Genomic DNA, 56496 nt, shown 5'->3' with positions numbered 1-56496 from the left:
CAAAATAGGCGCCGCCGGCCAGCGCACCGGCAAGCAGAAGCGCCGTATCGACCGTGGACAGCTCACACTTCCAGACGCGGCGGCCGGTCTCCATGTCGAGGAAATGGTAATAAAAGCCCTTGTGGCCCGTTGCGTCGGCTTCGGGCCCTTGCGGCGCGTTCCAGAAGAAGCGAAGCGTGGCGAGCGTCCGTTCAGCGGCGGCGGCGCGCGTCATGAAACCGCGCTCGACACCGACGGGATAGGCCGACAGGGCGAGCCCGACGGCGGCGATGCTGGCCGGTGACCCCGGCGTGTTGCGGTCGGCGATCAGGCCATTCGCCGGGTTGGCCTCTTTGAGAAAATAGTCGAAGGACAGGCGCTGGATGTCCGAGAGAAGCTCGTCGTTCTGCGGGTGGTCGCTCGATGCATCCATGGCAGTCGATATAGAGGGGTTCGCTGCGCTTCCCACCTTTTTGGTCATCTTATCGCCTATGCGCCAGCCGCGAAACGCGTGCCCTCCCGTGCGAGCGGGTTCGTTCTGCGATCCCTTTCCGGACGTCGATGGACACAGATAGATGACCGAGCATTCGTCAAAATCATGATCGAACTGGCGTCGGACGGCCGAACTGCGTTTGATATTCCTTTGGGCTGATACCCGTGCGTTTGCGGAAGTGATGTCGCAGCGTATCCGCTGAACTCATGCCCACGGCCGCGGCGATCTCTTCGATGCTGTGGTGGCGACCAATCAGGAGCTGCTTCGCCTCCTCAAGGCGCTCGGATACCAGCCATTCGCCTGGAGGCGATCCCGTCGCTTGGGTGAAGCGTCGTATAAAGGTCCGCAAGCTCATGTGGCATTCCGATGCCATTCGCTCCAGCGTCCAAGCGCCGCCGAGTTCAGCCCTCATCTTGTCCAGCAGTGGCGCAACTTCTGACCCACGCCGTGTCGGAACAGGTCGTTCAAGGAATTGGGCCTGCCCACCGGTACGGTGCGCCGGCATTACAAGCCTTCGAGCCACGGAGTTCGCCGCATCAGCTCCAAAGTCCTGGCGAACGATCTCGATCAGAAGGTCAATGCCGGCGGCACTCCCGGCGGACGTAAACACGCGGCCATGCGAGCGGTAGAGCGAGGCATGGTCCACGACCAACTTTGGATACTGGCTGCGCAGTGCATCAGCGTAGCGCCAGTGCGTGGTCGCCGTTCCGCCATCGAGAAGGCCCGTAGCGGCCAGCACGAATGCACCCGAGCAGATCGACGCCAATCTTGCCCCTCTGTCATGGGCATGACGCAACCGCTGGACGAGAGTTTGAGGTACAGGTTCGTCGACCTCTTTCCATCCTGGAACGACGATAATATCGCCCTCATCGATTAATCCGATGCCATGATCCGGCATCAGCAACAAGCCACCATTCGCACGAAGGGGGCCTTCCTCGATGGCGCAGCTTGCGAACCGGTACCAGCTTTCACCCATTTCAGGTCGCGCCAAACCGAAGACTTCGGCGACTATGCCGAACTCAAAGGTGCAAAGACCATCGTAGAGAAGCGCGACAACGAGGGGGCCGTTCGTGTTTGGCATGATATACCCGTAGTATGTCATTCACGCCAATTGCAAGGTGATATCCTAGTCAGCCACATGGAGAGCGAACAAGAACAAAAAGGAGATCACCTTGTCCTCCGCCGTCACAACCGTTCCCGCTGCTCCGAGCGAAATCGCACGCGAACACTTCTCAGCCGAATTTACCTTCGAAACGGACTGTTGGGATGTTCATCATGCGCTGTCGCGCGAACCCGATTTCGTCCTCCTCGATGTCCGCAGCCCTTCGATGTTCGCCCAAGGTCATGTCCCCGGGGCCATCAACTTGCCCCATGGCAAGATTGTCCGCTCAAAGCTCGAGTGCTGGTCCGACCAAACCGTATTCGTCACCTACTGCGCCGGCCCTCACTGCAACGGTGCCGCCCGTGGGGCGCTTCGCCTTGCGGAGCTCGGTCGCCCGGTGAAGATCATGGCTGGCGGCGTTACGGGTTGGCTCGATGAAGGCTTCGAGTTGGCGAAAGGTTCAGACACGTGATCATTGCGATCCGAGTTGCATCGCCAGGCGATGCCGCTCAGCTTCATGAACTGATTGTGGAGCATGCAACGTTCGAACGGAGCGCCGCATCTTGCACTGTCCGAACTGGAGAACCTTCTTCGAGACCCAGCCCAGCCGGTCAAACTCCCCGTTGCCGAGCGCGATAAACAATTATTGGGCTATTCCGCCATTAGCCATCGATCAAAGGGCTCTAACTTCGGCGAGCCGCTTGATTGCGTAATCGTTTTCCAACAAACAGCGGCTTCCCAAGCGGCTGACGCCTGAGCGGCAATGTCATGAGCGGCTTCTTCGAGACCAGCCGCATTGTTAGGGTCGCCATGAACAACACATGTCCTGTGCCCGACGAGCCGCGACCACGCTGCCCTACATCGGGCAACGCCGTCGGGCGGCATCGCGGCAAGGTCGATCCTGGTTCCGGTCTCGGCTTGCAGGAGGTCGATTGACGAACGCCAGCCTGGTCGTACGCGGAGTTCGTGAGAAAGCTTAACGTCAGCGACATCGAAAATGCGATCACCGAGCGAAAGGTGCAAATGTCGCTCCGCTGACGCTTCAAAGCCAAGCCCGCGCACCGTCACCCATAAGAGCTTTAGCTATCGCATTGGCGGCATCGTCGCTGCGCCTTCGGAACGTCGAATAGGCCCACCCGGGGCGCTCGCACTCGATCTCGGCGCGGGTTTTCCCTTGTCTCATTTGCAAATGAGCGAAACCAAGCTGTCGCGCGCTCGCTTGTGGAGTGCGCCTTTCGGCCGCCATGCAAGGAAATCATCAACACTTATCCAATCAACCGGGTTTGTGTCGGCGCCTGGCGGACTGAATTGGACATACAGATGCAGTTCGTCAGGCACAAAGACGACTTTCCATGACCCCTTGATGTCATTGGCAAGGTTGTAGGCGAGGACGGTCAGGGCGGGGCACTCCTTTCGCGGTGGAGCGTGCCTATCTCACGGGAAAATTCCATCACCAGAAGTTAGTATTGACGCTCGCGCTTTCTCAGAAATCCAACGTCCGCGTGATGCCGAAAGGTGCAGCTAACTTTTGTGTATCTCGATTGGGAACACGGGACCGCCGCGAAAGTTCGGTGCACGCAGCGAATCCTCCCCTCCAGGTATTGCTGCAGATCGGTATCCCGATCGGCCCGCGCTCCCCGCAAGGGCGCGGGCCTCGGCCTGTGGTGCTCATGCCATCTACTTCGATCCGCAAGATGGAATATGATCTGGATAGAAGGACCCTCTCGGTGTGGTTTGTCGCCAGCGGTAAACGGTACGAGTTTGAGGGGGTACCGCCGGAAACCTTTGCCGCGTTCCGGGCCGCGTTCGCCAAGGGCCGCTATTTCAACGACCACATCCGCAACAATTTCCGCTACCGTCTGGTTGCGAGCGATAGCGACCCGGGATGACCTGACCTGCCGGCGGCTCAATCGTCCTGTCGCTCCAACCGGCGGTTGGTGGACGCGTTGCCGCTGTGGCGCTTAGGGTTGGTTACGGTCCGCGCTCACTTGGCAAGCCCACCCCCCGCATCCCCCCGCCTGGTGCAAAGCGTTTGATCGGTCCCGCCGTTCTGGCAGTGCGGCGGGACTTTTTTGCGCTCCAGGTGGAGCATCGGCGCGCGGGGAAGGCGCGGTGCACGCAGCACCCTTTTCTCATCCAACGTACGTCGGTGGCGCGCTGAAGGGTCTCAAACGTCGGTCTGCCGCCGGAGCTCAACTAGCTGGACTATTGCTCGACCGGAAGCGGCTGGTGCTGCGGCTCAGCGTGGTGGAAGACCTGTCCAAGATCGCGCGCGTCGAACGTTTGGCCGCAGACTGGGCAGTAGACCAAGTGCTTCGACTCGTCCTCTACCGGCCCGTCATGCGGCCTGCCCTCATAGCCTGTCGCGATGTTGTCGGTTCTAATCCGGGCAACGACAAGTGCCTTTCGTCGTTTTGGCGGCCGATACCTCTCCACCAACCGGACCTTGCCACGGTCGACCGTGACCAGCGGCCCGAGGTCGATCGTCACAGTGTCCTCGTCGATGCGCGTGACCTCGCCTTTTAGCTCGATTTGCTGGCCTCGGTTCACCTTAGTGTGGTCGATGATGGAATGCGGGAAGTCGTAACCTGGGATCGAGACGCTTACGCGGTCCTCTGTTGTCCGCCTTCGAACCGTGGCAGTAATCGCCACCTGGTCACCAATGCCTATTCCCCGAGCCATGCCATGGATTCTGGTGCGGGCAGCGTCTTCTTCAAGAGGCTTCTAATATACGCGCCATCCTAACGCTGACCTACGACCAGAGTTACAAAAGTTGAACTTCATCGGGGAATACTCCTTCTGTCTACCTGTTGGATTGCCAGGCGCGTCCCGCGCATTCAGACAGGCGAAAGAAGATGAAACGCATCCTTTTGGCTTCGGCCGTGCTGGCGGTGTCGGCCGGGCTTTCCTTTGCCCAGACGACGAGCGGAACTTCGAGCGGAACCTCGACGAGCGGAACCTCGACCACGACAACCATGCCCAGCACGACGGATCAGGGCACCGGCACGACGGGCAGCGGGACCAACATGTCCGGCGATCAGGGCACCGACACGACCACCACCAGCGGCACCACAAATCCGAACTCGGCCAGGGACTGCGCGCCCGGCCAGCAGACTGGCAGCGCTCAGCAGGCGGCGCCAGGTCAGCAGGACACGACAGCCAACACCGCCGCGCCAGGCCAGGTGAAAAAGACCGACGAAGGTTGCTGATTGGCACATCGGCACAGGTTGGAATCACCAGCGTTTGGCTGGCCAGTCTCCCCCGACCACCGCCTGAACTCAACTCGGCTGGCGAGCAAGTTGCCGCCAGCCGAGCATCAGTCCAGGAACATTTGCGCTTGCTTGTGCTTTCAGTGGGGCACGCCTGGCTACTGTTTGCTTTCGGTCAGATAGATATCCGTCTGCTCGCGCATCTTGCCTGAAGGGAGCTGCGGCCGCGCTCAGAGGAGAGGCTAACAGGTGATTTCGATCGACGCGCTGTATTGCCGATAGTGCTAGAGCGATTCGAACCCTACATCGGACAACGTCTTCGGGGTTGATCGTTGCGGCCGGCTTTGCAGTGGTTCCGGAGGAACGGAGCTTCCGCCGCGTTGCCCGGCGGGCTCGACCCACTACTGACTTCTGCGAGCCAAAGCCGGCGATCTCAACTCGTAGAAGTGAGCGGACCGTCTCGCCAGCTCGCAAAATTCCGTTGGTGTCAGACCTGTAAAACGGCGGAACTCATGAACGGCCTGCGATTGATCAAAGTAGGCCTCATCGACAAGCTGCGTAAATTTCTCGTTCGGATCTTGCAATATCGCTTTGATAGTTCGTCTCAACCGCGCAAGTTGGCGAAAGCGGACCGGCGAATTTGCCGTTGCTCTCCTGAAACGGTTCTCAAGCTGTCTCTCGCTCAGTCCCACAAGATCGCAGATTTTGGAGATCGATGATGTTCCCGTCTCGAGAAGTCGGAAGGCGGCATCGAGGGTGCGCCGCTCTGCTCGGGGATTGAGACGTTGCTGTAGAAAATGGTTCAGCAGGTGGACCCGCGTGCTGTCAAGCGCCGTGGTTACGATTTGCTCCGTCAGACGCGTTGCCTCTTGTCCCCAGATCACCTCGAGTGGAACAATTCTGTCTGCAAGTTCGGAAACAGGTACTCCCAGCAGATGTTCTGCCATGCCCGCCCGAATACGGACAGCAAGAAAGCGAAATCCCGGCACGGCCTTTGGGTGAATGGGCTGGCTACGGCAGCACAAAACATGGGCCCGCGGCGGCTGTTTCCCGTTAAGCAGAAAGCCTCGTGCAACGTGAAAGAATATCTCAGCTCCGCCTGGGCTTGGCCAGAACGGCATAAATTCGATGTTTTCGCCAGGATTGGTCTCACGTGACCAGTAGCGATCAACCACGTGACCTATCGATTCGATCGGTCGATAGGATATACTCAGCATCCAAGCCTCTCAAAATCCATGACTTATCTGTTACGCTACTTCTGCAGTCGCCCATCGCATACATAGATTATCTTGGCTCAGTGTACAGGCGCACGATGCTGGTTATGTTGTCATCGCCCATGCCGCGATCAATCCCATGCTGGAAGACCTCGCGGGCCGCAATAGTCAGAGGCATATGCTGTGAGCAGTCCGCGCCCGCCATAGCGATTGCATATGCAAGGTCTTTGTCCATGAGTTCTACTGGAAACAAGGGTGCGAACGTGCCCGCGCGCATGGAGGCTGCCATCGTTTTCGCCGCTGGGCTGCTGGCGGGCGTCGTGCCAATAATCTCGACGGCTCGATCGACATCGGCGCCCAGCCGCTGCAGCAGGCCAATGAGTTCGGCCATTGCGCCAACCTGGATAGCGAGAAGAGAGTTGACGGAGAGCTTCACCATGGCGCCTGCCCCGACCGGCCCAGCGTGATGTACTGCTGTCCCCATGGCTTTGAGCAGCGGTTCTGTTCGCGCAAGGACGTCCTTCTCGCCGCCGACGATATAGATCAGCTGGGCCGCCTCCGCTTGTGGGCGCCCGCCTGCCACCGGTGCCTCAAGGAAGGCGACGCCCCGAGCCGATGCGGCTTTGGCGAGCTCGCCGATCCAAACCGGCGTCAGTGTCGAGCTCTCGATCGCCACCGCGCCCGCCTTGAGCCCAGCAAGTGCCCCCGTGTCCTCGTCGAGCCATATTTTCCGTGATGCAATGCCGTCTCGAACCATGGCGATCACGAAATCTGCTTCTGCCGCGGCCTCTCGCGGCGTGCCGGCGAGACGTGCTCCTGTGGAAATGAGCGAATGCGCCGCCTCCTTTGACCGGTTCCACACCGTCAAGCGGTGCCCTGCCTTGAGCAGATTGGCTGCCATGCGCGACCCCATCGCTCCAAGTCCTAGAACTGCCACTTCAGCCATCGGAAATCCTTTCCGTCCGTCGTAGGTTGTATGAAGAGCCAATCCAGTTGTGTGGTCGACAGCTAAATGGCGAACACGCTTAGATCGCGTGGCTGTCGGCTGGCACAGCTATGTATTCGGCAAAAACCACGAACGCGGCTGCCGCAGGCGGCTCTCTAAGTAGATCATTGAACACGGATAGCGCATTGCGCACATGGGGAGAGGCCATATGAGACTCCCAAGCCGCATGATCGCGGTATTGTTCCACGACATAAAAATGCGTGGTGTCGGACGTGCTCTGAGCGGCGTGATACGACACCGCGCCCGACTCAGCGGATGTCTGCCGCGTGAGATCGATGAGGATGTCACGGACTTGATCGACGGTCTCGGCCCGAGCGAGAAGATTCGCGATGAACATCATTAGCAGACCCTTGTTGATGCTGGAATGCTAGCTCGGCGAAGCTGCGTCGCATTGTAGAAATGCGAAATGGCAGCGAAATCACGCGTGGCTCCGGACGCGTCCGCAACATTGTAGATCCACCGGCCTGCTGCGGCTCGGGATCAGCACCGACGCTGCACGTGCCAAACAACAGGAGGAAGGCCGGAAGCTGAGCCAGACTCTCTTTAACGGGTTCGCCGTTGACGGGATCCTGTAGAATTCGCGGCTGACCGGAGCGGAATGCGTGGCGGTCTACGACCGCGCCGTTGACGGCAGGCTCAGGGCCCGACGGGCCACGGCGCTCACGCGGAACTCGTGCCGGCGCTAAGGCAGCTGAACGTCCGGGTTATCCGTGGCGACATTGCGTAAGGGGCCGTCGGGCTATCTCTAGGTTGCCCCCTGCCCGACGCTAGGTCCCACCCATCGCACAGTACCGATGGTCATGTAGACCGCGGCCCCACGACTTGCCCCAGTTACTTGAAGGTAGTCCGCGAGTTGGCTGGGTGCTGCCACGGCTTGGATGGAAGAGGTCGGAGCCCGCAACGGGGAAGGTTCGTTACCTACAGCAGGGCAGCGGATACGGGCCTCTTCAATCAGGGCTGGAAGGACAGTGCCGATGCGATCTTTCCATACCGACGGCACTGTTCCCAAGGGACCGATCGCCTTAGTCGAGGTGCAAGGTTACGTAACGTACACCGGAGGGGAGAACCAATGGGTTACCACGACACCTCCTACTCAGGGGAGAGATACACGTTGGCCTCCTTAGCGGCAGCCTCAAAGGCCTTTCGTATTATGTGGGGGTCAATCGAATCGCTCTCCAAGGCTGACAGGCAGAGGGTCACCGCCTTATGCCAGCGAGGCCCTCGCCGGGTCCACATTTTGAGCTGCTCAAGGGCTTCCTTCGCATTGTTGCAGCCATGCCTGACACCGGTTTCAGTCTTCACGAACACCGGAGGGACGAACCAGATGGGCGCCATGATACCTCCTACTCAGGGGAGAGATACACGTTGGCCTCCTTGGCAGCCGCCTCAAAGGCTTCACGGACCTCATGGGGGACATCCTGCCCTCGAACGCGTCGACGCAGGATTGGACCGCCTTCGTCCACCTCGGGCCCTTTGTGTCCCATGCCAGGAGTTCCTCGGCGGCTCCCTCGACGTGGCTGACCCCATTGCGAATGCCCGGACGTTTCGTCTTCACGTAGACCGGTGGAGAGAACCAGAGAGGACCCATAAGGGGGAACTTAGAGCGGCAAGAGCCCGCCGACCAACCCCGCTTTAGCCGCAGCTAAGGGAACGATGTAGGCCCACGCGGGTTTAGAGGTGGCAGCGGGATTCTTCGTGGATGTGCAGCCGCTGTGGGGGGGTCCGTCGCCTCTCCCTCACCGGCGGCGGACTCCTTTCGCGAAGGCGGTGTTGGTAATAGACACCTAGAAGCTTATACCGCATCCAATTTAGCTAGTTCTCATTGGGGGAGTAATGTCCCCTCCTCTTTTGCAGCAGCCAGGAATGCCTTGCGGGCCTCCTCAGGTTCCATCTCGTCGAAAATCACGGCCATGCAAACGCGCACCGCGAGGTCCCAGCAAGGGCCACGCTTGGTCCACTTCATCAGCTCCTCGCCGGCAGTCTCGGCGTTGTTGACGTTGTGGATGATCCCGGGACGCTCGGACTTGACCGGGACCGGAGGGTTGAACCAGTGGAGAGCCATGCGGTCACTCTTTGTCGGCCCGATCAAGTTCCTCCAGCAAATACTTTTGCTCAGCCCAGTTCCCGTTCTACAGGCAGAGTGAGCAGGTTGCGAAGGTAATTGCGGATTACTCCTCTAGCTATTGAAAATGGCGCAGGACGGCGCGCTTTCGTTGCGATGTGCCACAGTGACTGAAGTTGGCTGACAGCTACTCGCGACAGTCGAAAGCCACGCAGAGGCATGGCAGTTGCTGCCTCGACGATCGCCTCGGTTAGTTCTTCGTCGGAGGCCACCAAGCAAGGCGCAGCCTCCCGAGCTTCGCGTAGTGCAGCTTTGATCGAGACCGTGTCGCCACGGTCCGCCCTGTTGAGGAGGCGGTTATTCGCGAAGATCGAACCCGACGAACAGGCCAAAGGCTGGGGCAACATTGACAATAAGCTCCACCAGCTCGCAGTCAGTTTCCGCCAGATATGGCCCGTTTCGGCGCACCGCTGCAATAGTCTCTTTGACGGAGATGATTTGGCCGCGACGGGCTTGTAGGATCAGCTCGTGAACAAGGTGTTTGGCAGTCACTTTGTCGGGTCGGCAGTTCGTCCAAACGTTCATACAAGGCCTCCCACCTCAGCGAGAACCCAAGGGAACATTCATGATCCTCTGTCGAGAAAAATCAAGAAGAATGTTTGATAACTTCTGAGTGGGAATCAGGGGGACAAGCCACGAAGCGAGCCTCTATACTCTTTGACCTGACGCTCAGCCAGCCGGCTAGGGACCTTCTTCCGTCGGGCCCTGTTTGGCCCGATCAATAGCCGCAAGTAATGACTGTAGGGTTGGCGGCAGTTCTGGTTCGACCTCCAGATTTAAGAATGTTTGTACGTGATGACGATAGCCTTCGGAACGGATCAGTTTCCGAAACGCTTCGGAGACAGACTGATGGTCTGCTTTGTTGCTCGTTGTCATGTTCGGGAAGTCCGTCCCAATGAGCCGCAACTCGCCCGCAACGAATGGGTTCCATCAGGAGATCGGAATATTTGGCTGAATTTTCTGAGCGGGAGATCGGATAACTGGCTCGCGCGAAGACCCCCCGTGCCCCCTTCGTTTGCCGCAGCATTAATCCTCGCTCTTTGAACTGAAGATTCATGTCGATCTGGCGTCGGTGTTGCACATCGTGAATCTTGGAATGCTTCTGTCCAATGTTTGCTCACAGCGGGTTGACACTACGGCGATACAACGGCCGCGCTTGTCCGCGTACGGAAGATGCAAGCGCAGTTTGAACAGCCCAAGGGCGCGGCGCTGTCCAGCCAGATAAAGGGCGGACGAACGGATAAGCGGGAGTCCGACGGCTAGGGCACGAGTCCAGCCTAGTGCGTCGCTGGCGTCTTCGGACTACTGGTGAAGCAAGTCCGATGTGGGCCTATCGCGACCCCGCTTCACCTGCCGTCCAGCCGTTCGCGCATTCGCGATCGTCGCTCTCGGCAACAGGCGGCGCGCCCGGCCAGGACGTGTCGCATGTGCGCGCTGTCGAAGGAGGCGCCCAGCAACATTTCGCGTGAAGGCAACGCGGGCATCCGATCGATCGTAACCTTTCTCTGCAATGAGCGCCTTGTTGCCGGCGATGGGCCTTCGGCTCTTACGCATTATGGAAATCACATGGTGGTCCCGGCACCCGATGCCGGCAACAGGTCTGCTTCGGAGCGTCGTGACAGAACTGGGCGACATGGTTGCGGTGGAGTAGGCGCCGTCGCCCTGGATGAACAACAACCTGTCGCATGCGGTGCATGCGTTGTCGAAGCTTTCGGTCGGTCACGGCCGCGGCCGCATCGACAACGACCGCAACGGCATCAAGTCGTTGCTGAAAGCCCGCAAGGTATCTGTCAAGACATAGCGTGCCGGCGAAGGTCCGCCCTCGCGACAGGGATTCGTTCTAGGCCGATCGGTCGGCAACGCGACCGGCCAGATGAGCGAGAGCTTACCCTCGGGTGTTGGTCTCGACCCGGCTCGCACAGGCTGTGAAGGGACATCTCCAAACACTCATCGACGGTCGTCGATCACTGCCGACTACGAGTCGAGGTCGTATGGCTCGTGGCCTAGCTCGTTGTGATGAAGCGCCGCTGCCATACACCTGATGTCGAACGCCTGGCCGCACGCCGGGCAGAGGACGAAATACTCCTCCTCCCGAAGTGGCGATGCATCGTGGTCTTGGGGGATGACGATGTCATTGTTTTCATCGGGCATTGGGTCCTCCGGCAACGCCGCCCGCCATGCTGGAACGCCTGCCGGCAGGATTTGTTTCAAAGTTACTGCGCTTAACAAGGAGGCCCGGAACGGGTGAAGCACATCGGTAAGCGCAAGGCGACGACAATCAGCGGCCCCGCTAACAATCGTGGTTGCGCCTTTGGGCATCGTGGTTCAGACCGCTGGCGGATTAGAACTCTGTCGGCTTTGCGATCGGCTCATCGCTGCCGAAAATCAGTGACCTATATAAGGGGCATGTCCACGCGCCGAAAAACCAATGCAACAGCGAAGCTGTTTGGAGGATGGCCTTTAACCCCGGCTGCAACGCTTGGATCGTCCGTCAGAGCGACGGGTATTTTTCTCGAAATACGCGCCCGCCTTCCAACGGAGTTCAGGAAACTGCTCCATATCGAGTCCCGCGTGCTTACCCTGCGCCTGTCTGAGGGCGCCGAGAATGATGTGCAGGTGGTATTCGGGATCGTATCCAAAGCACTGCAGAATATCGAAGACCTGCCCGTAATCCCCCGTGAAATCGAGGACATTCTGACGATCTCGACGGCCGAACGGCACCGCTGGCTGAAAGATGGTCGCTTGCAGAGCGCCGGGACGAAAACGGTGAAACTTCGCGGGCGGGCAAGGAAAATCACCTTTCACGTGTTCGACCCGCAGCACGTGGAGGATGTGCTTGACCGCGACCTGGTTACGGTCTGGCGCGAACAGGACGCAGTGACAGCTGCAGAGAATAGGCGGCGAGCCGCGGGGAGGGCCGCTATGAAACGCGCTCAAAGAAGCGGTCGCGGAACTGCAGCTTCAGCTGGTTATGGGCCCGATGAGAACTCGCACTCCAGTTTGCGCGGCTGGGAAGATTTTGAGAATGACGGACTCCTGCGCTGATAGGCCGGGCGCACAAGCAGGTTAGGACGTTTGCCTGCGCCGTGCGAGATGCGCAAGGAGGGCCGTCAAACGCATCGCGTTCAGGACCCGCTTCGCAGGGACACCGCCCTTGCGCGCCATCTCGACACCCCAATGCATGTGGTCGAGCTCGCGGATCGAATGAGCGTCCGGATTGATGCTGAAGATGCAGCCCTGATCGAGTGCCTTTTGATGCCAGCGCCAGTCGAGGTCGAGTCGCCACGGATGTGCGTTGATTTCGACAGCGACGCCGTGTTTCGCACACGCTTTAAGGACTTTGTCGACGTCGAGATCATAACCGGGCCGGCGCAACAGCTGGCGACCGGTCATGTGCCCGATGATTGTCGTCCGAGGATTTCCGATCGCCTCAATGATACGCTCCGTCTGTTCCTTCTTGGGCAACTTGAAGCGGCTGTGCACGCTCGCGACGACGAAATCGAACGTCTCCAAGATATCATTCGGGTAATCGAGCGAGCCATCCGCCAGGATGTCCGCCTCGATGCCCTTCAGTATGCGAAATTTTCCATTGTATGCCTTGTTCAGCCGGTCAGCTTCGCGGTGCTGTTCAGCAATCTCCTGCAACGAAAGGCCGCCTGCGTAGTGAGCGGACTGCGAATGATCGGCGACACCATAGTAGTCGAAACCGCGCTTGCGCGTGGCTTCAGCCATTGCCTCAAGCGTTTCGGTGCCATCGGATGCGGTCGTGTGAGAATGCAGGATGCCATGCAGATCTTCATCCCGAATGAGGGCGGGTAGCTTCTGCTTTGCCGCTCGCTCAATCTCGTCGCTGCTTTCGCGCAATTCAGGCTCGATAAACTGCAAGTCTAGAGCTTGGTAGATTTCTTCTTCTGTCGCTGACGCGATCAGCTTTCTCCCGCGATGAAGCCCGTCGGCGTCTAGGGTGAACCCCTTGTCGGCCGCGAACGTCTTCAATTGCTCGAGGTGGTCTGCCGAACCGGTTGCTTCGAGCAGGCTCGCGCCAAAGTGCTTCCGGTCCGTGACAACAAGCCTGAGGGTCGTATCCTCAATACCAGTCGACTTTAAGCCCTGCGCTACCAGAACGAAGTCGGAAACGAGCTCGCAACCGCGCCGGAAGTCGCCTGCAATTTCGACGCGAGAAAACTCTGGATGCTGTTGCTTCACCGATATGACCGCATGGTGGAGAAGAGCGGCGGCCTTGTGCAGGTGAAGTTGCGTTTTGCCGCTTCGCACGATGGCCAGGTTCTGCAGAAGCTTTGTCTGAAGCGCGGCGCCGAGGCCTTTGACCGGGCGGATGCGGTCTTCTCTTGCTGCGGCCTCGAGCTCCGCCAGCGAGTTCACGCCGAGCGCCTGATGAAGCTTCATTATCTTATCGGGACGAAGCCCGGGTATGGCAAACAGCTCCATCACGCCCGCTGGAACATCCTCGCGCAGCTTCTCAAGGCTCGGGTGCGTGCCGGTTTGGTAAAGCTTGGTCACGATGTCTGCGATCGCGTCACCGATCCCCGGGATCTTGGTGAGGGCGCCGGCGGCGATGATCCGATCAAGCGGCTGCGACAGCGCCATCAGACTGTCTGCCGCGCGCAAGTATGCCTTTGTGCGATAGGGATTGTCGCCGCGCATAGACGCCCGTTGCGCGTATTCCCTTAAAAGACTGGCGACGGTCCTAGGATCGATTTTTGCCATGGCTTCAGCCAAACGAGACCGATCTCCGCAGGTTCCAATGAGGCAAGGCCGTGAGCGCCGCGTTGCCCTTTGAATCCCGGCTTTACTGCCTCTTCCCGCGTCGGACGCTACAGATTGGGCAAGGATTGGTCAGCGCGACCCCATCCAGCCAGAGTTTTGGAGACTGCGCGTTTCTTTAATTCAGGAGCATCGCCCACGTGGAAATGAGAGGGCGCGTCTATTGTCTTCATCTCCGCCCACGTGATCGGTGCCGCGACAGGAGCGCCCGGACGTGATCTCGCGCTGTAAGGCATGATCGCGGTCGCCCCGCGCTGATTGCGTAGATAGTCCACAAAGATGCGACCCTTGCGGCGCGCCTTTGACAACACGGCCGTGAAATGGGCCGGATCGCTCCGGGCGACCGCCTGCGCCAGGCGAGACGCGAAGTCCTTCACCTGTGGCCACTCGGCGCCAGGGGTGAGCGGCGCGATGACGTGCACTCCTTTGCCTCCCGTCAGCATCGGGAAAGTCGTAAGTCCCAGCGATTTAAGGATAGCGCGGAACTGAAAGGCAGCGGCGCGGACGGCCTCAAAATCGAGGCCTTCATCGGGGTCGAGGTCGAACACGAGGCGGTCGGCCTTTTCGACATCCTCGATCCGAGCCCCCCATCCATGCAGCTCGATCGTTCCCATCTGGACGCAAGTCATCAGTCCGTCGGCATCGTCGACATAGAGATATGGTTCCTCGTGCCCGTCTTTCTCTGTGATGCCGACGTGGTGGACTTTGTCGCCAAAGCTGCCGGCGTCGTGTTTCTGGAAGAAGCACTTCTTCGCGCGGCCCTGTGGGCATCGAACCAGACTGATCGGCCGGCTGCCAACCCAAGGAAGCATGATCGCCGCGACCGCTGCGTAATGGTCGGCAAGCTGTCCCTTGGTGATGTTGGACTCCGGATAGATGACGCGGTCACGGTTACTTATCGCGATGGCGGTTGTCGCAGACGCGGCGAGATCGGCTGCATGACGTTCCGTCTCGAGCACGACCGCCTCCGGCTTCTTGTCTTCACGGAGACCAAGATAGCTCGGATGTCGTAACGTCCCTTCATTTGTCATTTCGGTGAAGGCAATCTCAGCGACCAGTTTCGGACGGAGCCAGTGTGCGCCGCGCACTTCGGCGCGTGGTGCGTCGACGGTGGCGGCCTTCTGCTCAAGCGGCGCCATGATCTTCAAGAGACGAAGAAGTTCAGCGGTATCGAAGCCGGTGCCGACTTTCCCTGCGTAACGCAGCTTGCCGCGGTCATGAACGCCAAGGATCAAGGACCGAAACGCGCGGACCTTGTCGGACGGCGTCCAGCCGACAATCACAAATTCCTGCCGCCTGATGCATTTGATCTTCAGCCAGCTTGCGCCGCGGGCCGCCACATAACTCGAATCCGCGAGCTTTGAGATGACGCCCTCAAGGCCGGCAGCGCAGAAGCGATCGAGCAGCTCTTCTCCGCGGCCGAGGATATGGTCGGAGTAACGAAGGACCGGATTTTTCGCAGGCAAGATCGCCTCCAGCTTCGCCTTGCGCTCAACAAGAGGCAGCCTTGTCAGATCTTCGCCGTCGAGCTGCAGCAGATCGAACGCATAAAAGTCGATAGTCGCCGGGGCACCCTTCAATGCATTCTGAAGCGCCTGGAAGTTAGATCTTCCTTCCACATCGACAACCACGGCCTCGCCGTCAATCAGGGCTGAGCGCACCTTGAGCTTGCGAGCCTCGGAGAGGATCGAGGGAAAACGGCTAGACCAGTCCAGACCAGACCGTGTGTACGCTCGCGCCTCGCCACCGCCGACGGCAACGAGAATACGATAGCCGTCGTATTTCATCTCATGGATCCAACGATCGCCGGCAGGGACCGTGTCCACGAGCGTTGCGAGCTGGACCGGCCGGAAAGCGGGCGGCGCTAAAGTGACCTCGTCACGAGCGGGCGACTTCGCTTGACTAGCGCTCGACGCATTGATTGCCTTACGCGACGTTGGCTTGACCACTCTGACCTAAACCATACTCAGAGACGAAACAGCGTTATCCGCCGTCCAACGCGCGACTACTTCTTTAGTTTCGCTGCCGGCCGTGTTGAGCTTTTCGCGATCATTGCCGACCCGCTTGATTAGCGCCTCGGCCTGAGGCCGTGCTTCCTGCCTCCGGCCCTTCCATTCCCGATTTTCGCGCACAGCTCACAGGCAATAATCAAGAGCAGGAACGTGCCCTCAAATGCCGCCACAGCGTATCTGGTTTCTGCCATCGGGTTTCGAAGCCTGACATTCCGGTTCCGGTCCCCCTACCTCAACGTGCCCCATTGACGCCAAGTACCTCGCCCAGAGCAGCTCCGATACCAGTTTCAAGAAGTGCAAAATGCCCATGAATGCGCCGACCAGAGTCAATGCTCTCGTATCCGGGTCTATTTCGAGCAGCGCGGACTTGGTCAGCATTAGACAGCCTAACGGGTCCTTCCCAACATAGCCATGGGCACCGGCCTGCTACTCACGGAGCACCCCCTCCTCCTTGGCAGCAGCCTCGAAAGCCTGACGGACCTCTTCCGGAGTCACACGGTCCTGAAAGGCGTCGGCGCACAGTTGCACAGCCTTCCTCCACTTAGGTCCCATCTTGGTCCATTTCATGAGTTCCTCGGCGGCACCCTCGACATTGTTACACCCGTAGGTGACCCCAGGTCGGTCGGTCTTGACGTACACCGGAGGGGAGAACCAATGGGTTGCCATGACACCTCCTCCTACTGGGAAAGATACATCTTGGCTTCCTTGGCGGCAGCCTCGAAGGCCTTTCGGACCACCTGAGGGTCAATCGGATCGCCCTCCAAGGCTGACAGGCAGAGGGTCGCCGCCTTGTGCCAGCGAGGCCCTCGCCGGGTCCACATCTTGAGCTGCTCAAGGGCTTCCTTCGCATTGTTGCAGCCATGCCTGACACCGGTTTCAGTCTTCACGAACACCGGCGGGACGAACCAGATGGGCGCCATGATACCTCCTACTCAGGGGAGAGATACATGTTGGCCTCCTTGGCAGCCGCCTCAAAGGCTTCACGGACCTCAACACCCCTGCCCTCGAACGCATCGACGCAGGATTGGACCGCCTTCGTCCACCTCGGGCCCTTTGTGTCCCACGCCATGAGTTCCTCGGCGGTTCCCTCGACGTGGCTGACCCCATTGCGAATGCCCGGACGTTTCGTCTTCACGTAGACCGGGGGAGCGAACCAGAGAGGACCCATAAGGGGGAACTTAGAGCGGCAAGAGCCCGCCGACCAACCCCGCTTTAGCCGCAGCTAAGGGAACGATGTAGGCCCTCGCGGGTTTAGAGGTTGCAGTGGTCCTTCTCGGATGTGCAGCCGCTGTGGCGGGGTCCGTCGCCTCTCCCTCACCGGCGGCGGGCTCCTTTCGCGAAGGCGGTGTTGGTAATAGACACCTAGAACCTTATACCGCATCCAATTTAGCTAGTTCTCATTGGGGGAGTAATGTCCCCTCCTCTTTTGCAGCAGCCAGGAATGCCTTGCGGGCCTCCTCAGGTTCCATCTCGTCGAAAATCACGGCCATGCAAACGCGCACCGCGAGGTCCCAGCAAGGGCCACGCTTGGTCCACTTCATCAGCTCCTCGCCGGCTTTCTCGGCGTTGTTGACGTTGCGGATGATCCCGGGACGCTCGGTCTTGACCGGGACCGGAGGGTTGAACCAGTGGAGAGCCATGCGGTCACTCTTTGTCGGCCCGATCAAGTTCCTCCAGCAAATACTTTTGCTCAGCCCAGTTCCCGTTCTACAGGCAGATTTAGCAGCTTGCGAAGGTAATTGCGGATTACCTCTGACTATTGAAAATGGCTCAGGACGGCGCGCTTCCGTTGCGATGCCACGAGTGACTGAAGTTGGCTGACAGCTACTCTTGGGCGTCGAAAGCCACGCAGAGGCCCATGGCAGTTGCTGCCTCGACGATTGCCTCGGTTAGTTCTTCGTCGGAGGCCACCAAATAAGGCGCAGTCTCCCGAGCTTCGCGTAGCGCCGCTTTGATCGAGACCGTGTCGCGACGGTCCACCCTATTGAGGAGTACTGTGATTGCTTGCTCTAGAAGCGGACCGGCCCTTCGCGCGACGCTCATCCAGCCCCCCCAGGGACACGCTCTCTACTCCCTACCTGAGCGGCATCAAGGCCATGTACTAATTGTAAATTGGTACGGTGCTGGGCCGCAACAGTCAGGAATATTTGGTAGGAATTTCTGAGCGGGGGATCGGATAACTGGCTCGCGCGACGACCCCCCCGGTACCCCTTCGATCCGCCGCAACCGGCTCCGACGCTGCGCTCAATGAAGGCTTCGCGTCTCCGCCGGTTGCTCAAACCGCGCCATACGGCGTAACAGAAACGGCCGAGGCTCTAATCGCCACTGGATGAAAGCTTCATCTCCCACTACCGCCTGCAGCAGTGCGATCACCGCCGAGAAGGTTATTCAGTTCGAAGAGGCATGGCGGCTCGTCCCATAAGCGGCACGCGGCAACACTACTTCGAGCGTGTAGGCTTCGCCAGTGGCCATCCGATTATCGACGTAGATTGCAGGATGAGGGCCGAGGAGGTGCTGCAAGGTCACTACTGCCCAGATGCGGCGACCACGTGCTACACTGACAGCCAGCGTCGGCTGGGAGTGTGAACTTTGCCGTTCGTCGTCCATCGAAACGAGCAAGGAGCGCCAGGAGCGGTCGTTGAAGCGATCGAGGCCGAGCGGCCGGAGCCGACCCGAAATGGACATTTGGCTTCTCGCAAACCACAGCGTTACTAAGCCGACTTTCCGAATATTCTACGGACAATCTCGTCTTCATTCGCATCGAAGCAGCGGCCGTGACTGAGAATCACCCGCCGCGGCTGCCACGACCGGAGTTTGCTTACTACTGCCTGTGTCTTCCGTCGATGCAGGAGAATTGGCAGCCGCATGCCAAAGAAGGTCCGCCCGTGCGGGTGAGCCATCCGAGTCAGCTTGGCCATCGTGCGCCAAGGCTCATCGATCATGTCTAATTCGAGATTGATGATCGTGTCTGTAAGGATCAGCGTCTTTGAAGCTTGGTGGAAGAATATGAACTCTTTGAAGTAGCCACCGGGAAACAGCATCTGGTCCATGTCCCGCCGCCACTCCTCCGGCGGATCGGCCTCCAAATCTCGTGCGAACGTCACATCCGCGTGCCGTGCGCGTGCTCTTTGCCGGACTCCGGGCGATGCCCATGTTATTGCCTCAGGGAAAGCCTTCGACCACTCACCGATATGAGCGTAGTGAAACTGGTTGGGTGACACGAGATGGCGAATTCTGCCCAAGTTCCGTAACTCTTCGGCCACCCTCGAAGCAAACTTGATGGGCGAATGAATGAACAGGTCGCCGTTCGATAGGCGCACCACCGTCATCCGAGTGGTGAATGGCAGCGGAAGTGTTATTCCTGCTACCGTCAGATACTCAAACGGACCGTCAACGACACCAACATCGGGTCCCTGAGGTTTGTAGACGTTCACCGGCTCGTAAACGGACGCACTCATAGCCCATTCCACTTCGCCAGCTCGGCGCAAGGCGATGCACGCTATCTGGGCCAGGTTTCGTCATTCCGAACCGCAGCACCTGCTGCTTATGGTGGAGCAACAGAACTTGCGCTCAAGGGCAAGTCTCAAGACGCGCGTGCCAAGGCATTCGAGATCACATCGTCCGTGTCAATGTCAGGCAAATCGAAGATCATTGGCAATTGCCGCGTCATGGCCATCTTCACGATCAACTCTTCCATCGATTCAACCGGAAGGCTGGCGTTTGAACGCTGCCGCATTAACAATGCAAGCTTGTGGACCGGCACGGGCGTCGGTTTCGCGCGGTCATCTAAAAGCCTGCCGATTTCGATCAGAACGTCTGCGTCGATGGTATTGGGCAATTCGCGCATGGTCTATTCCTCCCTGCCCCTGACCATGCGCGCCGCGGGCAGCCGAGTCTCGGGAAACCTCCGTACGTTTTTAACGATGTTGAAGAGCGTAAATGCAACTCTCTGGCTGCAGAGTGGCGTGAGCCGATAGGCTCGGCTGATGTTGACCACCGGTCGGCCCGTCTTGCCGTGTGAATTTGGACCCCCTTTAGTCGTGAGACCATTCTGCGAGAATGTCTGGAAACGAGCTCATATTTGCCGGTGCTCGATCGGTGACGAAAGCGAGACGGACGCGACCGAATAGGGACTTAGGGGATAGCCGCGAAACCATCGGCGCACTCGCTTGCGCCAAGATGGCAGCAATCGAGACTTCCGCGACAGCAAGGTCCGCTTGCACCAAAAACGATCTTCCGGAGCAAATATCAACCGCTGGAGGGAGTAGTATTGAAACCACTGTGAACCCGTGCCCGCGGCGGTTTTCAAGTCCGGTGTCTTGGCAACAGCGCGTCGCGACTGAACGGATTCATGCGACGCGCCTTCCCGCAGCCTTTTGCCGATGAGACTTGACAGCCACAAGTAGTTCGCGCTCGCTGGTGTGAGCATTTCGAAAAATGGCCACGACCATTACCGTCAAGATTTCGGCCGCCGGGTCCAAAGGGTCGAGATGCTCATCCGCGCAGACCTGATCGAACACGCGTTCGCAAATAGCCAGATCATGAGGGCTGAGGCAGGTGCGATTGAAATGCCGAGGCAGCATCTGTGCGAACCTTTCAGTGCCCGCTACCGTGCTTGCGGCAGGCTTTTGGCTGATGAACCGCTGAAGCGGTGGCTGTCAAAATGACATTGTCATCTGCAGTGACCAGGAATCAATTTACTTGGTTCCTGATTGCTCCTTTATTAATCCTAGCATAACCGCACACTCACGGGCTTTATATTGTCCGGTAATCATAAGTCTATAGTAATCCTGCCGCTTGTTTTCCGGAACGTGAAATCCGCGCCGAAATTCCGCCGCCTCTTTTGGAGTTCGAGTGCAACCGAGTTTACTGGCCGCGACCTTCAAACTCCCCAGTGAGCATCCGATTTTTGCCGAAATGTCTTTCAACGGTTCGTTGTTACCGTACCCATCAAGAATTATCTTGCGACGATCTTCGCTGTTGAGCTTTGTGTTCATTTCAGCGGTCCCCTCAACTACGCTTTCATGATGCCCGATTCTATACGCACCAGGTTGAAGAGTGTCGTTAGCTTCGCATCCAGAAACTTATCTCGGCATGCATTTCTGACTGTAATCCAGCGTGATCGCCGTTTCAGTCGCCTCGAGTCGGCCAGTCTTGCCAGATGCCTGAGGTACACCACATGATTGAGAGGGGCATGGGCATACCCGAATCGGATATGACACCACGCGATGGATGCTAAAAGGCAAGAGGAGGCGCTTGCGAGGCAGGCGCTGGAGCGTGATCGACGTCGTTGGCCGCGCGAAGCTCAACCTTACAATGAGGGTGCCCCGTCACTTGCGCCGGCGCTCGAACCTTTGCCCTTTTCAACGCTCGAACTGGCGCCAGAGGATCAATTCGCCGCTTGGCAGGCGCATATGGCACCGCTCGTCGAGGTCAGGTTGCCGGATGACAAATCGCTCGACGATGGCTTTCCCGCCGACCACACGGCTTGGAACCTCGACGGCATGCTGATCGTTCAACAGCGCGCACCGGCACATAGTTATATGCGTTCTGCCGCGAAGCTTCGGTCCAGCTCGATCGATCACTGGTATATCGCCTTGCCACGTACTGGCCGGTCGTGGACGGAGGTCGATCGCCGTGTAGCGGAGAACCAGCCGGGTAAATTGGAGATCAGATCGCTTGGCTACCCGTTTCGCGGGAGGACAACGGACTCCGAAAGTCTCTTTGTCTATTTGCCGCGCGATTTGTTCGCCGATGCGGCGGCAACGCTGGACGCCAAGAACAATTCAATTCTGTCGGGCAACTTTGCCAACCTCTTGCTCGATTACGTCAACAGCATCGAAGCAAGACTTCGCAGCCTCACGGCTGACGATCTGCCCCGCATCGTGCACGCAACACGCAGCATGATCATTGCCTGCCTCGGGCCTCCGGCGGAACAGGTTGCGGCCGCCGAACTATTGACGAGTGTCGCGCTAATGGAGCGAGCGCGTCGATACGTACACCACAATCTGGATGCGGCTCATTTGACACCGGATTCAATGTGCCGGGCGCTCGGCGTCTCGCGCTCTCGTCTCTATCAGTTGTTCGAACCAAGCGGCGGTGTTCTCCATTACATACAAAGTCGCCGCCTTCTAGCAGCCCATATTGCGCTAAGCGATCCGGCGGACAGCCGGCGCATTGTTGAAATTGCTGAAGCCTTCGGGTTTAGTTCAGCGGCTAATTTCAGCCGGGCATTCAGCAAGGAATTCGGTTACAGCCCCCGCGAAGGCCGCAGTACTGTGGTATTGCCACGCCCCGCCCACTCTGTTTCGCATGCCGGAGGCCAGGAGGCCTCTTCCTTTGAAGGTTGGCTCAAGGCGCTCGGAAACTGATTACAGGATCGCGAAGCTGATTGGGCGGACTTAGAAGAGGGGTTGCCCGGGGCGGCGAAGGTCACGCCGCCTCATGGGCCACAATATCTTCGTGTCGCGCCTACTGCGCATCAATCACACAGCTGATTCTCACCAATTCACAGTTTGTTAACGAACTGTGACGGTTCATCGTTATCGATAATTTGCCGCCGATCACGGCGGAGCATATATGGAACTAGGCTGCGGGGGGCTCTTATTAAGAGTGCGATTTGAAAGTTTGCCAAGCTTGACAGTTATGCTATTTCTAGACTGGGGGGGCGCGAGTCTGCACCGCCTATGGAGGTGGTTCTTGCCCTCAGAGGCTTCAGGCGTCGGCACGGAGAGTGAGGGGCCTTCATCGAGCGACGCTCCAAGTGTCGGCGATGGGGTTCTCGCAGACCTTTTGGCGAACACGACCGAACTTTTGTCGTTCTATGACCGTGACTTTCGCCTGACGCACTACGCGGCCAGGCTCAAAGGCTTGTACGGAGGCGCGGTAGCGCCGGGCGCCGCCGTCTGGGAGATCTACCCGAGCTTTCTCGATGCGAGCCATCGCGACGAATTTCTTCGTGTGTTCCAGGGTGGCTCTCCGGCCAGCATCGACTTGCCGCGAACCTCGGGCGGAGCGCACCGGTCCGTTTTTGTGTTCACCACGGCAAATGGTGCGGGTATCATCGAATTAAGGGAGGACGGCGGGCGGAGCGCAGCGGAGGAACAAGAGCATTTAGTTCTGCTCCATCAGGCGACGCACGACGTGCTGACTGGACTGCAGAATCGGCGGCGATTCGGCGAGCGGCTCCAGCAGGCAATGGCAGCCCTCGGCGGATCAAAGCCGAAGGCCGCCCTTCTGCAAATCGACCTTGACGATTTCAAAGCGGTCAACGACACGCTCGGCCATGGAGCAGGCGACACTCTTCTTCAACTCGCGGCGGGTCGTATCCGCGACGCGCTGCAGGACGGCGAATCCGCATACCGGTATGCCGGCGATGAGTTCGCTGTCATCCAATTGGGAAAGGAGCAGCCAGCAGAGGCTGAGCGCCTTGCCGGATCTCTAGTCGACGCGTTCAAGGACCCGTTCGTCATCAACGGCATTCCCGTGTTCGTCGGCTCGAGTATCGGAATTGCTTTCGGGCCGGAGCACGGACCGACGGCGAACAGTTGATGAAAGCCGCTGACATTGCTCTTTACGCGGCCAAGACAGATGGACGCGGCTGCGCTCGAAGCTTCAACCGTTCGATGCTGCTCTTGCTCGAGCAACGCGAGAATCTGAGGCGCAGCCTTCGAACCGCGCTGGAGCGCGGCGAGCTTTATCTGGAGTATCAGCCGCTCATTCAGCCGCCCTCGTCAGTGACCGGTTTCGAAGCGCTGCTGCGGTGGCGGCACCCCGAGCTCGGAATCATTCCACCCAACGTGTTCATACCGATCGCCGAAGCCGACGGTCTGATGGACGAGATTGGACGATGGGTGCTCGAGGAAGCGTGTCGCCAGGCGTTGACGTGGCCTTCCTCGCTGACAGTCGCAGTGAACTTGTCGCCGGCTCAGTTCCTTAGCGGTTTGCTGACGGACACCGTCGCTCAGATCGTCGACGCAGTTGGGCTTGAAGCCGACAGACTTGAACTTGAGATAACCGAAAGGGTTCTACTTGAGAAGACGATCGACAACATAGACACATTGAATACGCTGAATGTCTTGGGCATACGAATATCGCTAGACGATTTTGGAACATACTATTCATCGTTGAGCTACCTTAAAAATTTTCCCTTCGATACGTTGAAGATAGATCAGTACTTTATTGCGGACTTGGAGACCGATCTCAAAAGCCAAACGATCGTGCGATCGATCATGAATCTGGCGCACGGCCTGGGGATAAATGTCACTGCCGAGGGGGTCGAGACCCCGGCACAGGCACGGTGGCTGATCAAGGAGAATTGCGATTGCCTGCAAGGCAACTTCCTGGGAAAGCCGCTTGGAGCCGAGGCGATCAGCGGTTTCATCAGGCGGTCCCCGCTGAGGGTGGTACACGCGATGGAGGAATCAAAACAAGCGCTCTAGCGCCTTGCGGCCTTCGTTAACGGTGAGGCGGAGATTTCTAGAACGATCGAGGCAGATACCGCGCAGTTCTTCGAGTGGGTGCGAGACAGACTCATCACGGGCGCGGAGAAATTTTTCATCGCGGAGGCCATCACCCCGCGAGAGCTCAATACTGATGGAACAAGTGAGGATGCCGATGGGACCTGTTCATCATGACCTGGCTGGCGAGCCGACTTTTGAGCCGATGATCCAGATCGACATGGAAATCAAAGCTTTTGTCTCCGCTTGGAAGCATTGCGATTACGTCTCGACATACGTGGCCCGGATGATCAGTCAAAACAGGTCAGACTCGGTCCACCATTCAAATCTCTTTTCCTCTGCCTTCAACGAATTGCTGGAAGTCGCCTTCCGTACTCGCCATGCCGACGGCGAACTGGCATGCAGGGTGTCTCGCCATGGCGCGACGGATAGGATCGAGTTGATATTTCCTTGCGTGCCAGAGGAGCGCCAATTCTACGAAGAAGCCGTGTCGCAGTTCGCAGGAACGGAGGCCAGAGAGCGGTATCTCAATTCGGTGTCTGGGGATCTCGCGCCCAGCCGCGAGGTCGTACTCCTAGAACTGGCTGTTGACTACAACGCGACACTCTGGATCGAGGACGCCGACGGCGATGCAATCAAGCTTGTCGTGGACCTTCCGCTTGAGGGCTTGCAACATTGAGCCCTTACGACCTTCTCCCGCGCTTCAAGGCGCAATACGACGCCAACAACCAGGAGTTCTCCATTTCGGGAGTGGTCCGGCCTCAGGCGATCGATGAGCTTGGGCCGAGCATAGCATTGCTCCGCGATGCGATCGGCCATGTGCGCGGCGTTCTCTACGTCAATGTCAGGCGCCTGACGCAGATGAACAACGCTGCGTTTCACAGCTTTTCGAGGATCATCATCGACGCTTGTCGCGCTCGACCCGATCTCAAATTCGTGGTCATCACGTCAAGCGTCGTCGGATGGACCTCGCAAAAATTCGGTCGCCTGAGCGGAATCGAACCGAACATCACGGTCGAGGAGTATGACACTGAATTCTATCCGGGGCAGGGTTTTCTTGAGGAAGGCGGGTTCGTACCCATCCTGCGCACTCAGACAAAGATGACTTGGCGCCACGAGCGCACAATCTTGCCGCGACACGGCATGAGGCCCGGGATCGTCATGGCCGACATCTGTTGCGGGATCGGTGATTTCGCCGTGCTCGCGCAGAAGGAGTTCCAGCCATCGCGGATCGTCGCCCTCGACCACTCCATATCAAGCCTGAACTATGCTCGACAAGTGATGCGGGAATTCGACATCCGGGGCATCGAATATACCTATGGCGATGCCTCGGAGATGCTGCTCGACGAAGCGCAGTTCGACTTGGTCACCTGCCGACATTCCCTTCAAATCTTCAATCGACCTGAACTCATTCTCAAGGAGCTCTACCGCATCTGCAAGCCAGGCGGGCGGGTCTATATCACCAACGAGAAGAATTCGCATTGCCTCGGCGAGCCGCGCGCCGAAAGCATTCGTTGGACCTACAACGAGGTGGCGAAGCTGTTCGGGCATTTCGAGATGGATGTCGAGCTTGGGCCCAAGAGCCGGCGATACCTGATCGAAGCCGGATTCGAAGACATCCGTGTGGAGACCTTCATGGTCACTAACCTGGACGGGGATCCGCAGGACTTCGCCGATGTCATTGCGGCCTGGGCGGACGTCTATGCGGGCGAGATGGCGACCAGACGCGGCGATGGACCGGAGTTCGTCGCACGCTTCCGGCAGGGCTTCGAGGATCATATTTTCGCTGCGCTCCACCCCAAGGGTTATGCGGGTTGGCCGATCTGGGTCGCATCGGGGCGACGGCCGCAATGAAAGCCGACGATGAGCCTACACCGCGATTCGGCCTGCGCTCCTTTCGAGCGAAATTCGTATTGGTCGTTGGCGGCGCGGTATTATTCGACCTCCTTTTGAGCGGTGGCCTGGCGCTTTGGAATGTTCAAAAGCTGTCGCGCGACGCAACCTCCGAAGTCGGTGAGGGCCTGACGATCGCAAACCAGGAATACATTCGTTCCTATGCCGAATCGACAGCGTTAAGCGTCGACCTGCTGCTCGATCGAGTCCATGGGGACGTCAAGGCGTTGGCCGGCGTGCTGCAGGCCCAGATCGACGATCCAAGCAGGCAACAACAGGTCGGAGCCACGCTTTCGCAGGAGGCGCCGGGCTCCGTGAAGGTCGTCTACGACTCGCGGGGCGATTGGGCGCAGAACCTGCCGGGAGCGCCTTCCGTGGTCAGCGTCTGGGGCTACCTGCTGGGCGCCGACCACAGTCCGCTGCCAAGCGTTCAGCAGGAAATAGAAGACAGCACCGTGCTGGACCTCGTTGCGCCGACGCTCATGGCCAGCGGGTCGTCCAAGCTGCAAATGTATTATATTGGTCCAAAGGAACGGCCGATTTTCAGGACGGTACCGTATACGGACCAGGCACAGACCTTCGACCGGCTCTACCCAGGCCACAACAAGGCAGAGTTCTGGGAGTTTTTCTTTCCGGGAATCTATGGGTCATGGCAGCAATGGGCCAGGGATCCAGCCTCACGTCCGGTCTCTGACGATATCACCCAGACAGCGCCTTACACCGATGCGATCACGGGAAAGCTAATCGTCAGCTTTTTCCACCCGCTGTGGACGCGCGATCGCACCGGTATCGCTGGTACGGCGGGAGCAGACATCACTCTCGATCAACTCGCGGAAGTCGTCGAACGTGTGAAGATCGCTGAGACCGGGTTCGGCTTTCTCACAATGTCGACTGGCAACGTCGTGGCGATCAATCCGTCAGGCCAGGCAATCATCGGCCTGACTTCATCGAGCGATGCGGGCACCCAGGGCGTCACCGGCCTGGAGAGGTCCCTGCGGGGAAGTACGCAGCCGGCTATCGCGTCGCTGCCTCTCGACCAGAACAATGACGGTGTCATTCAGCATGTCATGCTCGCCGACAAGGGCGAACGCGTACCCTACATTGTTGTCCTCAAAAGATTAAAGCCGACCAATCTGTGGAGTTCGGGACCGATCAAGTCCGAAATGATGTCGGTCGGGATCGTCGTTCCCGAACGAGAGATCTATGCATCCCTGTTCGCCGCGCAGAAGAGTATTTCCCGTGCAACCAACCGTATCCTGCTCTTTCAGATCGCCGCGATCGTCGTTTCGCTTCTGATTGTTTTTGCCGCCGTGCTCGGAATTTCGAAGCGGATCACCGCGGGCCTCAGGGCGCTTGCCAGCGCCGCCCAGCGGCTCCAGTCCAAAGACTATTCAGTCCGAGTGAGCATCCCAACGCGCGACGAAGTTGGAGCCGCAGGGGTCGCTTTCAACCGCATGGCTGAGCAGATCAGCTTTCACACGGAAAACCTCGAGCAACTCGTCGACGAACGAACCAGGGAACTTGGGGACGCAAATCAGGAGATTTCCGCACTCAACGAAAAGCTGCAGGACGAGAACGTTCGCCTTGGTGCTGAACTCGCGGTCGCCAGACAGATCCAGATGATGGTCCTGCCGAAACAACTCGAACTCGAAGCGATTCCGGGGCTGGAGATCGCAGCCTACATGCGGCCGGCCGACGAGGTCGGCGGCGACTATTACGACGTCCTGCAGAACGGGCCACGCGTCAAGATCGGCATCGGCGACGTGACCGGTCATGGTCTCGAGAGCGGCGTGCTGATGCTCATGGTCCAATCCGTTGCACGTGCGCTGCAGGAGACCAACGATGGGGACCCGCACCAGTTTCTGGATCGATTGAACAGGGCAATTTACAAGAACATCGAGCGGACGAACACCGGCAAGCATCTCTCGTTGGCCTTTCTTGACTTCGAGGATGAGCGGGTAACGCTATCCGGCCAGCATGAGGACGTTCTCGTCGTGCGTGCGGATGGGGACGTCGAACGCATCGACACGATGGATCTGGGTCTGCCGGTTGGCCTGGAGAATGACATCTCGAAGTTCATTGCCACGCGTGACATCCTGTTCGGCAGTGGCGACGTGATCGTGCTGCACACAGACGGTGTGACCGAGGCCGAAGACCAAGACAGAGAATTGTTCGGGTTCGAGCGCCTCTGCCAGAGCGCACAAAAACGTCACGGCAGCAGCGCCGAGGATATCAAAACCGGGATCATCGACGACCTGATGGCCCATATCGGGATCCAGAAGATCCACGACGACATCACCCTCGTGATCATAAGGCACAAATAGCCATGACAACGCTGTTCGGTACCCCTGACATTGCAACCGGGATGAAGGAGAGCGCCAGTCGCGTGCGGCTGTTCGACGGACCTCTCGACTTGAGTTGGCGTCATTGTGCCACGACCGCGGACTTCATCGCCGATCTTTTCGCGTTGCGCTTCCGCTCGTCCCGCAATGACTACATGGAAGTGCGGCACAGTATCGGATATCTGGTCAACGAACTCATCGAAAATGCGGTCAAGTTTCGCGCACCGGGTGAGATCTTGATCGAGGCGTCGATGGATTCGGAATGCTTCAAGCTCAAGGTGTCGAATGACCTCGATGGTGAAGATGCGTCCGAGTTCCAAAGTCTCCTGGAGGACATCACGGTTGGCGACCCCATGGACCTGCTGATACAGCGAATTGAAGCCAATGCCGCGAACCCCGACGTAGGAGGCTCCGGACTTGGATTGCTGACGTTGATGAGCGACTACGGCGCGCGCCTGGCTTGGATATTCAGCGCCGCCGACGAAAGCGATCGGATTTGCGTGGAGACATATGCCTCCATTCCGATCTCGCAAATTCACAATTAGAGGAAACGAAGCCAGGCTATGGAAATCAAGACAGACGACTACCGCGTATGGACTGAAGGAAGCGAAATTTTCTTCGACGGTGCAATGCGGCTTGCCAGTTCCGAGGCCGGTGCGCCTATCTCGGCGTTGGCGACCAGTGTTCTTGCCTGTAATCCCGCTTCCATTACGCTCAATCTTAAGGATCTTCACTTTCTAAACTCTTCCGGCATCAACCTGCTCGCGAAATTTACCATCGAGGTGCGCAAGCATCCCGATGTTCGACTCGTCGTGCGTGGAACGCCAGACATACCCTGGCAATCGAAATCATTGCCGAATCTGAAGAAGCTGCACCCCGCTGTGGTGCTTTTGATGGACTGACGAAGGTCGTCCGAAATTAGCCAAAGGACGGCGTGCAAGAGCGCTGCAAGAGCGAGATATGTACGCCCGGATAAGTATTCGGATGCGAGGCTAACGACAATTTGGCCACGTGCGCAGATGCTCGCAATGGCTTGGGGGCTGGCACAGGCGGCAGGCGTCCGGGTTGGGGGGATGTCGGGCCGCCTGTGCCGATCAGCCGTCGTTGCTCAGTCAGAAGTGTGGCGTCGTGCAGTCGCGGTCCACGACCGTGAGATAGATCGTGTCGCTCGACGGCGCGGGCGACTTCGGCAGTGGCACGCGCTTGCCGGGATCAAGCAACTTCGCGAGCGTCCTCGCAAAGCCCTTGTCGAGCAGCCCCGCGACCGGCTCACGCATGTAGGCAGGAATCCGCGATGTGCGTGTCCGTACGCCGAATGCAAGCCGCGCGGCTTCGAACGCGAGATGCAGCCGCTCCGAAGTTCGGTAGCAAGCCGCGGGGATCGTTCTCAACGGCAATGGCCTTTTCCTGCAAGAGCTTGCGGGCGGTCAGCAGCGCCCGGCGCTTCTGGCTCGTCAGGGTTTTCACATGCACCGGGCGAAACAGGTTGACTCGCATCATCTGCGCATCTGCGCAATGCCGCGGGCATCATTGCGGTCGGTTTGTTCACCTGGGCCTTAAGGAAATGCCTTGGTGTGGCGGGTCTCGATGCAGATCACCGGCAGGCCGGCCCTGGCCGGCCTTCGAACAACCACTGCGACAAGGGCCCGGCTTCAAGCCCAACCCGCTCAACCCACCAGCTGGGCTCCTTGAGCACCCGTGCCAGATCCTCGGATGGCTCGCCACCTTTATCTCGCGGCAAATCTGGCCTGTTTCGTCGACAGTGCAAATGGCGTCTCTTTCACTGACACATCCAATCCCGCATAATGATTCATGCTGCGCTCCTCCCTTCTGATGCTGGTTGCTGCCCATGCAGACCACGTTTATCATCAGCTTGAAGCGCAGCACCTTCGATCAACGCCAAGAGCGAGACCGTAAAGACCAACGGCATGTTCAAAGCCGCCTATCAGTCACGCCGCGCGCTGATGCCGATCGACGGCTTCTTTGAATGGAAGGACATCTTCCGGCACGGGCAAGAACAAACAGCCCTATGCCATCGCGATGAAGTCGGGCGAGCCGTTCGCCCTTGGCGGCGCTCTGGGAGGCGCGACCCCGCTACCGGCGACAACATCCGCACCTTCACTCTGCTGACCTGTGAGCCGAATCCGCTCATGGCGACGATCCACATCCGTATGCCGGTGATTCTGACGCCCGAAGACTACATGACCTGGCTGACGACCCCGACCCGGAACATTCAAGCCGTTTCCAGAAGAGCTGATGACCATGTGGAAGATTTATTTTCTCTCGTGTTACGTGTGAGCATGCTTCTGAATCCGGTTCTTTGGCCATTATGAGGGGCACAGACAGGCAGGCAAAAGCATAATCGCAACGTGACAACCGGCGGTTCAATCTGAGGAGAGAAAATACAAAACGACATGATCGCCCTTTCCACCCAATTCGATGCCATCCGCCCGGAAAGCGGACGATAGTCAAGGTCGTCGGCACCGACGGCACCAGCGCATTCTCGCCGAAACTTGTGCTCGTCACAGATGTCGACGGGACGCACGTCCAGGCTTTGGACTACGTCAAGAACAAGCGGCCGAGGCTACGAAGTAGCCGACCCCAAGCACAGCAGTAGCTATCAACCACCTGCCTGTGTGCTTGTCCGTAGACGCCATTGCGGCTTTGGTGCCTGCCAGTGACTCTCTTTTTCGAGATTCATGCTCCTGCTGCCCGCCCCGCGCCATCGCCCAACGGAAAATCAAAGCGTTTCGGGATTGGCTGTCTGCTGAGATGGATCCAAACGACGGCCCTTATGGCAAGACTGAAATGCGCCCAAGAAGAGCCACCAGTTCCGCCTGACGTTTCGTTTCGGTCTTGGCGAACAGCGAGGCAAGCTGGGAGCGGATCGTGGTGCGGCTGAGGCGCCAACTGCGGGCGATCTCCAGCGGCGCATCGCCCTGAGCCAAGCGCAACGCCAAGTGCGTCTCCGCGCTCGTCAAGCCAAACATCTTTTGCAGTGTCTGAGGATTTGGCCCCGACCTGTTCTCGCGATCCAGTAACGCCACAATGCTCGTTCCGTCAGGAGCGACAAACCCGTTCTCGTTCAATATCACCGGCCTGTCGCCGTTGCTGCGGATCACCACCCACGATAATGAGCCCGGCAGGAAATGGGCCGGAACATTCGCGAGCAGCCGCCTCAAAGCCACCGAAAGACCGCTGGCCGTATCGGCCACTTCTCCCTGGCGCTCCAGCGTGGTTTGAGCGGCTGCGTTCCATTCGAGCACTTTCCTCTCGCGGTTCAGCACGAGATAGCCGCAGCCGATGCGATCAAGCATGCCGGTTATGGATTCCAGGCTGCGTGCTCTTGGCTCCCCGACCCCTGCGCCCGATGCAGGATCTGGAGGAAAAACATAAGAGGGCCGCGTCGTATGCGCCTCATGGTTATACTTGCTCGTTGTCGCAATGTATCGGCTACCCGAAGCAGGATCACTATGTCTATCCATCAGAGTCATTTTATACCCCTACCCAATAAAGCTACTCGTGATCTGCAGAAAGTCTTCAAGTGATAGTATCCGTCCGCAATAACCTAACTCGACATACTGATGATTACACTGTTAAGATTCCCAGAATTTGCGCCGCAATCGCGAGATTTATACCGTCCAGAGATCATCAACTGGTTGTAATCTTCCCGTTTGTGTTCCGGCATATGAAAGCCACGCCGAATTCCGCCGCCTCCGTCGGGGTTCGAGTGCAACCGAGTTTACTAGCGCTGACTCTTAAACTCGCGAGTGAGCATCCGATCTTGGTCGCAATATCTTTCAACGGTTCGTTATTAAGGTGTCCATGAAGAATTACCTTGCGACGGGCTTCACTTTTGAGCTTTGCGTTCATTTCGGGGGCTCCTCAACTACGCGTTCACAACACCCGATTCTATACGAATCAAATTGAAGATTGTCGTTAGCTTCACATCCAGAAACGTATCTCGGAGTGCATTTTTTAAGATTTCTTCATGCCGCCAAGCTGCCGATAATATTGCTGCTCACCTGTTTCCAACACCACACAGCCCTCCCACGAAAGGGCAAGATTAATAACGAGCGAGATGGCGAGAAAGAAAGGTGGCATAGGGGTGGTCGCCCGCCTCCCTTCGGATTTATTCTTTACCCGCTCCGCGCATCGCATCATGGGACTACCCGGCCTGGCAGCCGGAATTCAAACCTGGGGAATTCACCGGCGCCCGGCGTGCCGACAATGACAACACTCGTTTCCGCGGCGGCATGCGTGCGGTGCACTGGCCGGCCAAAGAAGATCCAGCCGCAGCGCTTGCCGTGCTGCAAGAGATCCGCGACACCACCGGCCAAACGCGTACGGAAGGCGCGCAGGGTTATCTTAACCCGCGAGACGCCAATCCCGACGACGCCGAGACGCATGACGTGCCAGGCGACGAGGTGACGTCTGAAACTATGGTGGAGCCGGCACAGGATGGGCTCGACGAAGTGTGGCCGGAGGTTCTGCATCAGATACGGCCGTCAGAGCGTGACATATGCCGGGGCGTTGGGCTGGATTGAAGGGCCGCGCACGGGATGGAGCGAGCCGCTAGGGTCAACGCGGTGGGCACCGGCTCAGCCTTTCAACCGTCTCAACTATGGCCTTCGCAAGCGGGCATCAAGGTCCGCGTGAAGCACCTCCGGGACGAGGAAGACCTTCGGCACGCCTCGCTGCAGGATTTTTGGGATGAAGACTAGAACGCCGTTTGTGTCTCCAAGACGCGACAACGCAAAGTTCACCGGCCCGGCCAAGCGCCGACTATTTGACAAGCGCGCAAATGGCGTATGCTGTCAGCGTCCAAGCTGTTGGGGACGTAGCGGCTACATGCGCTTGTGCTACCCACCCTGGAGCTGGGGAAGTAACCGGCAAGCTCCTAGAAATTAGAGCATTTGAATTTGACGCGCTGGCACCGCCACCTATGACGACTTTTGGCTTGGGACACCAAGCCTGTGCGGATTTGTCTGGGCTTGTATCACTCGCGCTTGAATACTGGGTGATTTCCCAACCGCCGACGCCGTCCTTCCCCGCCGGACCCTCAGCCCCCATTGCACCTTTAGGTCCCTGCTTGCCGGGAAGACCTTGTGGACCGACAGGCCCTTGGGGCCCTGGGGGGCCTGCCGTTGTGCAACCTGCAAGAAGGGCGACGCATGCTAGAGTGATAATAATTCTCATGACCACCTCCCCGGTTTCCCGGTGAGTTGACGACAAAAAACATTCGCCAAATCAACCGAATGTACCACCACGCGATTGTCGTGGATAGGAACGCGATCGGCGGCTAACGGAACGTCGCATATGCGCCGTGACGACGGGCAGCCAGGAATCGTACGTAGAGTGTTGACGCGCCTTCCTTGCGGCCTTTTTCAAGGTTATCGGGTCATCGTCCAGTATGTCTTCTCGGTTTCGCCTCATGTGAAACCCTTGCACAATTCCCAGGCGCTCGCCCGGTCTTTGCCGACGGAGACGCAGCGCGAAGCTCAGGAAGCCTTGGAGAAGCAGGTTGCGCAACTGAAACGCGAGATCAACAAGATCAATCGGACGCTCGCAGAGCGCGCTGAAGAGGTGGTCCAGGAATTGTTGCCCTGGTTTGGGACGAGTTGCCGGCCGTCGAGCTCGACCGGGGAAAACGGGCTGCCGCTGGGGAGGGCACCGGCGCCGCGCTCGCCGCCGGCATGGTCAAGGCCGCTGGGCTCATCCATTCAGGCATGCTCGCAGCGCTGCCAGCATGACGCCGCCCACCGACCTGACGGGATGCTGATCCCGTTGCGCGGAGCACCTTCGACGCTCGCCGTTATGGCGCTGCACAGCGATGATCAATGCCGCAGCACTGCCTTTCCGCTGCTGGCCTTCGCCGTCGAGATCGGGAATCTGAGCCGATCGTGGCCCAGCGTCAAGGGCAGACCGCGGCTCGCAACATGCTGGGATCCTATGAGCCGTTCGTCGCCGTGCCGTTCTTCTGGAGCCAGCATTACGACGTGCCGATCAATTACATCGGCCATGCCGAAGATTGGGACGAGATAGAAATCGACGGCGATATCAAAGCGAGGGATTGCCTATTGCGGTACAAGAAGGATGGCCGAGTAATGGCTGTCGCCTCAATATTCCGTGATGCCGAGAACCTTCGCGCCGAGCTCGCGATGGAGCGTTATGAGGTCCCCTAACTGCCCGATGTCAAATCGGGTTGCACCCATTCGCGTCGTTTTGCAGCAGCTCGGCCTAGGGCGTACCAATACCAACGTATAATTGACGCTCCCACCCCGGGGCACTCAAGCTTGGGCGAATGGAAGCGAGGGTATGGAGACTGGCATTGGTCCGCATCGGACATGCTTCTCGACGATTTGGTGACGATGGCTGCAGACCTTCATGCAAGACGGCAGCATTTGATGGGATGCGACACATGGACGTCGGAAGATCGCTGGATGGACGTCGGAAGATCGCTGGATGTCGGAACAGGCAACGCCGTTAATTTCGATTGTGGATGACGACGTGTCGGTGCGAGAGGCTACGGAGGCTCTAATGCGGTCCTTGGGATTTAGGGCGCAGTCATTCCCGTCCGCCAGCGCTTTCCTCTCGTCCTCTGCCATCAAGAATACGTCTTGCTTGATCGCCGACATCAACATGCCGAAGATCACTGGAGTGGAGTTGTATCGTCGTCTGGTTGGCTCGGGCTATGCCATTCCAACGATTCTCATTACGGCCTACCCAGATGACGAGACGCGCGTGCGAAGCCCGGGGGACGGCGTCGTTTGCTATCTGACAAAGCCGTTTGACGATGAAGTCCTATTGGGGTGTCTCCGCGTCGCCTTGGGCACAGCGGAGGAAGAACAACACGACTGAGCCAGCCGCCGATCTGGCCAACAGGAGACTTAAGGGTATCGGCGCCGCATTCCCTGTGGCAAGTTGTCCAGGCCGCTGACTAAGGACAACGAGCAAAGCAGGCTGGCTGGGAGGATCAGCCGCGGGAAACCCAGAAATTGAGCACCTATTCCGGTTTCAACGGCTCTGAAAAGCATCTTCCCCTCGAAGTGCTATGGGAGGACGGTGAGCGCGTCTTCTGCAGAACGTGCTACGCCGACGAGGGCAGCCAGCAACACCCACGGCATTCTGCGCAAGCGGGGTCGGAGCCGGCAGCCTCTCGCAGCGGCGATATTCTCGCACATGAATACGGACTAAAGGACTACCTCGACAGCGCTTGGGCATTGCGCCCTCTGAAGCTCCTCCACAAGTCGGGTCGCACTGCGCTGACGCTCGAATTCCCCGGCGGCGAGCCGCTTGATCGCGCCCTTGGGGTACCGATGGAAGTCGGCAAGTTTCTGGGCCTCGCCATCGCAACTTCGGTCGCGCTTCGCGGCCTGCACGAGCACGGCCTTATTCATAAGGACATCAAGCCGTCGAACATCGTCGTCGATCTCACAATCGGTAAAGCCTGGCTGACGGGTTTTGGAATCGCCTCTCGGCTGCGACGCGAACGTCAGTCGCCTGAGCCCCCCGAGTTCATCGCCGGCACACTCGCCTACATGGCGCCAGAGCAGACCGGACGCATGAACCGTTCAATCGACTCTCGGAGCGACATCTATTCGCTTGGCATTGTGCTCTACGAAGCGCTCACGGGAAGCCTCCCATTTGCCGCGACCGACCCGATGGGATGGGTGCACTGTCACCTCGCGCGCACGCCGGCGTCGCCAAACGAGCGCGGAATCGCGACCCCCAATCAGATCTCCGCAATTCTGATGAAGCTGCTCGCCAAAGTCCCCGAGGAACGCTACCAGACGGCAGCGGGCCTCGAGAGTGATTTTCGGCGGTGCCTGGTCGAGTGGGAGGCGCGGCGTGCCATCGCCGCCTTTCCACTTGGCGAACGCGACACATCCGATCAGCTCGTCGTCCCGGAAAAACTCTATGGTCGCGAAACCGAGGTAGAAACTCTGCTCAGGTCCTTCGATCGGATTGCGAGGGAGGGAACCTCGGAGCTGTTGCTCGTTTCCGGCTATGCCGGCATCGGCAAGTCTTCCGTGATCAACGAATTGCACAAGATCCTGGTCTTGCCGCGCGGCCTCTTTGCCACGGGCAAATTCGACCAGTACAAGCGCGATATCCCCTACGCGACCTTGGCGCAGGCCCTCCAGAGCCTGATACGCCCGCTTCTGAGCAAACCGGAAGCGGAATTGGCGACGTGGCGCGATCAGTTTCACCAGACATTGGGATCGAACGGAGCGCTGGTGATCGATCTCGTCCCCGAACTGAAATTCATCATAGGAGAGCAGCCGCCGGTCCCCGACCTTCCGCCGTACGAAGCCAAGGCCCGCTTCCAGGTGGTGTTTCGCCAATTCATCAACGTGTTCGCACGGCCTGAGCATCCACTGGCTCTGTTCCTCGACGATCTGCAGTGGCTCGATCTTGCAACACTGGATCTGATCGAAGATCTCCTCACCCAGTCCGACGTGCGCCACTTGATGTTGATCGGTGCGTACCGTGACAATGAGGTCGGCCGCGACCACCCGCTGATGCGCAAGCTCGAGTCGATCCGAAAATGCGGTGCCAGCGTGCGGGAGATCGATCTTGGGCCCCTTGCGAGCAAAGACTGGGCCCGGTTGGTCGCAGATGCGCTGCGCTGCAAAGCAAAGGCGGCCGCACCCCTTGCGGCGCTGATCTATGAGAAGACGGCGGGAAACCCGTTCTTTGCGATACAATTCATCTACGCCCTAGTCGAAGAGGACCTGCTCGCCTTCTCTCGTGACAAAAGCGCGTGGCGCTGGGATCTCGATCGGATCGCAGCAAAGGGCCATACCGACAACGTGGTCGACCTGATGGTCGCGCGGCTGAGCAGGCTTCCGACCGAGACTCAACGCGCGCTCCAAGGCTTGGCCTGCGTCGGAAACAGCGCCGATGCCGCGACGCTGCGCACAGTTCTCGAGCACGAAGTCATCGCCGATCTATGGGAGGCACTTCGTGTCGAGCTTATCGTTCACTCGAACGGCTCCTACAAGTTCGTGCACGACCGGGTTCACGAAGCCGCCTATTCCTTGATCCCGGAAGCGTCCCGCGCGGAAGCGCATCTCGGAATTGGCAGGAGGCTCGCGGCGAGGATGCCGGTGGAGCGGCGCGAGGAGGCGATCTTCGAGATCGTCAATCAGCTCAACCGCGGCGCGGCTCTCATCACGTCGATCAATGAACGCGAGCAACTGGCGGAGTTCAACCTGATCGCCGGCAAGCGGGCACAGACGTCAACCGCGTACGCCTCCGCTCTCAATTATCTGGAGATCGGCGCGGCATTGCTCACCGATGACTGCTGGCAGCGGCGCCACGATCTGGTCTTCTCAATCGAGCTGGCGCGGGCCCAATGCGAATTTGTTTCTGGAGCCGTCGACCAAGCTGAGAAGCGACTGAGCGCGCTGTCAGGCCGCGCCACGACGACGATCGAGCAAGCCACCGTCGCATGCTTGCGGGTGGATTTGTACATGTCGATCGACCGAAGCGACTATGCGGTGAGCGTCGGTCTGGAGGCGCTTCGGAAAGTAGTCGGCATCGAGTGGTCCCCACGTCCGACCGAGGAAGAGGCCTTTAGCGAATACCAAGGCATCTGGGTTCTGCTCGGTGATCGCACGATCGAGCAGCTGACTGATGCGCCTTTGATGACGGACCCGATTTCCCTGGCAACTCTCGATCTGCTCGTCAGGGTCGCCGTCCCTGCTTTCTTTGTATCGTCCCATCTGTTTGCCGTGGCGGTCTGCAGGGCCGTCAGCCTCAGCCTTCAACATGGCAACAGCGATGCGTCGTGTATTGCCTACGAATTGTTTGCGATGCTGGCCGGACCCCATTTCGGAAACTACGACGCCGGATACAGGATTGGCCGACTTGGCTGCGAGCTCGTCGAACGACCTGAACTGCAGCGCTTTCAGGCGAGAACGTATGAGACCTTCGGGTTCGTCATACCCTGGACGCACCATGTCCGCGCCGGGCGAGATCTGCTGACCCGGTCTTTCGAGATCGCAAGTCGAACCGGCGATATCACCTATTCCGGCTATGCCTGCGGCCAGATCACGACCAACTTCCTGTTGGCGGGCGATCCTCTGGTCGAGGCACAGAAAGAAGCCGAAATCGGCCTGGAGTTTGCGGTCAGAGTCCGGTTCGGACTGATCGTCGGCTGGATCACCGGCCAGCTTCGCCTGATACGAATGCTGCGCGGCTTGACCGACACGTTCGGCTCGTTCGATGAGGCGGGATTCAATGAACTCGCTTTCGAAGGTGACTTGGCGCGCAATCCCGCCCTGGCGCTGCCCGAGTGCTGGTACTGGATCCGCAAGCTGCAGGCGCGCTATCTGTCAGGCGACTATCAGGGCGCGCTCAATGCGTCGACCAGAGCGGAGCCGATGCTTTGGGCATCGCTGTCTCTGTTGGAGACGGTCGAGTACCACTTCTATGATGCGCTCAGTCACGCCGCAGCCTGCGATCTCGGGATGGCGGAGGCGCGGGAAGCACATCTCGAGAAGCTGGCGGCGCACCACCGGAAATTCGAGGTATGGGCGCGGAACGGTCCCGAGAACTTCGAAAATCGCCTCGCCTTGCTGCGTGCTGAGATGGCGCGAATCGAAGGCCGCGAACTCGATGCGGAGCGGCACTATGAACGCGCCATCGAATCGGCACACGCAGGCGGCTTTGTGCACAACGAAGCGCTGGCGAGCGAGCTTGCCGCGCGCTTCTACGCGGCACGCGGCTTTCAGAAGATCGGCGACCTGTACCTGCGGGACGCCAGGCGCGGCTACCAGCGGTGGGGGGCAGACGGGAAGGTCCGGCAGCTTGAGCACTTGTATCCGAGGCTCAGAGAAGAATCGACATCCTCCGACGCCGTGAGCACGAGTACGATCCTCGCCCCGGTCGAGCGGCTCGACCTTGCGACCGTGATCAAGGTGTCGCAGGCGGTTTCCGGCGAGCTCGTGCTCGAGAAGCTGCTGGACACGCTCATGCGTACGGCACTCGAATACGCGGGCGCGACACGCGGTCTGCTGATCGTGTCCCGGGACGATGAGTACCGAATCGAAGCGGAAGCGACGACCAGCAGTGACGCGGTGAAGGTCGAACTCCGCCAGGTGCGGGTGACCGGCGAAGACCTGCCGGAGTCGGTATTTCACTATGTCTTGCGAACCAAGGATACCGTGCTGCTGAACGATGCGTCCGCCGCGAACCTGTTGGCGCAGGACGCGTATATTCGCAAGCATCGAGTTCGCTCCATACTTTGCATCCCGCTGTTGAAACAGACCGGGCTGCTGGGCGTCCTCTACCTGGAAAACAACCTGGCGCAACAAGCATTCACGCCCGCGGCGGTGGCTATTCTGAAGCTGCTGGTTTCCGAGGCCGCGATCGCACTCGAGAACACCCAGCTTTACCGCGATCTTCAGGAGCGGGAGGCGAAGATTCGCCGGCTGGTGGATTCCAACATCATCGGCATCTTCTTCTGGGATGTGGACGGCCGGATCATTGACGCCAATGAGGCATTCCTCCGCATCGTCGGCCATGATCGTCAAGACTTAGCCGCCGGCCGGTTGAGCTGGAAAGAGTTGACGCCCCTGGAATGGCTTGCGGGTGACGAAAGACGGCTGGCCGGAGTCCTGGCGACGGGCGCCGTCGAACCTTACGAGAAGGAATTTTTCACAAAAGCCGGAGCGCGCGTGCCGGTGCTGATTGGTGCCGCCATCCTGGATGGACCAAGAAACGAAGGCGTAGCATTCGTTCTCGACCTGACGGAGCGGACGCGGGCGGAAGAAGCGGCGCGCGAGAGCGATCGGCGATACCACGAAATCCAGCTGGACCTCGTCCATGCGAACCGGGTCGCGACCCTCGGGCATCTCTCGGCGTCCGTCGCCCACGAGGTCAACCAGCCGATCACCGGCATCGTCATCAACGCTCAAACCGCTCTACGCATGCTCGACCGTCCGTCGCCGGATGTGGGCGAGATTCGGAAGGCCTTGACGCGCGTGGTGCGGGACGGGCATCGGACCGGTGAGGTGGTGAGCCGGATCCGCGCTCTCGCCAAGAAGACCCCGCCGCAGAAGGAAGAATTGGACATCAACGAGGCGATCCTGGAAGTCACCGCCCTGACTCAGGGCGCGGTGGCGAGGAACGAAGTCAGCGTACAGACGCAATTGGCCGGAGATCTTCCTCCGGTCAACGGAGACCGGATTCAGCTCCAACAGGTGGTCCTCAATCTGATCTTGAACGCCGTAGACGCAATGAAAACAACCGCCCTAGGGTCAAGGGAAATCCTGATCAGTACGACGAATGCCGAATCGACCGACGTACTCGTGGCGGTGCGTGATTCCGGCATTGGCGTTGAGGATTCCGATCACGAGCGCATATTCGACGCGTTCTACAGCAACAAGCCCGATGGTTTGGGCCTGGGGCTCTCGATCTGCCGCTCGATCATCGAAGCCCACGGCGGGAAATTGTGGGTGACCTCGGAAGCAGGCCAGGGGGCAACCTTCCAGTTCACACTGCCGACCAGCCAACCGCCATCTGCCGCTGACGCGGCCTGATGCTACGACGGCTCAGTCCAGATCGCGGTTGTTTTCCAAGGCTGCCAGCCAGCGCCAGAGCGTGCCACGACCGCGGCGCGAGCCCGCGATGACGGCCGCGACAATGATGATGCCCTGGACCATCAACTGCTCCGGCGCGCCGAAGCCGGCAAGAAGGAGTACATTGCTCAGCATGCCGATCAGCAGCGACGCGGTCACCGCCCCAACGACGCTGCCTCTGCCGCCGGACAACGAGCAGCCGCCGATGACGGCGGCGGCGATGACCGGCAGCAGATCGGCCGAGCCGAGCGTGAAATCCCCGGCCGCGTACTGGCCGTCATAGAGCACGCCGGCAAGTGCCCCGGCCGCGCCACTTGCAACCATGACACCGACCTTTATGCGCTCCGTGCGGATGCCGGAGTAGCGCGCTGCGCCGGCATTGGCCCCGGTGGCGAGCACCCGCCTGCCGAGACCGGTGTAGGACAGGATCACGCTGCCGACCACCAGTACCCCGAACGACCAGAAGGCGAGGATCGGGACCGAGCCGACCGATCCCGAACCGAACCAGAACAGAAACCGATCGTCAGAGATCGAGATCGTGTTGGTGTGCGTCACAATCTGGGCCAGACCTTGCATGACCCCCATCGAGCCGAGCGTCACCACGAACGACGGTATGCCGAAGAAAACCGTGGCCAGGCCATTCACCAGTCCCACCAAGGCCCCAAACGAAATCGCCACGGCGACGGCGAGCAGGAAGTGGAGGTGCAGCGACAACAGGACCGCGGCGATCAGCGCCGAGACCGGAACGATCGAGGCGATGGACAGATCGATCTCGGCGGCGCACAGCACATAAACCGTCGCGACGGTCATCACGATGGTGGTCGTGGAGATGCGGACGATCGCGAGCAGATTGGCCATCGTCAAAAATGCGGTATCGCGCAGTATCACCGAGAAGATCGCCAAAACGACCAGCGTCGCCCCGACCAGAATGGCCGGGCTCTGGCCGCGGGAGGCGCTCCACAACGCCCAGCCCAAGCGCCGGCCAGCCCGAAGCAACAGTTTCTTCTCGCGCGTGTCCGGCTGGCTCACTGGCGCGCTCTGTCCGGCTCTGCGTGGATCGCCGCCGAGAGGTAGTGTTCGCTGAACGCATGCTTGTCTTCGCTGGTGAAGGTGGCCCGGATGATCCCGTCCCGCAGGATCACGATGCGGTCGGAGATGGACGTGGTTTCCAGCAGGTCGGACGAGACCCACAGCACGGTCGCGCCCGCATCCGCCAAGCCGCGGACCCGCGTGATGATTTCGCGCGCCGCGGCGATATCCACGCCGAAGGTCGGCTCGTCGAACAGCAAGACCTGCGACCCGGCGGTCAAGGCTTTCGCCAGAACGACTTTTTGCTGATTGCCACCCGACAATTCCTGGACCGGCTGATGCATGCTGCTTACCCGGATCCCGAGTGTGTCGATCATCTGCCGCACCTGCCGGCGGCCTTCAGCACGCTTCAGGAATCCCAACGTGTCGATCAGACGTTTCAGCGCGACGAGGATGATGTTCTCGGCAACTGACTCGAGCAAGACGAGCCCGTGTGCCGCGCGATCCTGCGGAACGAGAAAGACACCGTGCGCAATCGCGTCGGCAGGAGAGTGGGGCCGGTACGGCCTGCCGAACAGGCGAAGCGCGCCGTCACTGGCGCGCAGGTCGCCGAAGAGAGCCCGCAGCAGGGTGGTGCGACCACTGCCCGCAGGCCCGACGATGCCGAGAACCTCGCCGGCGAAGGCCTCGACCGAAATGTCGCGCAGCTTTGTCCCGACGCGCAGATTGCGGACGGTCAGGGTCGGGACCTGGCTCGACCCGTGACGCGCCGGCGCGCGTCGGCGCGCATGCGCCTCCGGCAAGGAACGTCGCCCGAGCATCGCGGAGACGAGCGCAGCCATGTCCACCGACTTCGTCGCGCAGGACAGGACGACCTTTCCTTCACGCAGGCAGGTCACTTCGTCGCTGACAGCGAACACCTCCGAGAGGTGGTGCGTGATCAGCGCGATACCCGTTCCTCGGGCGGCGATGGCGCGCAAGACCGCGAACAGCCTTTCGATCTCATCGCTGCCCAGGGGCGCCGTCGGCTCGTCGAGCACCAGAACCCGGTTGCCAAGGCGCAGCGCCTTGGCGATCTCGATCAACTCCTGCTCAATCGTGCTCATATCCGACACCCACAGTCGAAGGGTGGACGGCCGGATGCCGAGCTGCTCGAGCATGTCCTGGATCTCGGTCCGCTGACGTCGCAGGTCGACACCGCCCAAGGCATTCTGGCGCTCGGCGTTGAGAAAGATGTTATCGATGCCCGTCATCGTCGCGATGAGGCTGCGTTCCTGCATCACCATCCCGAGCCCCAACGCGCGCGCTTCCGCAGGACGGGAATAGGTCAAGCTTCGACCGCCGATGCGCACTTCACCCGCGGTCGGCCTCTCGGCGCCCAGCGCGATCTTCATCAGGGTGGATTTGCCCGCGCCGTTGTGGCCGACAATTGCATGGATACTGCCGCGCCGGACCTTGAGGTTCACATCCTCCAGAACCCAATTCCGATCGAAGCGCTTGCCGACATGCGCCATTTCGAGAGCGCATGCGTGTTCGTCAGCCTCGGACACCGGGCTCGTTCCCTCGCAACGCTCTTGGCCAACTCATCTTGGCTCGGAAAAGCGGGCATTTCACTGGCAGGCTGTATCCGGGCATTTCATCTCCGGTCCGTGCATGAAATCCCAGGCAGCACTCATGTCGGAATTCGAAAAAACGGGGAAGGTCGGAACCAGAACATACTGGTAGTTGCTTTTGCCGATCGACGAAAGCGCGGCCGTCAGCGCCATCACCCGTCCGGCGTCGTACACATCCTGGGCCATGTCCACGACGATAGGACCATTGTGTCTGAGTTGGTAGATCCCATCGCCGCCCAGGTCCATGGTCACGATCTTGATCTTATCTTCGAGATGCAAGGCCCGGATTGCCGCAGCCTCGCCGAGTGCGGGCGGATCTTCCCAAGGGGCGAACAAGAGATTCACGTTCGGGTGCTGAGTCAGGAAAGCGGTCGTGAAAGCCTGCGGCGAGCTAAAGTTCGTGAAGCCGGACGCGGGATTCGATGGGTCCGGCTCGCCGTTGGTCACGATCTTGATGTTGGGGTATTTCTTCAATCCGTCGAGAAACCCATGCTCGCGCGCCTGAACCGGCGGCGAGTCGTTGATCCAGTGGATATAGCCGAGCTCGGCGCCGTTTGGATACTGCTGGTGGACGGCATCAGCGAGTTGCAATCCGAGCCCGTAGAAATCGTAGCTGACCAGGGATTTGATCGGACCGTTCTGCCCGATCTCGAGTTTAGGCGATGCGACAGCCCATAGGCTGATGACAATGCCTTGATCCACGGCGGGCTTCAAAATCGCCCCGAGCTGCGCCGGGTTTGCGACGCCACCGGTGAGCAGAATGTTCGGCCGCAACGGCAGAATGGCGGCGAGCACGCCGCTCAATCCGTTGGGATTGAAGGCGTAGTTTCCAATCCGTAGCAGCCTGATGCCCAGGGCATCAAATACAATCTTGGCGCCGCTTTGCATGGCCAGGTTGTATGGCGCGCTTGCCCAATCGATGTAGACCGCCGTCAGGTGCTGATCGCAAATCCGCTTGGCATCTTCAGGCGTCACCCTGACCTGGTCGTACCAGGTTACCGGTAGGTCCTTGGGCGCCCCCAGCATCGTCGCAGGCGTGTGGAAGCCTTGCTGCAGCAACGCTTCGATCATCGCCGGGCCGCCGATGGCACTTGGAACCGGTCTCGGATCGAGCGCCGCGGCATTGTACGTCCCGCACGGCGCCAGATTGGGGTCCACGGCCACGATCGAATTCTGGGCTGAGACGCCCGCAGGTAAAATCGTCGTCCCGAGAACGACCAACAGGATCGACCGGAATGTACGCAACTCGATATTGACGTGCTTTCTCTCTGTGCGTTCCATGCCCTTGATCCGCCCCATACACCAGTCTGAATTCTAATTCAGAATCGATCTTGACACCAGATTAGGCGACCTAGCATTCGACAGGAGCCTGGACCTGAGCTTCAACTGTATTCGTTCCCATTTTGTGCCAACGGACCATTCCGAGAACGAAGTGGATTTCCACACTTGGCAGCTCATCAGGGGCGTCGTGCTCGCGACCCTGCTCGGTGTCGGAACCGAGCATACCGTCGGTAGCGACCAAAGCGATCTTGTTCGGGCGCCTCAGCAATCGGCTCAGCAGAGTAGGAACGAAGCCGGCCAGCGGTTAGTTGAGAAGAATTTCAATATCCAACCCACGCTCACCATTCGGCCCGGCTGGCCACTCCGCGTGATCGTCGAGAAGGACCTCGTGCTCCAGCCCTACCGGCGTTGTATGAGGTCATCCCGGCCGACCGGGGTAAGCTTCGGCACGCCGAAGAAGATGCCTCGCGTACTAATGGTTCAAATTGCGCTTCAATATTGTGCCTCGGAGACCTCAGCCAAATGTGTGATGCCGTGACGCTCAGACTACAGTTAGAGGCCTCCAAGAACTCCATAAAAGCCCTTTCCTCAAGGGATAACCGGTTCCCTGGGTCGATCCCGACTGGCGCGTAACCCCAGCCTGCCAGTTATCGGCATAGGCTCCATATGTTGTCGTTAGCGGCCGTGGCTATCCGTACGGCAGCCGTGCCGCGGTGTATGTTCCGCGCCTATGCCAGCGCGCCAGCTCGATGGCGCAATGGTTCGGCTCTACAATCCGTGACATAAGCGGACAGAACCAGCATTCAGGCGACCGCTCGGCTATGCGAGCGCACAACGTTTGGCCTCGCGCGCCGCCTGACACGCGGTTCAAGGTCCGCGAAAGGTTGCCAAAGATGGTCATTGGCTCCTCCACGGAATTGCTGACGACGCGCGATCGTGATTTGAGATGAAGGCGAGCAGGTCGGCGTTGATCTGATCCTGGTGCGTGGCTGTGATGCCGCGAGGCGCGCCAGGGTAGTAGATGTCCTTGGCGCCCTTGATCAGCTTCGCCGACTTCCGCGCCGAATCCTTGACCGGGACGATCTGACCGTCTTCCCCGTGCAGAACCAGCGTCGGGACATCGAATTTCTTCAGATCCTGGGAAAAGTCCGTCCCGGAGAATGCCTTGACGCTTTCGCAGGCGTTGAGCAGGCCGGCCTGCATGCTCCTGAGCCAGAACCCGTCGAGCGTGCCCTGCGAGACGTTCGTGCCCCCCCGGTTGGCGCCGCAAAATGCGACGGCCAGATCCTTGTAATATTGCGACCAGTCCTTGACGAGGCCGGCCCGAATGCCGTCGAACACCTCGATCTGCAGTCCTTCCGGATTGGCCTCGGTCTTGAGCATGATCGGCGGGACAACCTTGGCGACCCGTTTGGTCCCGTGCCGTCCGATATAGCAAGCGACCTCGCCTCCTCCGGTCGAATGTCCGACCAACGTGGCGTCCTGAAGGTCCAGCGCCTCAATCACGGCTGCGAGATCGTCGGCATAGCCGTCCATCTCGTTGTCGTACGAGGCTTGGCTGGACCTGCCATGGCCGCGTCGGTCGTGCGCAACCACCCGGAAACCGTTCTGTGCGAGGAGGAGCATTTGGCCGTCCCAGGCGGTCCCGTGGACCAGCACGATGGTCGGCTTGATGTTGCCGGTCTGCGCCGACGCCAAGGTCTCCGGGCTCATCGCCCCAGCCAGGGCCGCTGCTTTGATTAGTTTGCCCATGGCGAGTCCCTTTCGGAAGATCGACGTCACCGTCGAAGTATGGATTCACCGTGATCAGACCCGCGCTGCCCGCAAAATCCATTTGGACGCAGGTATCGCCGATACTTTTGTACCGATGAGGACGGCGTGGGTGCGCCCGCCCTTGGCGCTGTCCTGCCGCAAGCGCCTCAGGCATCAGCCCCGAGGTCACGTGGCGGAGCCTCGGCGTTGCGGTGAGATGCGCTTGACGCGGGAGCGTACCAAGGTATCGGCGATACCAACGTCCAATAGAGCCGACCGGCACTTACTGGCCTCATGGATTGATGCTGTCTCGACGCGAGCAGCTTTGACCAGGTTATGAGGAGGTACAGATGTCACCAATATCTTCGGTGTCCACCCGCCGGGAAGTCCTCGCGGCATCCGCCGCAGGCGCCATTGCAATGATTACCTCGGTGAGTCTCGCCGGGGCCATTTCGACGAGTGGCGGATCTGCCGCCATCCGCCCGTTCCGTATCCACGTTGCGGAAGCGGATCTCGTCGACCTCAAGCAGCGTCTCAAAGCCACGCGCTGGCCCGAGCGCGAGACGGTGAACGACACCACCCAAGGCGTTCGGCTCGCGACGATGCGGGCGCTCGCGCATTATTGGCAGACCGAATACGACTGGCGCAAATGCGAGGCCTACCTGAACGGCTTGCCGCAGTTCGTTACCGAGATCGACGGGCTGGATATCCACTTCATCCACATTCGCTCGAAGCATGCGAACGCGCTGCCGGCCATCGTCACCCATGGATGGCCCGGCTCGATCATCGAGCAGTTGAAGATCATCGGTCCCCTGACCGATCCGACGGTCCACGGGGGCAGCGCCGCCGACGCCTTTGACCTTGTCATCCCCTCGCTGCCGGGACACGGCTTCTCAGGGAAGCCGACGGCGGCCGGCTGGGATCCAATCCGGATCGCGCGAGCCTGGGGCGAACTGATGACGCGCCTGGGGTACACGCGATATGTGGCGCAGGGCGGCGATTGGGGGAATGCCGTCACCGAGCAGATGGCGCTGCAGACGCTGCCGGGCCTGATCGGCATCCACACGAATATGCCGGCCACCTTGCCGGATAAGGTCTCGAGTGCGCTCGCGGCGGGCGGCCCTGCGCCCTCCGGTCTGTCGGCCGACGAACGCTATGCCTGGGATCAACTCGACTTCTTTTGGAAGCATGGGTTGGCCTACGCCCAGGAGATGGCGAATCGGCCGCAGACGCTGTACGCGCTGGCCGATTCACCTATCGGCCTCGCAGCCTGGATGCTCGACCACGATGCACGCAGCTACGACCTGATCGCCCGTGTCTTTGACGGAAAGTCCGAGGGTCTGTCCAAGGAAGACGTCGTCGACAACATCGCGCTCTACTGGCTGACCAACACTGCGGTCTCGTCGGCGCGCCTCTACTGGGAAAGCAAGCTGCCCTTCTTCGCGCCGAAAGGCGTGCCGCTCCCCACCGCCGTGAGTGCGTTCCCGGACGAGATCTACACGGCTCCGCGGAGCTGGACCGAGAAGGCCTATCCCAAGCTGATCCACTACAACCGGCTCCCGAAAGGCGGTCATTTCGCGGCCTGGGAACAGCCGCAGGTTTTCACCAACGAGCTCAGGGCCGCGTTCAGGTCGCTGCATAGCGCCTGACCCCTGCCAGTGCAGACCTGCCCGCGCCCCCAGCTCAGGGCGGGTCTGCACGCCCGCACGCCCGCCGTAGGTGGGCTGCCGCTTCTCCTTCATGATGTCATCGTCGATGATCGTCACGCGCGGACGCTTTATTTTTGAAATCTCCGGCGAAAATCGGGGCCTTGCCTCCGCCCAACGACCGACGTTAACGGAAAAAACCCTTAGACCGATACCAAGGTGCTATGGATTTTCGGGATGGGAGCGGGCACCGTCCATTGCTGCGACATTAAACCCCACGGGCTTGGAGGGAGTTAGGTGGCTACGTCAGCGCAGCCTATGCTGCTTGAGGGCGCTCGACTGGATCGAGTGCCTAGCGTGTGTGTATCCTCATGCCATCAATAAAGAATCGCTTCGACCGCGACCATCGAGTGGTTCAGATGGCCGGTCTATGTCGTCATGGTCACCCTGGTAACCATTGGGATACTGACGGGATCAACGTCATATCAGCGCAGCGCCTTGACGAGTTGAAGCTTCGCACGCTCCCGGCGCCGACCCATGCGTCGGTGAGGTCGGCATCCTTGATGCAAAATCCTTTCTTCGCGCCGGCTCAAGAGTCTCTTCAAAGATTGTTTCAACGCCGCACCGATAAAAAGCGCTCTCGCAGCGAACTGCAAGCTGATCATGAAGCCCGAGGTTCTCCTTTCTGAGAACAAATGGCTTCAGCGCTGCCTCAGCGGGTTTGATCTGATTATGGCCGAGGAACTCTTTGGCCCGTTCTATACGACCAAAAGCAATGAAATGGGCATAGGTCTTTCTGTCAGCAAGACTATAATCGAGAATCATCAGGGCCGCGTTTGGGCCGAGGGTAACGACGGCCCAGGCTCTAAGGCCTGCTTTCTCCGTTCCCTCCCTGATTGTGGGGTATCGGCCAACAATTTTGATCATGCCCCGCCAAAGTTTCGCGGATAGTACTGGAAATGCATAATGATACGACGAGCATATATCGCTGTAATCGACGATGATGAGTCCATTCGCGAGTCGCTTCCGGACCTAATCAGCATGTTCGGCCATGAAGCCGAGGCATTCTCCTCGGCAGAAGAATTCCTGGCTTCGAAACTGATCGATCAAGCCAAATGCTTGGTCCTTGACATCGCAATGCCTGGTATGTCCGGGATCGAACTTCAACGCGAGCTGGCGCAACAGGGTCGGCAGATTCCGATCGTTTTCATTACAGCCCATGGAGATGAACAGGTCTGTGGGCGTCTGCGTCAGAGTGGGACAATCGAATGTCTCCTAAAACCGTTCACGGATACTGCGTTGCTTGATGCCTTCAAAGCTGTTCTCCGCTGACGGGTTGCGATCCTCGACCGCTGACGAACGGACTCTGCCTGACATAGAACCGTAGGAGTCGGTCCGCATCCCGCGAAATGCCGATCCTGATGCTGCCCGATTTCGCCGGGTTCGTGGTCATCGCATGCGAGCCATAGAGGGCCTTCCCGGCAAAGATCGAGCCCGTCGGCGAACGATCAATCCGCAAGGCCGTGGCGAGCCGTCCCGGTACTCGCACCAGATCGCGCAAGCGCTCGATGCCGCGATTGAGCCGCATGATCGGGATGCCTTCGAGCGGCTCGAGCGCCCGGATCAGGACGCCGGTTCCGATCCCTTGCATCTCGCTCGAGACATTCAGCATGGTGGACATGTCGTAGGCGAGATAGACATAGGCGTGGCCGCGCTCGAGAAACAGCGAACGATTGCGCGGGGTCATCCCCCGGTAGCCATGTCCGGCGGCGTCGCCGACAACATAGGCCTCGGTCTCGACAATGCGGCCGCTGGCGACGCCTTCCGGCAATTCCAGCACCACCACCTTGCCAATGAGATAGCGGGCGAGAGCGGCCGTATCGTTCGGCAGCTCCGAGCGGGCGATTGGGCGGCGGATGACCATCCTTATGGCGGCCAGGTTTCAGGGTATCCGCTCGACCCATTGCGCGCGCGAAAGCCCCGGCTCGAACGGATCGGCGAAATACTGGGTCTCGCGGGCCACCTTGCCATCGAGGAACTCCATGATGCTCACGGTGTGGGAGGGCAGCCCGTCATAGGCCAGGACATATTCGGTGACCCAGAGGTCGCCGGCGCCGATGATCCGCCGCACCGTGAAGCGCTTTCGGTTCGGCTGTGCGGCGCGAGACGACTGAATCTTCCGCCGCCCGCGGATACGCTCGCCCGATTGCGGATAGTCGAGCACCGCGTCCTCCCGATAAATCTGGTGCTCCTCTCGAAATCATTCGCATCGGAGGCAGCCCAGTGGCGATCCAGAGCCGCTCGTATCTCCCGGTCTTCCATATTAAATCTTCTAACCTCCCCAGGCCAAAACCTCGTACAGCGACTAAAGCTCGTCACCTTGCCAGCCCGGTCTCGCGCACCGACAATCTTCGAATTCATTCCTGTTCGCGAAGTGTTTGAGCGCGCGTCTTTCCGTAAGGATAGAAAAGCTCCTTACGACCCGTCTGCCACGCAGCCCTGAGTTCCGGCGTGGTGATGTCCCAGTCCGGCCGGCATTTCATGGTCACCGCTCGCATGTCCTGCCGCAGTTCCTCCACGGTGGGTCGCTCGAAAAACCAATACCCATTGTAGACCTTGTAGACGATAAGGCCCGGCTCCATGACGATAACGTAAGGGATCATGGGGTTGTGCGCGGGATCCGTGTACTCGGCGATATCGAGGTCCTGCTGCACAACGCGCCGCGGGTCCGAGAGAAAAGGCCAATGGGCGCCCACGCCAGAACGATACTCGTTCGTCTCCAGAAGATTGTCTGTCGTAATGGTGACAAGCCGGCAATAACCCACTTCCATTTCACGATGGAGCTGGGCAAGCCCTTCAGCCTGCCGGCGGTCCCTGGGACAATACCCACCCCTACCGAGAACGAGGACCAGGGGATCCCCTCCCTGCAACTCGGAAAGCGTTCGCCGCGCGGCTGTATGATCCGAGAGCTCATAGTTCGGAAAAACAGACCCGGGAACAATATCGGACCGCATAATAGCCCTCACTGATTGCAAGTCATAAAACTCAAGCCGGTAACCTGATCGGCAGAGCTATACAAATGCAGGAGGGGTCTTAAATCTATTTATACGATGGTGTTGCCAATACCATTGGATGGCAATGGCGGTAGCAACGACGCGTAGCCTCTCAATCCCGCTGAATGTAATGGGGCCGCAATTCGTTCGGGAATTCGGCGAGGCATGACGGCCCTCGAGGCCGCCGATCAAGTCAGGGTGTTGGTCATAGAGAGTGCTGTCGATGGGTTCTTCCTCAACCACAGCGATTTCGTCGCCAAGCTCGAGGACCTGACCAGCCTACCTCAAGGTCCTACGGGACTGGAGGGCTGACCCGACATACTCGTGCGCCTGACGCGCGCGCCAACTCGACGAGTTTGTCGATACGCTCGCGACCCGTATTGCGTCGTTCGACAAGTGGGCGATCGCGAACACGAAACGCCTTGTGAACGCCAGCTTACCGCCGGATGTCGAAATCGCGGCCGGGTGGGATGCATGCGGCATCGATCGTTCGGCCGGCCGCTCAGGAAAGGCTAAAGGCGTTTTTCAAGCAAGGGTTTCATAGCCCGGGAGACGTGGAAGATGGCCTGGGATTCCATGTAGGGCAACTCGGTCGCTGACATTTAGACCTGGAACGATTCACTGCACTCCTCCTAAGAAAGGGCAAGAACATGGATTTGCTATCCTTCGCGAAAAATATTGCCGGCCGCATCGAGGCACCTGGACAGCCGCTCTTCCCGCTGATGTCCCAGGGGAGATTTTGTGCGATGGCAGGGGGAGCTCCGCTTACCAGCGAGGGTGAGGTGATTGGCGGCGTTGGGGTAAGTGGTGGCACGGTTGAAGAGGATGTGGCCATTCTCGAGGCGGCGCTCTGAGGATCCCCACACGTCCGTCTTGGTCGATGCAGGATTAGTCGAGTTGGAGCAAAAAGGTGGTGGCCTTCGCGAGCGCACAGGCATGGAGGACGAGAAAGTCGCGTTAGTGGAGACATGGAGCGACCGTTGATCGCAGATATTGCTATCATTGCCTTGAAGCGTTTGAATTCGTTTTTTCCCATCGCGCATGTCGATCTCCGTCACCAAAATCAACACCAAGGCATAATAGACGTTCGTGTTGTCCGGGGGCATGTTCTCTCAGGACGCAGACGCGTTCTGTTAGGCGACAACGGCCATGAAGAAAACCGCCGCATCCGTTTCCTTCGCTGGATCTGAACTCGGCGAAGGGGCGCATGCCTGTGCTTTTTTCAACGGCGACGATGAGGCCTTTGGCGTGAGCGCCACAGAACAGAAGAAGCACTGTGCAAAAGCGAAGAAGCCCTCGTGACAAGCCAGCACAATTTCAAACGCATCGTCGATACCATTCCTGCGATGGCATGGTCAGCTCGGCCAGACGGCCCCACTGAGTTTCTGAACCAGCACTATCTAGACTACACCGGCCTCTCCGCCGAGCAGGCGAGGGGCTGTGGCTGGACGGCTGTGGTCCATACTGACGACCTGGATGGGCTGATCACCATATGGCAGACAATCATAGCCTCGGGTAAAGCCGGGGAAACCGAAGCGAGATTGCGCCGATTTGATGGAAGTTATCGGTGGTTTCTTAACCGCGCTAACCCGTTGCGGGATGAATCGGGCAACATCGTCAAATGGTATGGGGTGAACATTGACATCGATGAGCGGAAGCGGACTGAGGACAAGGCCGTCGAAGCTGAGGGCGAGCTACAACGGACGATCGACGGCATACCGGCGCTGGTTGCGGCCTATTACGCCGACGGCTCGCGAATTCCTATCAACAAGCGGGGGGGCGAGTTCACGGGGCTCTCTGCTGCGGATGTGACGAATGGCGGCTGGAGGGGCGCAATCCACCCAGAGGACATCGAACTCGAAGAGAGCAAATGGCGCGCATGTGTCACGACAGGAGAACCGTTCGAACATGAGTACCGAGTGCGAGCGGTCGATGGTACGTATCGCTGGCACATTGCCCGTCGCGTGCCGCTCCACGACGAAGCCGGTAAAGTAATCCGCTGGTGCGGTATGAGCCACGATATTGAGGGTCGGAAGCAGGCGGAAGCTTTCCTCGCGGGCGAAAAACAGCTGCTGGAGATGATCGCGTCAGGCAGCTTGCTCCGCGACGTTCTAAGCGCGTTGTGCGAACTTATTGAAGGGGCTGCCCCTGATTGCTTTTGTGATGTTCACATGATCGATTGGATCAGCTCGACATTTGAATATGCCGTGGCTCCTTCTCTGCCTTCTGCCTACAGCGACCCGATTGCGGGGATGCCTGTTAGCGGCGAGCTGTTGCCATGTGGCATAGCGGCTCTTCAAAAGATACAGGTGGTCGCGGTGGACATCGAATTAAATCCACGCTGGTATACCTCGCCTGTTCGGTCCCATGTTCTGCGGCACGGATATAGGTCGGTCTGGAGCACGCCGGTCTGTTCCAAAGAAGGGCGGGTGTTAGCCACCTTCTGCATCGTTCAACGAAAGCCAGCGGCCCCGTCGCCGCACCACCAGGATATCATTGCGCACGCCACGCAGATCGCCAGCATCGCTATCGAGCGTTCCCTGATCGAAGCTGCGCTTAGGCAGACCGAAACCGGGCGCCTGTGGGCGGCAGCGAATGACGGCCCGGGGGCTACATTTACGTTTTCCGTACCCGAGTACTCCAAGTACCGATCATCGGCAGAGAATGTGAATCTAAGCACGGTGTCGGCGATTCTCTAAGATCAGTGGGGGTTAGATGAAGCTTACGCATGCACTCGTGTCGGTGGTCGATGACGATAAATCGGTACGCGAGTCCCTACCAGATTTGTTGCAGGAGTTCGGCTTTAGCGTGAACACATTCTCTTCAGCGGAGGAGTTCCTCGCGTCTGACGCCGTCGATAAGACTAAGAGCCTCATTCTCGATGTTGCCATGCCTGATATGACGGGACCCGAGTTGCAAGTGGAGCTAGCGCGCCGCGGAAAGGGGATTCCGATCATCTATATCACCGCGCAAAGGGATAGCACGATCCGGCAGCGTCTCATCGAACAGGGGGCAGTGGAGTGTTTGTTCAAGCCATTCAGCGATCAGGTCCTTCAGGAAGCGCTTAGTTCGGCGCTCCGTGGTCCTTGAACCCGGTGGATTGTTAATGCCATCTTAGGAGGATAATTTGCGATGTACTCGTATCTAGCGGTTCAACTGGACGGTGGGGTAAAATCGTCATCCATGTCGCACGAAACACCTGTCGTGTTCATTGTAGACGACGACGTTTCGATACGCGAATCGTTGGAACTACTCATCTGCTCTGTGGGCTGGCGACCAGAGACGTTCGCTTCAGCAAAAGAATTTCTCGACCGGTCACGTCCGCTGGTTGCGAACTGTCTGATCCTGGACGTGAATCTTCCTGATCTGAGTGGGCTGGACCTGCAGAAGCTGATATCCGTCGAGCGTACCGACATGCCCATCATCTTCATAACCGGCTACGGCGACGTACCGATGACGGTTAAGGCGATGAAAGCTGGGGCTGTCGAGTTTCTGACCAAACCATTCGACGACGAGGAACTTTTGGGTGCGATCAAGCTGGCACTCGAAAGAAGTGAGACCGCACTTGCTCTGGACTCTGAGTTGCAGACCCTCAGGCATCGTCATGCATCGCTCAGCCGTCGCGAGCAGGAGGTTATGACGCTGGTCGTCTCTGGTCTCTTGAACAAGCAGGTCGGCTTTGAGCTTGGCATCAGCGAAATCACAGTCAAGGCACATCGTGGCCAGGCTATGCGCAAGATGCAGGCCCGCTCGCTGGCCGAACTGGTGAACATGGCGGCCCGACTCCGCATCGCTGAGTAGTGGCGGCCGATAGCACCGATGTCGCCGGCTGCTCCGGTCACGAGGATCGAGCCGCCATTTGCTAATATCATCTGCGTTGCAGCTGTGTTCGGACGATTTGGGTACCCTCGAATTTGGGAGAGCCAGCGACGAGAACGACGTCTCGATCGTCGCTGTCGCGCGTAGGGCGAACCGCGCTCGCCGCAGTAAGCGCCGCAGAGAGTTGCCCAGGCAGAAGACTAACCGCGCTCGGCGCTGCGGCAGTGGCAATCAGTTTGCGCCACTTGACCGAGTTTACCCTTGCCCACACGATTTCCTCCAACGACTTCCAGTTCGATCGGATATTCACTGCTCGTGTTTCTCCTTCTCCGTGGGTCGGCAGCGGCGCGTGGTTCGGGCGCGGCGGACCGGGCTCGAATGTCCACGGTCCCCTCGGGAGCAGAGCGGACGCAAGACGAACGGCTTCCTCTCAGTTCTGGCGCAGTGGCCGGAACGCTGCCCTCAACTCGGCGGTGAGAAGCTCCGGCTGTTCCCAGGCCGCGAAGTGTCCGCCTTTGTCGAGTTTGCTGTAATGGATGAGATTAGGATAGGCCCGCTCCGCCCAGCTCCGTGGTGCCTGATAGAGCTCGTCGGGAAAGGCGCTCACGGCAACGGGAATGGTGATGTTCTTGGGGGCGAAAAAGGCAAGCTTGTTCTCCCAATACAGACGAGCCGAGGAAATCGCCGTGCTGGTGAGCCACGCTAGCGTGATGTTGTCGAGAACATCGTCTCGCGTTAGGCCTTCGGGCTGGCTATTGAAGGCGCGTGCGATAAGTTCGTAACTCAACGCGTCGTGGTCGAGGAACCAGGCGGCGAGTCCGACAGGTGAATCGGCAATCGCGTATAGCGTCTGTGGGCGGTTCCCCATTTCCTGGGCGTAAGCCAAGCCTTTCGTGAAGAAAAACGCCAGCCGCTCGAACGCATGGTTTTCGTCGGCCGCGAGGCCGGGCGGCGGGCCGTCGCCGGAATGGAGTGCCTTCGAAATTTCCTTCGGTACGGCGGCAGGCATGTTGGTGTGGATGCCGAGCAATTCCGAGGGCGCCTGCACGCCCATCTGCTCTGTGACGAGTGCACCCCAATCGCCGCCTTGCGCCACG

55 protein-coding genes and 6 pseudogenes (2 of these 61 cut by a window edge) are annotated in these 56496 nt (G+C 59.2%); 28 read left to right on the top strand and 33 right to left on the bottom strand.

The features are described 5' to 3' along the window. Together NKI17_RS20400 and ftrA are read right to left on the bottom strand one after the other, a co-directional pair. Positions 1 to 412: the beginning of a glucoamylase family protein gene (locus tag NKI17_RS20400; protein WP_352906747.1), read on the bottom strand. 890 nt of this gene lie to the left of the window's left edge; 412 of the gene's 1302 nt are visible here — the first part of the coding sequence; its start codon is at positions 410 to 412; its stop codon lies beyond the left edge, outside the window. A 163-nt stretch (positions 413 to 575) separates the two neighbouring features. Further along, positions 576 to 1553, bottom strand: a complete 978-nt coding sequence (gene ftrA, locus NKI17_RS20395; RefSeq protein ID WP_352726266.1) for a transcriptional regulator FtrA — start codon at positions 1551 to 1553, stop codon at positions 576 to 578. A 91-nt stretch (positions 1554 to 1644) separates the two neighbouring features. On the opposite strand from ftrA, the gene NKI17_RS20390 reads away from it, so the two are divergent. Next, entirely contained in the window at positions 1645 to 2046 is a 402-nt protein-coding gene (locus tag NKI17_RS20390) for a rhodanese-like domain-containing protein (RefSeq protein WP_352726263.1), read from the top strand. 201 nt (positions 2047 to 2247) lie between these two features. Here NKI17_RS20390 and NKI17_RS20385 read toward each other — a convergent pair. Then, positions 2248 to 2528, bottom strand: a pseudogene (locus NKI17_RS20385) (aminoglycoside phosphotransferase); the annotation flags it as partial. A 512-nt stretch (positions 2529 to 3040) separates the two neighbouring features. Here NKI17_RS20385 and NKI17_RS20380 point away from each other — a divergent pair. Further along, positions 3041 to 3463 carry a KTSC domain-containing protein gene (locus NKI17_RS20380; RefSeq protein ID WP_352726261.1) on the top strand — a complete coding sequence of 141 codons (423 nt, stop codon included), beginning with the start codon at positions 3041 to 3043 and terminating at the stop codon, positions 3461 to 3463. 316 nt (positions 3464 to 3779) lie between these two features. Here the strand turns inward: NKI17_RS20380 and NKI17_RS20375 are convergent, their stop codons facing one another. After that, complete coding sequence (locus NKI17_RS20375) at positions 3780 to 4256, bottom strand: hypothetical protein (RefSeq protein WP_352726258.1); 477 nt, start codon at positions 4254 to 4256, stop codon at positions 3780 to 3782. A 173-nt stretch (positions 4257 to 4429) separates the two neighbouring features. Between NKI17_RS20375 and NKI17_RS20370 the strand changes: the two genes are divergently transcribed. After that, a complete protein-coding gene (locus tag NKI17_RS20370; RefSeq protein ID WP_352726256.1) occupies positions 4430 to 4783 on the top strand; it encodes a hypothetical protein in 354 nt (117 codons plus the stop codon). A 401-nt stretch (positions 4784 to 5184) separates the two neighbouring features. On the opposite strand, the gene NKI17_RS20365 is transcribed toward NKI17_RS20370, so the two are convergent. The 6 genes from NKI17_RS20365 to NKI17_RS20340 form a co-directional block, all read right to left on the bottom strand. Further along, complete coding sequence (locus NKI17_RS20365; RefSeq protein ID WP_502894563.1) at positions 5185 to 5958, bottom strand: AraC family transcriptional regulator; 774 nt, start codon at positions 5956 to 5958, stop codon at positions 5185 to 5187. 109 nt (positions 5959 to 6067) lie between these two features. Next, positions 6068 to 6943: an NAD(P)-dependent oxidoreductase gene (locus NKI17_RS20360; protein ID WP_352456139.1), complete on the bottom strand. Its 876-nt coding sequence runs from the start codon at positions 6941 to 6943 to the stop codon at positions 6068 to 6070. Between the two features lie 79 nt (positions 6944 to 7022). Then, entirely contained in the window at positions 7023 to 7343 is a 321-nt protein-coding gene (locus NKI17_RS20355; RefSeq protein WP_352456140.1) for a putative quinol monooxygenase, read from the bottom strand. Positions 7344 to 8092: 749 nt separating this feature from the next. Next, complete coding sequence (locus tag NKI17_RS20350; protein WP_352726252.1) at positions 8093 to 8338, bottom strand: DUF982 domain-containing protein; 246 nt, start codon at positions 8336 to 8338, stop codon at positions 8093 to 8095. Between the two features lie 484 nt (positions 8339 to 8822). Further along, positions 8823 to 9065: a DUF982 domain-containing protein gene (locus tag NKI17_RS20345; protein WP_352458910.1), complete on the bottom strand. Its 243-nt coding sequence runs from the start codon at positions 9063 to 9065 to the stop codon at positions 8823 to 8825. Between the two features lie 357 nt (positions 9066 to 9422). After that, positions 9423 to 9650 (bottom strand): hypothetical protein, encoded by a 228-nt coding sequence (locus tag NKI17_RS20340; protein WP_352726249.1) that lies wholly within the window; start codon positions 9648 to 9650, stop codon positions 9423 to 9425. A gap of 1141 nt (positions 9651 to 10791) precedes the next feature. Here NKI17_RS20340 and NKI17_RS20335 point away from each other — a divergent pair. Further along, complete coding sequence (locus NKI17_RS20335; RefSeq protein WP_352450378.1) at positions 10792 to 10926, top strand: hypothetical protein; 135 nt, start codon at positions 10792 to 10794, stop codon at positions 10924 to 10926. Between the two features lie 173 nt (positions 10927 to 11099). On the opposite strand, the gene NKI17_RS20330 is transcribed toward NKI17_RS20335, so the two are convergent. After that, on the bottom strand, positions 11100 to 11276 hold the full coding sequence (locus NKI17_RS20330) for a hypothetical protein (RefSeq protein WP_352726247.1): 177 nt from the start codon (positions 11274 to 11276) through the stop codon (positions 11100 to 11102). A gap of 255 nt (positions 11277 to 11531) precedes the next feature. Here NKI17_RS20330 and NKI17_RS20325 point away from each other — a divergent pair, with 255 nt between their 5' ends. Further along, entirely contained in the window at positions 11532 to 12170 is a 639-nt protein-coding gene (locus NKI17_RS20325) for a hypothetical protein (RefSeq protein ID WP_352906746.1), read from the top strand. A gap of 21 nt (positions 12171 to 12191) precedes the next feature. On the opposite strand, the gene NKI17_RS20320 is transcribed toward NKI17_RS20325, so the two are convergent. The 8 genes from NKI17_RS20320 to NKI17_RS20280 all read right to left on the bottom strand — a co-directional run bounded on the left by NKI17_RS20320 (position 12192) and on the right by NKI17_RS20280 (position 19769). Continuing rightward, the gene (locus tag NKI17_RS20320; protein ID WP_352906745.1) at positions 12192 to 13853 is read right to left on the bottom strand and encodes a DNA polymerase/3'-5' exonuclease PolX; all 1662 of its coding nucleotides are present in this window, start codon (positions 13851 to 13853) and stop codon (positions 12192 to 12194) included. Positions 13854 to 13960: 107 nt separating this feature from the next. Next, complete coding sequence (ligD, locus tag NKI17_RS20315) at positions 13961 to 15859, bottom strand: DNA ligase D (RefSeq protein WP_352906727.1); 1899 nt, start codon at positions 15857 to 15859, stop codon at positions 13961 to 13963. A 489-nt stretch (positions 15860 to 16348) separates the two neighbouring features. Beyond that, complete coding sequence (locus NKI17_RS20310) at positions 16349 to 16588, bottom strand: DUF982 domain-containing protein (protein ID WP_352625651.1); 240 nt, start codon at positions 16586 to 16588, stop codon at positions 16349 to 16351. 11 nt (positions 16589 to 16599) lie between these two features. After that, on the bottom strand, positions 16600 to 16842 hold the full coding sequence (locus NKI17_RS20305; protein ID WP_352906726.1) for a DUF982 domain-containing protein: 243 nt from the start codon (positions 16840 to 16842) through the stop codon (positions 16600 to 16602). A gap of 477 nt (positions 16843 to 17319) precedes the next feature. Further along, positions 17320 to 17562, bottom strand: coding sequence for a DUF982 domain-containing protein (locus tag NKI17_RS20295; RefSeq protein WP_352503357.1), 243 nt, complete (start codon positions 17560 to 17562; stop codon positions 17320 to 17322). Between the two features lie 748 nt (positions 17563 to 18310). Next, positions 18311 to 18607 carry a hypothetical protein gene (locus tag NKI17_RS20290; RefSeq protein WP_352906724.1) on the bottom strand — a complete coding sequence of 99 codons (297 nt, stop codon included), beginning with the start codon at positions 18605 to 18607 and terminating at the stop codon, positions 18311 to 18313. A 26-nt stretch (positions 18608 to 18633) separates the two neighbouring features. Continuing rightward, positions 18634 to 19380: a DUF4336 domain-containing protein gene (locus NKI17_RS20285; RefSeq protein WP_352906723.1), complete on the bottom strand. Its 747-nt coding sequence runs from the start codon at positions 19378 to 19380 to the stop codon at positions 18634 to 18636. A gap of 125 nt (positions 19381 to 19505) precedes the next feature. After that, a complete protein-coding gene (locus tag NKI17_RS20280; RefSeq protein ID WP_352906722.1) occupies positions 19506 to 19769 on the bottom strand; it encodes a hypothetical protein in 264 nt (87 codons plus the stop codon). Between the two features lie 574 nt (positions 19770 to 20343). On the opposite strand from NKI17_RS20280, the gene NKI17_RS20275 reads away from it, so the two are divergent. Further along, positions 20344 to 20589, top strand: a complete 246-nt coding sequence (locus NKI17_RS20275) for a hypothetical protein (protein ID WP_352906721.1) — start codon at positions 20344 to 20346, stop codon at positions 20587 to 20589. A 30-nt stretch (positions 20590 to 20619) separates the two neighbouring features. Here the strand turns inward: NKI17_RS20275 and NKI17_RS20270 are convergent, their stop codons facing one another. Next, positions 20620 to 20919: a hypothetical protein gene (locus NKI17_RS20270; protein ID WP_352906720.1), complete on the bottom strand. Its 300-nt coding sequence runs from the start codon at positions 20917 to 20919 to the stop codon at positions 20620 to 20622. A 231-nt stretch (positions 20920 to 21150) separates the two neighbouring features. Here NKI17_RS20270 and NKI17_RS20265 point away from each other — a divergent pair, with 231 nt between their 5' ends. The 7 genes and pseudogenes from NKI17_RS20265 (at position 21151) to NKI17_RS20235 (ending at position 29518) form a co-directional block, all read left to right on the top strand. Further along, on the top strand, positions 21151 to 22293 hold the full coding sequence (locus tag NKI17_RS20265; RefSeq protein ID WP_352450373.1) for a helix-turn-helix domain-containing protein: 1143 nt from the start codon (positions 21151 to 21153) through the stop codon (positions 22291 to 22293). Between the two features lie 274 nt (positions 22294 to 22567). Next, positions 22568 to 24363 (top strand): annotated as a pseudogene (locus tag NKI17_RS20260) (putative bifunctional diguanylate cyclase/phosphodiesterase). A gap of 175 nt (positions 24364 to 24538) precedes the next feature. Further along, a complete protein-coding gene (locus NKI17_RS20255) occupies positions 24539 to 25060 on the top strand; it encodes a ubiquinone biosynthesis methyltransferase UbiE (RefSeq protein WP_352906744.1) in 522 nt (173 codons plus the stop codon). Beyond that, positions 25057 to 26235: a methyltransferase domain-containing protein gene (locus NKI17_RS20250; protein ID WP_352906719.1), complete on the top strand. Its 1179-nt coding sequence runs from the start codon at positions 25057 to 25059 to the stop codon at positions 26233 to 26235. The genes NKI17_RS20255 and NKI17_RS20250 overlap by 4 nt, the downstream gene beginning before the upstream one ends. Further along, entirely contained in the window at positions 26232 to 28598 is a 2367-nt protein-coding gene (locus NKI17_RS20245; protein ID WP_352906718.1) for a SpoIIE family protein phosphatase, read from the top strand. Before NKI17_RS20250 ends, NKI17_RS20245 begins: the two co-directional genes overlap by 4 nt. Positions 28599 to 28600: 2 nt before the next feature. Further along, entirely contained in the window at positions 28601 to 29161 is a 561-nt protein-coding gene (locus NKI17_RS20240; protein WP_352906717.1) for a slr1658 superfamily regulator, read from the top strand. An 18-nt stretch (positions 29162 to 29179) separates the two neighbouring features. Continuing rightward, positions 29180 to 29518: a slr1659 superfamily regulator gene (locus NKI17_RS20235; RefSeq protein ID WP_352450368.1), complete on the top strand. Its 339-nt coding sequence runs from the start codon at positions 29180 to 29182 to the stop codon at positions 29516 to 29518. 210 nt (positions 29519 to 29728) lie between these two features. Here the strand turns inward: NKI17_RS20235 and NKI17_RS37030 are convergent, their stop codons facing one another. Both NKI17_RS37030 and NKI17_RS20225 read right to left on the bottom strand, forming a co-directional pair. Then, a complete protein-coding gene (locus NKI17_RS37030; protein WP_352852068.1) occupies positions 29729 to 29893 on the bottom strand; it encodes a hypothetical protein in 165 nt (54 codons plus the stop codon). A 76-nt stretch (positions 29894 to 29969) separates the two neighbouring features. Continuing rightward, a pseudogene (locus NKI17_RS20225) lies at positions 29970 to 30430 on the bottom strand (IS110 family transposase); the annotation flags it as partial. Between the two features lie 114 nt (positions 30431 to 30544). On the opposite strand from NKI17_RS20225, the gene NKI17_RS20220 reads away from it, so the two are divergent. Next, the gene (locus NKI17_RS20220) at positions 30545 to 30949 is read left to right on the top strand and encodes an SOS response-associated peptidase family protein (protein ID WP_352906716.1); all 405 of its coding nucleotides are present in this window, start codon (positions 30545 to 30547) and stop codon (positions 30947 to 30949) included. A 459-nt stretch (positions 30950 to 31408) separates the two neighbouring features. Here the strand turns inward: NKI17_RS20220 and NKI17_RS20215 are convergent, their stop codons facing one another. Continuing rightward, positions 31409 to 31933, bottom strand: a complete 525-nt coding sequence (locus tag NKI17_RS20215) for a helix-turn-helix transcriptional regulator (RefSeq protein WP_352779582.1) — start codon at positions 31931 to 31933, stop codon at positions 31409 to 31411. Between the two features lie 939 nt (positions 31934 to 32872). Between NKI17_RS20215 and NKI17_RS20210 the strand changes: the two genes are divergently transcribed. Beyond that, a complete protein-coding gene (locus NKI17_RS20210) occupies positions 32873 to 33163 on the top strand; it encodes a hypothetical protein (RefSeq protein WP_352906715.1) in 291 nt (96 codons plus the stop codon). A gap of 954 nt (positions 33164 to 34117) precedes the next feature. Here the strand turns inward: NKI17_RS20210 and NKI17_RS37025 are convergent. Continuing rightward, positions 34118 to 34252 (bottom strand): annotated as a pseudogene (locus NKI17_RS37025) (hypothetical protein); the annotation flags it as partial. A 264-nt stretch (positions 34253 to 34516) separates the two neighbouring features. Between NKI17_RS37025 and NKI17_RS20200 the strand changes: the two are divergent. The 3 genes and pseudogenes from NKI17_RS20200 to NKI17_RS20190 all read left to right on the top strand — a co-directional run. Beyond that, a pseudogene (locus NKI17_RS20200) lies at positions 34517 to 34801 on the top strand (oxidoreductase C-terminal domain-containing protein); the annotation flags it as partial. 280 nt (positions 34802 to 35081) lie between these two features. Then, positions 35082 to 35477 carry a response regulator transcription factor gene (locus NKI17_RS20195; protein ID WP_352906713.1) on the top strand — a complete coding sequence of 132 codons (396 nt, stop codon included), beginning with the start codon at positions 35082 to 35084 and terminating at the stop codon, positions 35475 to 35477. A 137-nt stretch (positions 35478 to 35614) separates the two neighbouring features. Next, a complete protein-coding gene (locus NKI17_RS20190; protein WP_352906712.1) occupies positions 35615 to 41167 on the top strand; it encodes a trifunctional serine/threonine-protein kinase/ATP-binding protein/sensor histidine kinase in 5553 nt (1850 codons plus the stop codon). A gap of 12 nt (positions 41168 to 41179) precedes the next feature. On the opposite strand, the gene NKI17_RS20185 is transcribed toward NKI17_RS20190, so the two are convergent. From NKI17_RS20185 to NKI17_RS20175, 3 genes are read right to left on the bottom strand one after another with little or no spacing between them, the layout of a single operon-like run. Continuing rightward, positions 41180 to 42235 carry an ABC transporter permease gene (locus NKI17_RS20185; protein WP_352906711.1) on the bottom strand — a complete coding sequence of 352 codons (1056 nt, stop codon included), beginning with the start codon at positions 42233 to 42235 and terminating at the stop codon, positions 41180 to 41182. Further along, on the bottom strand, positions 42232 to 43785 hold the full coding sequence (locus NKI17_RS20180; protein ID WP_352906710.1) for a sugar ABC transporter ATP-binding protein: 1554 nt from the start codon (positions 43783 to 43785) through the stop codon (positions 42232 to 42234). The genes NKI17_RS20185 and NKI17_RS20180 overlap by 4 nt, the downstream gene beginning before the upstream one ends. A 60-nt stretch (positions 43786 to 43845) precedes the next feature. Next, on the bottom strand, positions 43846 to 45129 hold the full coding sequence (locus NKI17_RS20175; protein WP_352906709.1) for a substrate-binding domain-containing protein: 1284 nt from the start codon (positions 45127 to 45129) through the stop codon (positions 43846 to 43848). Between the two features lie 124 nt (positions 45130 to 45253). Between NKI17_RS20175 and NKI17_RS20170 the strand changes: the two genes are divergently transcribed. Then, complete coding sequence (locus NKI17_RS20170; protein ID WP_352906708.1) at positions 45254 to 45667, top strand: TrbI/VirB10 family protein; 414 nt, start codon at positions 45254 to 45256, stop codon at positions 45665 to 45667. Positions 45668 to 46026: 359 nt separating this feature from the next. On the opposite strand, the gene NKI17_RS20165 is transcribed toward NKI17_RS20170, so the two are convergent. Further along, positions 46027 to 46881 (bottom strand): alpha/beta fold hydrolase, encoded by an 855-nt coding sequence (locus NKI17_RS20165; protein ID WP_352906707.1) that lies wholly within the window; start codon positions 46879 to 46881, stop codon positions 46027 to 46029. A gap of 419 nt (positions 46882 to 47300) precedes the next feature. Between NKI17_RS20165 and NKI17_RS20160 the strand changes: the two genes are divergently transcribed. After that, entirely contained in the window at positions 47301 to 48530 is a 1230-nt protein-coding gene (locus NKI17_RS20160; protein ID WP_502894559.1) for an epoxide hydrolase family protein, read from the top strand. A 477-nt stretch (positions 48531 to 49007) separates the two neighbouring features. On the opposite strand, the gene NKI17_RS20155 is transcribed toward NKI17_RS20160, so the two are convergent. Next, entirely contained in the window at positions 49008 to 49352 is a 345-nt protein-coding gene (locus NKI17_RS20155) for a hypothetical protein (RefSeq protein WP_352906748.1), read from the bottom strand. Between NKI17_RS20155 and NKI17_RS20150 the strand changes: the two genes are divergently transcribed. Next, complete coding sequence (locus NKI17_RS20150; RefSeq protein ID WP_352906742.1) at positions 49260 to 49478, top strand: ATP-binding protein; 219 nt, start codon at positions 49260 to 49262, stop codon at positions 49476 to 49478. The genes NKI17_RS20155 and NKI17_RS20150 overlap by 93 nt on opposite strands. 15 nt (positions 49479 to 49493) lie before the next feature. Continuing rightward, positions 49494 to 49859: a response regulator transcription factor gene (locus NKI17_RS20145; RefSeq protein ID WP_352906705.1), complete on the top strand. Its 366-nt coding sequence runs from the start codon at positions 49494 to 49496 to the stop codon at positions 49857 to 49859. Here the strand turns inward: NKI17_RS20145 and NKI17_RS20140 are convergent. The 3 genes and pseudogenes from NKI17_RS20140 to NKI17_RS20130 all read right to left on the bottom strand — a co-directional run bounded on the left by NKI17_RS20140 (position 49840) and on the right by NKI17_RS20130 (position 51541). Further along, positions 49840 to 50451 carry a DNA-3-methyladenine glycosylase gene (locus NKI17_RS20140; RefSeq protein ID WP_352906704.1) on the bottom strand — a complete coding sequence of 204 codons (612 nt, stop codon included), beginning with the start codon at positions 50449 to 50451 and terminating at the stop codon, positions 49840 to 49842. The two genes, NKI17_RS20145 and NKI17_RS20140, sit on opposite strands and share 20 nt — an antisense overlap. 18 nt (positions 50452 to 50469) lie before the next feature. Further along, positions 50470 to 50849: pseudogene (locus NKI17_RS20135) on the bottom strand (nuclear transport factor 2 family protein). Between the two features lie 95 nt (positions 50850 to 50944). After that, positions 50945 to 51541 (bottom strand): redoxin domain-containing protein, encoded by a 597-nt coding sequence (locus tag NKI17_RS20130; RefSeq protein WP_352906703.1) that lies wholly within the window; start codon positions 51539 to 51541, stop codon positions 50945 to 50947. A 204-nt stretch (positions 51542 to 51745) separates the two neighbouring features. Between NKI17_RS20130 and NKI17_RS20125 the strand changes: the two genes are divergently transcribed. From NKI17_RS20125 to NKI17_RS20100, 6 genes are all read left to right on the top strand, one after another. Continuing rightward, positions 51746 to 51892, top strand: a complete 147-nt coding sequence (locus NKI17_RS20125) for a hypothetical protein (protein WP_352906702.1) — start codon at positions 51746 to 51748, stop codon at positions 51890 to 51892. 338 nt (positions 51893 to 52230) lie between these two features. After that, entirely contained in the window at positions 52231 to 52434 is a 204-nt protein-coding gene (locus NKI17_RS20120; RefSeq protein WP_352906701.1) for a heme-binding protein, read from the top strand. A gap of 295 nt (positions 52435 to 52729) precedes the next feature. Beyond that, positions 52730 to 52882: a hypothetical protein gene (locus NKI17_RS20115; protein ID WP_352906700.1), complete on the top strand. Its 153-nt coding sequence runs from the start codon at positions 52730 to 52732 to the stop codon at positions 52880 to 52882. After that, a complete protein-coding gene (locus NKI17_RS20110) occupies positions 52879 to 54279 on the top strand; it encodes a PAS domain-containing protein (RefSeq protein WP_352906699.1) in 1401 nt (466 codons plus the stop codon). The genes NKI17_RS20115 and NKI17_RS20110 overlap by 4 nt, the downstream gene beginning before the upstream one ends. A 16-nt stretch (positions 54280 to 54295) precedes the next feature. Further along, entirely contained in the window at positions 54296 to 54670 is a 375-nt protein-coding gene (locus NKI17_RS20105) for a response regulator (RefSeq protein WP_352906698.1), read from the top strand. A gap of 42 nt (positions 54671 to 54712) precedes the next feature. Then, positions 54713 to 55381, top strand: coding sequence for a response regulator transcription factor (locus NKI17_RS20100; protein ID WP_352906697.1), 669 nt, complete (start codon positions 54713 to 54715; stop codon positions 55379 to 55381). A 448-nt stretch (positions 55382 to 55829) separates the two neighbouring features. Here NKI17_RS20100 and NKI17_RS20095 read toward each other — a convergent pair whose 3' ends face one another. Further along, positions 55830 to 56496, bottom strand: the 3' portion of a protein-coding gene (locus NKI17_RS20095) for an epoxide hydrolase family protein (protein WP_352906741.1). 620 nt of this gene lie beyond the right edge of the window; 667 of the gene's 1287 nt are visible here — the last part of the coding sequence; its start codon lies beyond the right edge, outside the window; the stop codon is at positions 55830 to 55832.

It is taken from the genome of Mesorhizobium sp. M0816 (genome assembly GCF_040320005.1).
In the GTDB taxonomy this organism is placed as follows: domain Bacteria; phylum Pseudomonadota; class Alphaproteobacteria; order Rhizobiales; family Rhizobiaceae; genus Mesorhizobium.
Note: the sequence above shows the minus strand (reverse complement) of the source record. Positions and strands in the feature narration are given on the sequence as shown.

Coding starts and splice junctions, on each gene's coding strand:
- NKI17_RS20115 (WP_352906700.1), top strand. CDS start 52,730: ATGAAGAAAACCGCCGCATCCGTTTCCTTCGCTGGATCTGAACTCGGC.
- NKI17_RS20290 (WP_352906724.1), bottom strand. CDS start 18,607: ATGTCCATTTCGGGTCGGCTCCGGCCGCTCGGCCTCGATCGCTTCAAC.
- NKI17_RS20100 (WP_352906697.1), top strand. CDS start 54,713: ATGTACTCGTATCTAGCGGTTCAACTGGACGGTGGGGTAAAATCGTCA.
- NKI17_RS20235 (WP_352450368.1), top strand. CDS start 29,180: ATGGAAATCAAGACAGACGACTACCGCGTATGGACTGAAGGAAGCGAA.
- NKI17_RS20120 (WP_352906701.1), top strand. CDS start 52,231: ATGGATTTGCTATCCTTCGCGAAAAATATTGCCGGCCGCATCGAGGCA.
- NKI17_RS20355 (WP_352456140.1), bottom strand. CDS start 7,343: ATGATGTTCATCGCGAATCTTCTCGCTCGGGCCGAGACCGTCGATCAA.
- NKI17_RS20220 (WP_352906716.1), top strand. CDS start 30,545: ATGTTCAAAGCCGCCTATCAGTCACGCCGCGCGCTGATGCCGATCGAC.
- NKI17_RS20145 (WP_352906705.1), top strand. CDS start 49,494: ATGATACGACGAGCATATATCGCTGTAATCGACGATGATGAGTCCATT.
- NKI17_RS20285 (WP_352906723.1), bottom strand. CDS start 19,380: ATGAGTGCGTCCGTTTACGAGCCGGTGAACGTCTACAAACCTCAGGGA.
- NKI17_RS20360 (WP_352456139.1), bottom strand. CDS start 6,943: ATGGCTGAAGTGGCAGTTCTAGGACTTGGAGCGATGGGGTCGCGCATG.
- NKI17_RS20270 (WP_352906720.1), bottom strand. CDS start 20,919: ATGAACACAAAGCTCAACAGCGAAGATCGTCGCAAGATAATTCTTGAT.
- NKI17_RS20130 (WP_352906703.1), bottom strand. CDS start 51,541: ATGCGGTCCGATATTGTTCCCGGGTCTGTTTTTCCGAACTATGAGCTC.
- NKI17_RS20305 (WP_352906726.1), bottom strand. CDS start 16,842: ATGGCGCCCATCTGGTTCGTCCCGCCGGTGTTCGTGAAGACTGAAACC.
- NKI17_RS20155 (WP_352906748.1), bottom strand. CDS start 49,352: ATGATTCTCGATTATAGTCTTGCTGACAGAAAGACCTATGCCCATTTC.
- NKI17_RS20325 (WP_352906746.1), top strand. CDS start 11,532: ATGTCCACGCGCCGAAAAACCAATGCAACAGCGAAGCTGTTTGGAGGA.
- NKI17_RS20140 (WP_352906704.1), bottom strand. CDS start 50,451: ATGGTCATCCGCCGCCCAATCGCCCGCTCGGAGCTGCCGAACGATACG.
- NKI17_RS20370 (WP_352726256.1), top strand. CDS start 4,430: ATGAAACGCATCCTTTTGGCTTCGGCCGTGCTGGCGGTGTCGGCCGGG.
- NKI17_RS37030 (WP_352852068.1), bottom strand. CDS start 29,893: ATGCGTGAGCCGGTCGCGGGGCTGCTCGACAAGGGCTTTGCGAGGACG.
- NKI17_RS20240 (WP_352906717.1), top strand. CDS start 28,601: ATGACAACGCTGTTCGGTACCCCTGACATTGCAACCGGGATGAAGGAG.
- NKI17_RS20105 (WP_352906698.1), top strand. CDS start 54,296: ATGAAGCTTACGCATGCACTCGTGTCGGTGGTCGATGACGATAAATCG.
- NKI17_RS20345 (WP_352458910.1), bottom strand. CDS start 9,065: ATGGCTCTCCACTGGTTCAACCCTCCGGTCCCGGTCAAGTCCGAGCGT.
- NKI17_RS20215 (WP_352779582.1), bottom strand. CDS start 31,933: ATGCTTGATCGCATCGGCTGCGGCTATCTCGTGCTGAACCGCGAGAGG.
- NKI17_RS20295 (WP_352503357.1), bottom strand. CDS start 17,562: ATGGCTCTCCACTGGTTCAACCCTCCGGTCCCGGTCAAGACCGAGCGT.
- NKI17_RS20340 (WP_352726249.1), bottom strand. CDS start 9,650: ATGAACGTTTGGACGAACTGCCGACCCGACAAAGTGACTGCCAAACAC.
- ftrA (WP_352726266.1), bottom strand. CDS start 1,553: ATGCCAAACACGAACGGCCCCCTCGTTGTCGCGCTTCTCTACGATGGT.
- NKI17_RS20165 (WP_352906707.1), bottom strand. CDS start 46,881: ATGGGCAAACTAATCAAAGCAGCGGCCCTGGCTGGGGCGATGAGCCCG.
- NKI17_RS20150 (WP_352906742.1), top strand. CDS start 49,260: ATGGCCGAGGAACTCTTTGGCCCGTTCTATACGACCAAAAGCAATGAA.
- NKI17_RS20310 (WP_352625651.1), bottom strand. CDS start 16,588: ATGGCAACCCATTGGTTCTCCCCTCCGGTGTACGTCAAGACCGACCGA.
- NKI17_RS20350 (WP_352726252.1), bottom strand. CDS start 8,338: ATGGCGCCCATCTGGTTCGTCCCTCCGGTGTTCGTGAAGACTGAAACC.
- NKI17_RS20255 (WP_352906744.1), top strand. CDS start 24,539: ATGGGACCTGTTCATCATGACCTGGCTGGCGAGCCGACTTTTGAGCCG.
- NKI17_RS20125 (WP_352906702.1), top strand. CDS start 51,746: ATGACGGCCCTCGAGGCCGCCGATCAAGTCAGGGTGTTGGTCATAGAG.
- NKI17_RS20280 (WP_352906722.1), bottom strand. CDS start 19,769: ATGCGCGAATTGCCCAATACCATCGACGCAGACGTTCTGATCGAAATC.
- NKI17_RS20330 (WP_352726247.1), bottom strand. CDS start 11,276: ATGCCCGATGAAAACAATGACATCGTCATCCCCCAAGACCACGATGCA.
- NKI17_RS20265 (WP_352450373.1), top strand. CDS start 21,151: ATGGATGCTAAAAGGCAAGAGGAGGCGCTTGCGAGGCAGGCGCTGGAG.
- NKI17_RS20245 (WP_352906718.1), top strand. CDS start 26,232: ATGAAAGCCGACGATGAGCCTACACCGCGATTCGGCCTGCGCTCCTTT.
- NKI17_RS20160 (WP_502894559.1), top strand. CDS start 47,301: ATGATTACCTCGGTGAGTCTCGCCGGGGCCATTTCGACGAGTGGCGGA.
- NKI17_RS20375 (WP_352726258.1), bottom strand. CDS start 4,256: ATGGCTCGGGGAATAGGCATTGGTGACCAGGTGGCGATTACTGCCACG.
- NKI17_RS20335 (WP_352450378.1), top strand. CDS start 10,792: ATGAACAACAACCTGTCGCATGCGGTGCATGCGTTGTCGAAGCTTTCG.
- NKI17_RS20320 (WP_352906745.1), bottom strand. CDS start 13,853: ATGGCAAAAATCGATCCTAGGACCGTCGCCAGTCTTTTAAGGGAATAC.
- NKI17_RS20210 (WP_352906715.1), top strand. CDS start 32,873: ATGCGTGCGGTGCACTGGCCGGCCAAAGAAGATCCAGCCGCAGCGCTT.
- NKI17_RS20175 (WP_352906709.1), bottom strand. CDS start 45,129: ATGGAACGCACAGAGAGAAAGCACGTCAATATCGAGTTGCGTACATTC.
- NKI17_RS20195 (WP_352906713.1), top strand. CDS start 35,082: ATGTCGGAACAGGCAACGCCGTTAATTTCGATTGTGGATGACGACGTG.